Genomic DNA, 56229 nt, shown 5'->3' with positions numbered 1-56229 from the left:
GTTGATGAAATAGCCGAGTGCGGCATCAAGCGCGCGGCCGGCACCGATCGACCAGATATAAACACCCCAGTTGATGCTGATGAGCGCGGCGGTCAGGCTCGCCATGGCCAGCATTTTCGGGTTTTTCAGCGCCGCGCGGATTTCCGCCGTGCGTCCGAGCACGACAAGCACCACGGCCGCGACCGGCACCGACCAGATGACGCGATGCACGATGACCTCGATCGGCGAAATATGCGCGACCGCCTTCATATACAGGGGAAGGAAACCCCACAGCAGATATGCGGAGAGCGCGAAAGCAAAACCGCGCGCGCTATCGCCGCCCTCTTGGGTCGGGAGCGTTTTGTCGAGTGCCATGGGGAGTACCGCCAATTGTTCGGATGGCCGTTTATAGCGGATCGGTCTGGCGGGAGCCAATTCATTTCCGTGAAGGGTTCATGAGAAAAACTGCATGAATAAAAGGCGCTTGCCTGCGAAACGGGCTGCAATTGCGAGTGAGGGTAATATTCACGCGAGGCTTTCCCCGCGTGAATCATCGTCTCATCCGGATGTTGCAAGGGCTTGAAAGTGCTGGTTATTTCCCCGCAAAACGATCGTTCGCGCGGATCAGCTGGTCGAGAATGCCGGGCTCGCTCATGGCGTGCCCCGCTGCCTCGACAATATGGAAATCCGCCTTCGGCCAGGCCTTGGCAAGCTGCCAGGCATATTTCAGCGGGCAGGGCATGTCGTAACGCCCATGCACGATGACGCCGGGAATATCTCTCAGCTTGCCGGCATCGCGCAGCAATTGCCCTTCTTCCAGCCAGCCGCCATTCACGAAGAAGTGGTTCTCGATGCGCGCGAAGGCGATGGCATATTTATCCTCGCCGAAATCCTCGACACGGTCGGGATCGGTGACGAGCGAGATGGTCGCGCCTTCCCATTGGCTCCATGCCCTGGCGCATTCCAGCTTTTTCGCCTCGTCGGCGCCGGTGAGATAGCGGTTATAGGCCTGCATCATCTCGCCGCGTTCTCCTTCCGGGATGGGCGCGATGAATTTTTCCCAGCGGTCGGGGTACATTTCCGAAACGCCGAACTGGTAATACCAGTCCAGCTCCGGTCTCGTAACGGTGTAGATGCCGCGCAGGACGAGTTCGCTGACGCGGTCGGGGTGGGTCTCGGCATAGGCGAGCGCCAGCGTAGACCCCCAGGAACCGCCGAAAACCAGCCATTTCTCGAAGCCGCAGAGTTCGCGCAGCCTTTCGATATCGGCGACGAGGTGCCAGGTGGTGTTGGCCTCCAGCGCCGCATGCGGCGTGGAACGGCCGCAGCCGCGCTGGTCGAACAGGATGACGTCGTAAAGTGCCGGATCGAAAACGCGGCGATGGGTGGGGTTCACCCCGCCGCCCGGACCGCCATGCAGGAAAACCGCCGGTTTTGCGCCGCGTGTGCCCACCCGCTCCCAATAGATCGTGTGCCCGTCACCGACATCGAGCACGCCGGTCTCGAAGGGTTCGATCTCGGGGTAAAAGCCGCGCAATTCTTCAGTCATGTCTCAGGTTCCTTCGGGTGGCCATGTGGCCGTGTCGTGATCCGGATGCTGCCGGTTGTTCACCAGTAGAGGTCTGTCATCGGTTGCAGGTTCCGGCTCGACCGGCAAGCCATCGAGTTCGCCGAACCAGTGCATTTTGCCGGTAAGATTGGATTGCGCTTCGGGCTTTACCCGCTCCGGCTCGTCCAGCGAACCGAGGGTGATGTTGATGAAATCGGCCTCCGGCAGGTCGTAGAAAAGCGGCGTGCCGCAACGACCGCAGAAACCGCGGCGCACGAGGTCGGAGGACTGGAACCACGACACCTCACCTCGGGTCAATTCAAATTGCGCCCGGCTGCTTGCTGCAAGCGGCATGAAATAATTGCCCGCCGCCTTCTGGCACATACGGCAATGGCACAGATGCGGATAACGCAGGCCGCCATCGATCCGGTAACGCACCGCCCCGCATTGGCAACCGCCGCTGAAGGCCTGGATATCACTCATCCGCGTCATCCCCCGGCGGCCATATGGCCGTATCGTGATCCGGGTGCTGATAGGAGGTGATTTCCGCCTCGTCGACGCTCTGTTCGATTGCCGGTTTGGAGAATAGCTGTTCGATCCACGGCATGCGCTTGTGGATATTGACCTGCACCTGCGGCTCGATCTCATCCGGGTGATCGAAGGCGCCGATGGCGATCTCCACGCCGCCGGGATAATGATAGGTCAGCGGCGTGCCGCATTTGCTGCAGAAACCGCGATGGATTTTTGCCGAGGAGCGGAAGAGGGCGGGCTGGCCGCGCGTCCAGGTCAGATGCGCCTGATCGGCGGTGACCAGCGCGCCGAAAAAATTGCCGAAGTGCTTCTGGCACATGCGGCAATGGCAGATGGAGGCCCGGCCGAGCTTGCCCGCATGAAACCGCACGGCGCCGCACTGGCAGCCGCCGGAAAAACCGCTTTCGCTCATTGTCTGTTCTCCGGCGGCCATTGTTCGGTGTCATGGTCGGGGTGCTGATAGGAGACTAGGCCGGCGAGATAATCCACCTGTGTCAGATCCTCTTCGGTGGGAACGGCGGGCAGCGTGTGAAGGCTGTCGACGAAATCGATCTTGCGCTCCACGCCCCACTGGATTGTCGGCGGCAGCGCGGCGGGATCGTCAAACGCGCCGGCCGCGATCGCCATGCCATCCGGCGCCTCATAGGTCAGTGGCGTGCCGCATTCGGGGCAGAAGCCACGTTTGACGACGCTGGAGGATTGAAACCGCTTCGGCTCGCCGCGCGTCCATTCGAATTCCACCTCGCGCACCGAAACCAGCGGCGCATAATAGGCCCCGAAGGCCTTCTGGCACATGCGGCAATGGCAGATGGAACTGTCTTTCAGGTCTCCGGTCGCGCGAAACCGGATCGCGCCGCACTGACACCCGCCCGTATAAATGCTCATATTTGCTCCTCCTTTACCGTTTTCAGGATGTGGAGACAGACATTGTCGATGTCCTTGAGGATATCGTCGTTCCAGAAACGGAGGACTGTCCAGCTGTCTTTCTGAAGCCGAGCAGTTCTTTCACGATCGTATTGTAATGCTGCCTCAGACGTATGCTGAGAGCCATCGACCTCGACAACGAGGCGGTGATCCGAGCACGCGAAATCAACGATAAAACCGGCAATCGGCATTTGTCTGCGGAAACTTAAGCCGTCGAGGCGATGTGCGCGAATAGCATTCCAAAGCTTCAGCTCGGCATCTGTCATCGCTTTCCGCATCTGCTTCGCATATTTGCGATGCATCGGGTCTACGTCTGCATGCGGCATGATCGGCGCTCGTCATTTAGCTACTTTACGCCAGATTGGTTGAGCTATCTCAAAACCGCAAGCAGATTGTGGTGATGGCTACCCCCCTCTGCCCTGCCGGGCATCTCCCCCACAAGGAGGGAGATCGGCAAGATGCAAACTCCCGGCCCCATCCGCAGCGCTAGAGATAGGCGAGCGATAGCCGCGATTAATCTCCCCACCTGTGGGGGAGATGCCCGGCAGGGCAGAGGGGGGGCCGCGAGCTACAGCCTTAACCGCTCCCTACCGCTTCAATTCCCAGGTCGTCGTCCGCTCGCCGGTCTCCTTGTCCTTGCCATCCTTCAGCTGAATGCCCTTCTCGGAAAGCTCGTCCCGCAACCGGTCCGCCTCCGCGAAGTTCTTCGCCTTCAGCATTTCAAGGCGCAACTGCACTAGCGCATCCACGGCAGAAACGATCGCTTCGTCCATTTCCGTCTTTTTCGGCAAAACGCCAAGCAGGGCGGCGCTGGCCGCAAAGGCGGGCAGTTTGGATGGATCGGTATTGGCGGCATGCGCGAGCGCATGCAGCGCCTGCACGGCGGCAACTGTGTTCAGGTCGTCGGCAAGCGCTTCGAGCACGGTTTCATCCGGCGCGGCATCGGAGACTTCGGCTGCCGGCCATTTGGCGAGCAGGCGTTCGGCTTCTTCCAGACGCTTTACCGAAAAATCGATCGGCTCGCGATAGTGCGTCATCAGCATGGCAAGGCGCAGAACCTCGCCCGGCCATTGCCGACCGCCGAATTTTTCCGTGTGCAACAATTCGTAGATCGTCACGAAGTTGCCCTCGGACTTCGACATCTTGCGGCCTTCCACCTGCACGAAGCCGTTGTGCATCCACACATTGGCCATGACATGCGTGCCATGGGCGCAACGGGATTGCGCGATTTCGTTCTCGTGATGCGGGAAGATGAGGTCGAGCCCGCCGCCGTGAATGTCGAAGACTTCGCCAAGATAGCGGCTGGCCATGGCCGAGCATTCGATGTGCCAGCCCGGACGGCCGAGACCCCACGGGCTCTCCCAGCCGGGCTCGTTATGGGACGACAGTTTCCACAGCACGAAATCGCCGGGGTTCTTCTTGTGGGCCTCCACCGCGACACGCGCGCCGGCCTGCTGTTCGTCCAGCGGACGTTTGGAAAGCTGTCCGTAGTCGGCCATGGACCGGGTATCGAACAGTACCTCGCCACCCGCCGTATAGGCGTGGCCACGCTCGATGAGCCTCTCGATGAGAAAGATCATCTCGGCGATATAATCGGTGGCGCGCGGTTCGACGGTCGGCTCAAGGCAGCCGAGTGCGGCCACATCTTCATGGAACTGGTCGGCGGTCTTTTTCGTCACCGCGTGGATGGCGTCGTTCAGCGGCAGGTGCGGATAGTCGCGCAGTGCCCGCGCGTTGATCTTGTCGTCGAGATCGGTGATGTTGCGGGCATAGGTCACGTGGCTTTCGCCATAAACGTGACGCAGCAGCCGGAAAAGAACATCAAAAACGATGACCGGGCGCGCATTGCCGATATGGGCGAAATCATAGACCGTCGGGCCGCAGACATACATGCGCACATTATCAGCGTCGATCGGCGTAAATTCCGCTTTTTCGCGGGTCAGCGTATTGTGAAGTTTCAGGCGCAAGGACATGCGGATATTCCCTAAAGGCAGTCAATTGTCCTGACCGGACCGTTTGTCTGTTGGACCTTGCGGGAGACGAAAACGATCTGGCCGGTGGCGAACCAGCAAAAATTATTTCAGCAGCAGGTGCAGATCGTCGTTTTCATGACTTGCGTTATGGCGCGGGGCAGGCCGTTGGTCAAGAGCCTGCCCGGCCGTGTCAGGCGGGCCTGCGGCCTATGCCGTTTCTTGCCACGGTCACCAGAAAGATCAGCATGGAAATGACGGTGAGGATCGATCCAATAGCCACGAGAACCCGTGCGCCGCTGGTCACGACGATGACGATGCCTGGCACGAGACAGAGAACGCCGGCAAGGGCAATGGCGAGATGCGCCTTCGAAAGTACCGTGCCGTCGGCCTCCGGCGTCACTGTATAATAAAGGCCGAACAGGCCAAGTGTCGTCCAGCCAACGAGATTGAGATGCGCATGGGCCATGGACAGAGAATGGTCTTCGGAAACCGACATCTGGATGCCCCAGATCATTCCGGCCGTCGCGCAGAGCACGGCCGCTGCGAAGAAACAGAAAGCAACATTTTTCATCCGGATATTCCCCCTCGAAAAGAGAACCGCAAAGAATGGCGGTTCAGCAGCATCGTGTGAACAAAGCTTCGGAATGCGGAAGTACGATCAGAAATAATACGCTTATTAGCTGAAATATCTGCCTAAAATAAATTTGCCTTATACGGAAATCGGGAAGGTCTATTCGCCACAGGCAAAAAACGATCCGACCCTTCGTAGCAGAGTTGTACGAAGTTTTTTCATCATGGCTATCAGGTGAGCGAAGAGGTCTCTTCGATCAGGCAGGAAAGGCAGGATTGCGGCTTTGCCGCCGACGATCCTGCCCATGTCCGGCAGTGATCACTCCGGCTGGCGGTAGTCCACGAAGCGCTTTTCCCGCACGACGAAGAGCTTGCCGGTTTCGGTCAGATCGGGAGAAGCCAGCGGAAGGATGGCTGCGGCGACCTCGGAAGGATGCGGCACGGTGGTCGGGTCTTCGCCGGGCATGGCCTGGGCACGCATCGCCGTGCGTGTCGCACCCGGATTGATGCTGTTGACACGAAGCGGGCTCTTCTGCGTTTCCGCAGCCCAGGTGCGGGCAAGCGCCTCCACGGCCGCCTTGGAGGTGGAGTAGACGCCCCAGAAGGGACGACAGCTATGGGCGGCCCCCGAAGACAGGATGAGTGCGCGACCGGCATCCGATTTCAACAGCAGCGGTTCGACCGAGCGGATCAGCCGCCAGGTGGCGGTGACGTTGATGTTCATGACCCTCTCGAAGACCTTCGCCTCGATATGGCCAACCGGCGAGATCACGCCGAGAACACCGGCATTGGCGACCAGAATATCGAGCTTGCCCCAGCGCTCGTAGATATTGGCGCCCAGCGCATCAATGGCCTTCATGTCGGAGAGATCAAAGGGGACCAGAGTGGCGGTGCCGCCGACGGCCTTGATGGCGTCGTCCAGTTCCTCAAGGCCGCCCACCGTGCGGGCGCAGGCGATGACATGCGCGCCGGCCTTGGCGAGTTCCAGCGCCGTGAAATAGCCGATGCCGCGCGACGCGCCGGTGACGAGAGCGATACGGCCCTTGAGATCGATAGTCATGGTCTCCCCCGAAATGATTGCGCTTCCTTCTACGAAGCGCTAGCGGCCTTTCGCAAGCGATCATATCGTCGCATGTGATGGCCTGAACAAAAGGCAAGAAAAAAGCGGCCACCGGAAGCCGGATGGCCGCTTTGTGTCAGGCGTATCAGCCGTTGCTGGCCAGCATGGAAATCTTGCTGCCCATCGCCTCGCCATTCTGGTCGAGAAGGCGGGTCGGATAATCGCCGGTGAAATAATGGTCCGTGAATTGCGGCCGTGCCGGGTTGCGGTTTTCACCGCCGACGGCACGATAAAGCCCGTCGATGGACAGGAAGGCCAGCGAATCGGCACCGATGAATTTCGCCATCGCCTCGACATCGGCATATTGGTTGGCGAGCAGCTTGTCGGCGTCAGGCGTGTCGATGCCGTAGAAATCCGGGTGGAAGATCATCGGGCTGGCGACGCGGATATGCACTTCCTTGGCGCCCGCCTCGCGGATCATCTGAACGATCTTCACCGAGGTCGTGCCGCGCACGATGGAATCATCCACCAGCACGACGCGCTTGCCTTCGATCATCGCCCGGTTGGCGGAGTGCTTGAGCTTGACGCCGAAAGCACGAATCTGCTGGGTCGGCTCGATGAAGGTGCGGCCGACATAGTGGTTGCGGATGATGCCGTATTCGAAGGGAATACCGCTTTCCTGCGCAAAACCGAGCGCTGCCGGCGTGCCGCCATCGGGAACCGGGACAACCACATCGGCTTCCAGCGGTGCTTCCTTGGCGAGGTTCATGCCCATGTTCTTGCGCGTCGTATAGACGTTGCGGCCGCCGACGACGGAATCGGGACGGGCGAAATAGACATATTCGAACAGGCAGAGACGTTCCGGCTGCGGCTTGGAAGGCTTGCGCGCATCGATGGTGATCGAGCCATCAGGCTGGATTTCGCAGATGATGACTTCGCCATTTTCCACGTCGCGGACGAATTTCGCGCCGATGATATCAAGGGCACAGGTTTCCGAGCAGAAGATCGGCTTGCCGTCCAGCTCCCCCATGACCAACGGGCGGATGCCGATCGGGTCACGCGCGGCAATCAGCTTGGTGCGCGTCATCGCCAGCATCGAATAACCGCCTTCCATCTGGCGGATGGCATCGATGAAACGATCGGCGGTGGAAGAGTGGCGCGAGCGGGCGATGAGGTGAAGAACGACTTCGGTATCCGAGGTCGACTGACAGATGGCGCCGGTGGCGATGATCTGGCGGCGCAGCGTCAGGCCGTTGGTGAAGTTGCCGTTATGGGCAATGGAAATGCCGCCTTCTTCCAGTTCGGCAAACAGCGGCTGCACGTTGCGCATCGCCACTTCGCCGGTGGTGGAATAACGGGTGTGGCCAATCGCGATGGAGCCGGGCAGGCGGGCGAGCGTTGCGGGATCGGTATAATGATCGCCGACGAGGCCCATATGGCGTTCCTGATGGAAGCGCTTGCCATCGAAAGAAACGATGCCGGCTGCTTCCTGGCCGCGATGCTGAAGCGCATGGAGACCAAGAGCGGTCAGCGCCGAGGCGTCGGCATGGCCGAGAATGCCGAAAACGCCGCATTCTTCATGCAGCGTATCGCCGTCGATCTCTTCTTTGAACGTGGCCCCAGGGAACGGGGAATGCGAAAGCGGCTCAATCATCCGGCTTGCCCTTGCTCTCTACCGAGAAAAAAAGAAAGACCTCTCCGGTGAGTATGTCTCCCGGTCGGCCCATCTGTGTCGTGCTTGATATTTAGCACAAATAGCGCGCCTTGCATGCATTGCAAGGCGCGACACTGTGTCAATTATTCGTTGCCGGCGGATTTGCTGCCGGCACATCTTCCGCGGGCGCCTGCGTGGCGCCGGGTTCCTGTTGTTTTCCGAGGATGCGGGCGCGGATCTGCGGTTCGATATCGTCAGGCAGAACGGCCTCCAGCTTGCCCACCAGCCCGTCGAGGAAAGGCTTGGCCTTGGCCTGCGTGACCCATTCCGGCTGCGTCTTCACATCCACCAGCCAGTTCCAGAAGGCGACCGCGACGACGAGCAGCAGGATGCCGCGCGCCGCGCCGAACAGGAAACCGAGCGTGCGATCCAAAGCGCCGATGCGGCTGTCGATGATGAAATCGGCAATGCGCGAGGTGATGAAGGAAATCACGATCAGCGAGACGAGGAAAACCACGCCCGCCGAACCGGCAATGGCGATCTTGTCGTCATCGGTATAGTTGCGCGCATAGGGCAGCAGGACCGGATAGAGATAATAGGCGGCGGCGACCGAACCGGCCCAGCTCGCAATCGACAGAATTTCGCGGGAGAAGCCGCGGACCATCGCGAGAATGGCGGAGAAAAGAACAACGGCGATGACGATGCCGTCGAAAATTGTAATGGGCATATACCAACTCCGGAGGTGCGACGCCTTGTCAGACGCTGCCTTGCCAATTTTGCGATCCTCTTACACCACTGTTTCCCTTGGCGAAAGGATCAATATTCGTCGTCCTCAACCTGTTTGAACCGGTTGCCGGAGCCGGCGATGCGGGCCACGAGGTCCGGAAGGCTTTCGATTTCCGTCCAGCGCCCCTTGCCGCCTTTCGGCAATTCAGCCGAAGCAGAAGGCAGAAGTGCGGCGGAAAAGCCGAGTTTTTCAGCTTCTTTCAATCGCTGGCCCGTATGTGAGACCGGCCTTACCGCGCCCGACAGGCTGATTTCGCCGAAATAGACGCAATCGGCGGGCAGGGCAAGGCCGGCAAGCGAGGAAACCAATGCAGACGCAATCGCCATATCGGCGGCCGGTTCCGATATGCGGTATCCGCCGGCGATGTTGAGGTAAACATCGTGCTGGCCGAGTTTCACGCCGCAATGGGCCTCAAGTACGGCTAGAATCATGGCGAGCCGCGAACTGTCCCAGCCAACCACGGCACGGCGCGGCGTACCGAGCGAGGTGGCGGCGACCAGCGCCTGTACTTCGACGAGAATGGGGCGCGTGCCTTCCATGCCGGCGAAGACGGCGGCGCCCGGCGATTTTTCGTTGCGCTCGCCGAGGAAAAGTTCGGATGGGTTGGAAACCTCACGCAATCCCCGGTCCGACATCTCGAACACACCGATCTCGTCTGTCGGTCCGAAGCGGTTCTTCACGGTGCGCAGGATACGGTAATGATGGCCGCGATCACCTTCGAAATAGAGGACGGCGTCGACCATGTGTTCCACCACGCGCGGACCGGCAATCTGGCCTTCCTTGGTCACGTGGCCAACCAGCACCATGGTGGCGCCCGTCTGCTTGGCGAAACGGATCATCGCCTGCACGCCGGTGCGCACCTGCGTCACCGTGCCGGGAGCGGAATCGGCCGTGTCGCTCCACAGTGTCTGGATGGAATCGATGATGACGAGATCGGGCCGCTTGCCCTCGGAGATCGTCGCCAGAATATCCTCGACATTGGTTTCCGCGGCCAAAAGCACGTCGGTTTCCGCCGCACCCAGACGCTGGGCGCGCAGGCGCACCTGTGCCACCGCCTCTTCGCCGGAGACATAGATGATGCGATGCCCGCGCCGCGAAAGGGCGGCCGCCGCCTGCATGAGAAGGGTCGATTTGCCGATGCCGGGATCGCCGCCGATCAGGACGGCTGAACCGCGCACGAAACCGCCGCCGGTCGCCCGGTCGAGTTCACTGATGCCGGTCGGGATGCGCGGCGCTTCCTCGATTTCGCCGGACAGCGAGGTGAGCGTGACGGGCCGACCCTTCTTGGGTGTCTTGCCCGGCCCGGAGCCGATGCCGCCCATAGGGTCTTCCTCGACGATGGTATTCCACTCGCCGCAGCCTTCGCATTTTCCCGCCCAGCGGGTGTGAACCGTGCCGCAGTTCTGGCACACGAATTGGGTCTTGGCTTTGGCCATGTTATGTCAGTTTTCTTCTTGTTTGAAATCTTCGGCGGAAATGTCCTGATGGCCATGCAGCACGCGCATCACGGTTAGTTCGCCATTGTTGACACGAAAGAAAATCACACGATCTCGATACGCAATGCTGCGAAGCCCCGTGCCGTATCCGTGTCTTGAGACGCCGGTCAAACCAAGTGCCGCTATCGATTCGATTTTGTTATAGATATCGAGAACAAGGCGATCCGCAGCAACGGGATTTTCGGTTTCAATGTAAGCATGATCTTCGGCAAGATCGCGCCTTGCCCGCGTGGTCCAGATAGGAGTCCGGATTTTAATGATCGGTCCCCGTTTTCTGCTGGGCGGAAACGCGTTTGATATCGCTCAGAAAATCGTCTTGTGAGGCATAGCGGTGAACCCGGCCAGCCTCCGCGTCGTCAATACCCTCCTGTATCAGCAATCTAAGCGCGGCCCTCTTGCCTTCGTCACTGCTCAGCAATTGCAGGCTCGCATGAATGACGGCATCCGCATCGCTATAGATGCCTGCCGCCACCTGCTCTTCGATGAACTTCTCGTCCTGCTCGCTCAAATGGATTTCGGGCATTTCGATCTCCTTTTGTTCTCTTTTAGCACAGGTCGCGTCGGCTTTCCAAGAGCTAAAGGCGGCCCTCAGTCGTCCGCCATCAGATATTGCCGCTCGTAACGCAGACCAAGCCCCGTCAGCATCTCGTAGCCGATGGTGCCGGCCGCGCGTGCAGTCTCATCGACCGGAACGTTGGGGCCAAAAAGCTCGATATAGTCGCCGCTGCGGATGGCATTTGCCGGCACGTCCGTCACGTCGAAAATGGTGAGGTCCATGGTCACGCGGCCGGCGACGGGCACTTTATGGCCGTTGACCACGCCATAGGCGCCGCCATGGCCCATTTCGCGTAGCGGAATGCCGGAGCCGGAAAGCGAGCGCTGGTATCCATCCGCATAACCGACCGATGCGATGGCGAGCCGGCTTGCGCGCTTGAGCAGGAAGGTGCCGCCATAACTGACGGTCTGGCCTTCGCCGGCCTCGCGAATCTGGATGATCCGCGCCTCGGCCGTGGCCACAGGCCGCATCGGATTGGCCACGCCGTTCACCGCTTCACCGCCATAAAGCGCGATGCCGGGGCGGGTAAGGTCGAAATGATAGTCAGGGCCTAGAAATATCCCGGCGGAAGCCGAGAGGCTTGATTCGATACCTTCGAAAGCGGCGCTAACCTTCCGGAATGATTCGAGCTGCACCCTGTTCATCGGCGAGGAGGGCGTGTCGGCGCAGGCAAGGTGCGACAGCACCAGAACCGGGTCGAAACTCGCCGGCCGCGTCACGTCGTCGGCCAGAAACAGGGCGTCATCGAGCGGCAGCCCAAGGCGATTGAAGCCCGTATCCACATGCAGCGCGCAGGGGTGATCGCCCCGCTCGGCGACTGTCGCCATCCAGAAGGAAAGCTGCTCCTCGGAGGCCAGAACCGGCACGAGATCATTGTCGAAGACCTGCCGTTCCTGGCCTTGCCAGATGCCGGAAAGCACGAAGATGCGCGCTTCCGGGGCATAGGACCGCAGCGTCGCGCCCTCGGCCACCGTCGCCACGAAGAAGTCCCGCGCGCCGGCATGGTAAAGCGTCGCGCCGCAATCTTCGATACCGAGACCATAAGCATCGGCCTTGACGACAGCCGCCGTCCGCGCGCCTGCCGAGCGCTTCTTCATGTCCCGCCAATTATCGGCGAGAGCGCCGAGATCGACGGTCAGCCTCAGCGGGGCGGTTTCGAATGCTTCGGTTTCGTTTTCGGAAAATGTGTCTTCGAAGTCGTCTGTCATGCCATGCGTCCGGTTGATCTTGAACCGGTTCGGACCCTAGCACTTTTGTTCAAGACGGTAAGGACGGAATGCTCTAAACTTCGCTCATGCACAATGTTTCGCAGGAACAGGCCCTTGATTTCATGCCCGTTGCCACGACGGAAACCACGCGTTTCTGGCGTGACCGGCGTTTTGGCGGCATGGAATGCCTGAGCGCGACTTTTCTCACCCATGAATATTCACCGCATGCGCATGACACGTTTTCCATAGGTGCCATCGAAAGCGGCTCGCAGATCTCCACCATTCAGGGCACGACCGAACAGACCGGGCCGGGGCATCTTTACCTCATCAACCCGGATGAGATTCACGATGGCGCGCCGGGCGGCGGCGGTTATCGCTACCGGATGATCTATCCCGATACGGAACTGCTGCGGGAGATTATCGAGGATGTGACGGGCAGGGCGTTTCACGGCACGCCGTCCTTTCCGAAGTTCCTGCCGCGCGATCCGCAGATGGCGACGGCCTTCCAGATGGCACATCGGCGGCTGGAGGCGAAAACCGGCGCACTCGAAGCGGATGAGGGCATGTTCTCGGTTCTGGCGGTGCTGTTCGGCAGGCATGGCAGCGCCATCATCCTGCCGGTCGAAACCCGCGAGAAAACGGCGGTCCATACCGCGCGGGATTATCTCACCGACAATTACGAGAGCGATATCGGGCTGGAGGAGCTGGCCTCCATCGCCGGTCTCAGCCGGGCGCATCTCATCCGCGCCTTTCGCAAGGAATTTCACATCACCCCGCATGCCTATCTGACGGATGTGCGCATCCGCAGGGCGCGGCGTCTGCTGCGCGCCGGCGAGATGCCGGCCGAAGTGGCGGCGCTCTGCGGTTTTGCCGATCAGGCGCATTTCACCCGGCACTTCAAGGCGCGCACGGGCGTTACGCCGGGACAGTTTCGGACGGGGTGAAGTTCCGCACATCTTTCCCTCCGCAACATCACTTTCGTTCAAGACCGCGGCGGGGCGTGGGCGTAATCCCTTTCGTCTGAAAGGGAGAATGCGATGTCCATATCGGGAAAACGCCCGGAATTTATCGCGGGGCTGAGGGCCGCCGCGCCATTGCTGGTCGCCATGGTGCCGATCGGCGTGGTGTTCGGTGCAGTCGCCATCGGCAAGGGCCTGTCGCCGCTGGAGGCCTCGCTGATGTCGCTGCTGGTCTTTGCCGGCGGCTCGCAATTCGTCGCCATGGATCTCTGGACCCATCCGGCCAGCTGGAGCGCGCTCGGTTTCGCGGCTCTGCTGGTCAATCTGCGCCATGTGCTGATGAGCGCCTCCATCGCCGGCAAGATGGATGATTTCAGGGGCTGGCGGAAATATGCGGCCATGCTGGTGCTGACGGATGAATCCTGGGCGCTGTCGGAATTCCGGGTCATCGCCGGCAGGCTGACGGCGGCCTTCTTCACGGGTGCTGCGCTCTCCATCTATCTCGTCTGGAACCTCGCAACCCTTGCCGGTGCGCTGCTTGGCTCGGTGGTGGGAGACATGTCGGTCATCGGTCTGGATTTCGCCTTTCCCGCCGTCTTCATCGTGCTTCTCATGGGCTTCTGGAAGGGCAGGGAAACCGGCTTCGTGCTTCTGGCCAGCGCATCCGCCGCCTATCTCACGCATGCGGTGGTTCCGGGTGCCTGGTATATCGCCGCCGGTGCGCTGGCGGGGCTTGCCGTCGCCGCCTTCGGCCGTGAGGAACAGGCGGAGCAGCCGGCATGACGCTCGACCCGAATACGCTGCTGACGATCCTTGCCATGATGGCGGCAACCATCGCCACACGCCTTGGCGGCCTGCTGATGGTCAATCATTTCGCCCTGACGCCGCGTCTAAAAAAGGCGCTCGGCGTGGTGCCGCCCGCCGTTCTTATGGCCGTGGTCACACCGACGGCGCTCGCCAGCGGATTGGCGGAAACCATCGCCTGCGCAATAACCGCCGTCGCCGCGCTCCGTCTCAGCCTGCTGCCGGCCGCCGCGCTCGGCGTTGCGTCCGTGGCACTGCTGCGCGGAATCGGATTGTAAGAAAAGTCTGCCAAGGCCCTGAAAAGATTCTGGCCTTGTGTTCGGAATGCGGGCTGGCGGCGAGGGTGAAAGATGTTTCACCCTCGCCATATCCAGATCAATGCTCTTCGTACTGGGTGAAGCTCGGATCGGCGAGATCCGCAAAGCGGGTGAATTCGGACTGGAAGGCGAGCTTCACCGTGCCGGTCGGTCCGTGACGCTGCTTGGCGATGATGACGTCTGCCGTGCCTTTCACCTTGTCGAACAGGGCTTCCCACTCGGCATATTTGGGATCGGAAATATCGCGCGGTTCCATGTTCTTGACGTAATATTCCTCACGGAACACGAACAGCACGACGTCGGCGTCCTGCTCGATCGAGCCGGATTCACGAAGGTCGGAAAGCTGCGGGCGCTTGTCTTCGCGGTTTTCCACCGCACGGGAGAGCTGTGAGAGCGCGATGATCGGAACGTTGAGTTCCTTGCCCAGCGCCTTCAGACCCGTGGTGATCTGGGTGATTTCCTGCACGCGGTTTTCACCGCCCTTGCCGCCGCCGGTCATCAGCTGAATATAGTCCACGACCAGAACATCGAGGCCGCGCTGGCGCTTCAGGCGGCGGGCGCGGGCGGAAAGCTGGGCAATCGAGATACCACCGGTCTGGTCGATATAAAGCGGCACCTTCTGCATCATCTGGCTGCAGGCGACGAGCTTTTCGAAATCGGCCTCGGTAATGTCACCACGGCGGATTTTCGAGGAGGAGACTTCCGTCTGCTCGGAAATGATACGGGTGGCCAGCTGTTCGGACGACATTTCGAGCGAATAAAAGCCGACGACGCCGCCGTTCTTCGCCTTGAACGAACCGTCCGGCTGCACTTCTTGCTCATACGAGGCGGCGATATTGTAGGCGATGTTGGTCGCAAGCGAGGTCTTGCCCATACCCGGACGACCCGCAAGCACGATAAGGTCGGAACGCTGCAGGCCGCCCATGCGGCCGTCGAGCGAATGAATGCCGGTGGAAATGCCGGAGAGGTTGCCGTCGCGTTCGAAGGCGGCGCCCGCCATGTCGATCGCCAACGCCACCGCATCGTTGAACGACTGGAAACCGCCGTCGTAACGGCCGGTTTCCGCCAGCTCGAACAGGCGGCGTTCGGTGTCTTCGATCTGCGCCTGCGGTGGCATGTCGAGCGGCGCGTCATAGGCGATGTTGACGACATCCTCTCCGATCTGGATCAGCGCGCGGCGCAGCGCCAGATCATAGATCGCCCGGCCGTAATCTTCCGCATTGATGATCGATACGGCTTCGGCCGCCAGACGTGCGAGGTACTGCGCCACCGTCAGGTCGCCGATCTTGTCATCGGCCGGCAGGAAGGTCTTGATCGTCACCGGATTGGCGGTCTTGCCCATGCGGATAATATCGCCCGCCACCTCGAAAATCTTGCGGTGCAGCGGCTCGTAAAGATGCACGGGCTTCAAGAAGTCCGAGACGCGGTAATAGGCGTCGTTATTGACGAGGATGGCGCCCAGCAGCGCCTGTTCGGCCTCGATGTTGTTCGGCGCCTCGCGGTAATGCGGTTCCGCCGGCTGCGCGGGGGTGATCTTTCTCACAGCGTCGTTCATGGTTTGCGCGATCTCCCTTTGCCTTTGTCCTTAAACCTCGGGTTTGGCTTCCTGGGGCATGGCAGTCAATGATATTGTTGCAACACTCTGTGGCAGGCTGACGTCTGCTCCGTGCAGCTGGATCACATCTTCAGTTGTCCCCAGCAATCCACAGGGTGGTGGGGACAAGGTGCCGGAATTTTCCGGCGAGGTGATTCGCTGCCATGAGTTTACCGCATGGCAGACCCGGCATGAAAGAAACTTGAAAATCGTCAGGCTTCCGAATAAATAGGCAGAAAATAAATAGTATCCTAATTATAAGGTTTGCTGATATGTCCCGCGAGACCGACAAGGAACAGCTTCTGGATGAAGTCTCCGCTTTCACCCGCAAACTGCGCGCGTTTTTCGATGCGCGGGTAGGGGAAAGCGGGCTGACGCTGGCCCGTGCGCGTGCGCTTTTTGCGCTGTCGCGGCGTGGTGCGCTGACCCAGACGGAACTTGCCGAGGAAATGGAAATCGAAACCCCGACGCTGGTGCGGGTGCTGGATGGCATGGAGAAACAGAACCTCATCGAGCGCCGCTCCGATGAGAACGACCGTCGCGCCAAACGCATCCACATGACGGCGGAAGGTGAGAAGACCTCGGAAACGGTGCAGGCGGTGGCAAAGACGCTGCGTTCGGAAATCGCCGCCGATATTTCCTCACAGGAACTGGCGATGGCGCTCGATGTGATGCGCCGGCTTTCCGCCAATCTGCAAAACCTCGCAGCCGGGAGGGCGCAATCGTGAGCAGCGTGTTGCCGCAAACCACGGATGAGGCCGCTTCCGAAAACGCCGAGGCGACCGCCGCCACCACAGCGTTTCCGAAAGAGGAGGCGCCTGCGCCGTCAAGTGCTGCGGGCGCGGGCGAGACCGTGCCGGAGCCTGCCCCTCCCGCCGCGCCGCAGCCGGTTGAGCGGCCGCTGTGGCTGCGGCTCTGCTTTATCTTCGCCGGCCTGTCGTTCTTCATTACCCAGGGGCTGGGCATGAACCTCCTCATGGCCAATATCTACCAGTTGCAGGGTGAGTTTTCCGCAACGGTGGCGGAGGTGGCGTGGCTTTCCGCCGCCTATATGGCGCCCTATGCCACCTTCTCCATCGCGCTCTTCAAGGTGCGGGCGCAATATGGCCTGCGGCCCTTTGCCGAACTCTCGATCGTCGCCTTCGTTGTCGCGTCCTGCCTCAATCTCTTCGTCACGGATCTGCATTCGGCCATCGTCATCCGTTTCGTCAGCGGCATGGCGGCGGCGCCGATTTCCTCGCTCGGCTTCCTCTATATTCTGGAGGCCTTTCCGCCGGCGCGGAAATTCTCGCTCGGTTTCAGCATCGCGCTGACAGGCACCCTGCTGTCGGCGCCGCTGGCCCGCATCGTTTCGCCCTCCCTGCTGGAAATCGGCGGCTGGAACGCGCTCTATTCCATGGAAGTGGGATTTGCGCTGATCGCCGGCGCCATGATCCACGTTCTCAAGGTCACGCCGCCGCCGCGCGCGAAAGTCATCGAGCGCATGGATATTCTGAGTTATCTGCTGTTTGCCGGCGGTCTCGGTTGTCTTGCGATCATGCTTACGCTTGGCCGGTTCTACTGGTGGTTCGAGACGTGGTGGCTGGGCGCGCTTCTGGCGACGTCGATCGCGCTTCTGACGCTGATGGCCTTCATCGAACTGCCGCGCAAGTACCCGCTGCTCGACCTGCGCTGGATTTTCTCGAAGACCAATCTGCATGTCATTGCGGTGCTGCTCGTCTACCGCGCGGTTTCTTCTGAACAATCCTCTACGGCGGTCAGCTTTTATCAGCAGCTCGGCCTGCTGAATGACCAGACGACCACGCTTTACGCGCTGGTGCTGCTGGCCACCGTGCTTGGCGGTGCCGCCTGCGCCTGGCTGATGCTGACGAAATATGTCGATACCGCCCATGTGATCGCATTGACGCTGATTGCGGCCGGCTCGTTCATGGACAGCCAGTCCACCAATCTGACGCGGCCCGAGCAAATGTATCTCAGCCAGATGATGATTGCCTTTGGCGCGGCCATGTTCCTGCCGCCGGTCATGTCCAAGGGGTTTGCCGCGGCCCTCGCCAGAGGTGCGCCCTATCTGGTGAATTTCATCACCATCTTCCTGTTTACCCAGATCACGGGCTCGATGCTGATGACCGGGCTGCTCGGCAGTTTCGTAACGCTGCGGGAGAAGTTTCACTCCAATATTCTGGTGGAAAATATCCTGCTCACCAATCCCCTGGTCGCCCAGCGCGTGTCGCAGCTTTCCGGCTCCTACAGCCATGTCATCACCGATCCGGCGCTGCTGAAGGCGGAAGGTCTGGCGCTGCTTGGCCAGCAGGTCAGCAGGGAAGCTTATGTGCTCGCCTATAATGATACGTTCCTGCTGATATCCGTCGTTTCGGCGCTGGCCTTGGTCGCGCTTTTACTCCACCTTGCATGGTTGCGCATCCGTCCGTTCCTCGCGGGGAACAATGCCGATGCCGCGCCGGCGCCACAGTCTTGAACCTCCAAGAGTGACATTATGCTGAAGAAGTTTTTTACTCCCGTTTCCATCCTCGTTCTGCTCGGCGGCGTCGCCGGTGTGGCGCTCGTGCTTTACGCCTGGCGGCTGCCGCCCTTCCTCTCCACCGTCGAAATGACCGACAACGCCTTCGTGCGCGGTTATGTGACGACCATGAGCCCGCAGGTCAGCGGTTATGTCGTGGATGTCCCGGTGAAGGACTATCAGGAAGTCAAGCAGGGCGCCCTGCTGGCCAGGATCGACGACCGTATCTATCGCCAGAAACAGGCGCAGGCGGAAGCCACGCTCGATACCCACAAGGCAGCGCTCGATAATTCCCGCCAGCAGGAAAATGCCGCCAATGCCAATATCCGCTCCAGCGAGGCGGCGGTCGACAGCGCCGAGGCTTCGCTGAAACAGGCGCAGCTCGCCTCCGACCGGCAGGATAACCTCATCAAGAGCGGTGCCGGAACCTCCAGCCTGCAGGAAGAAGCCCATGCCGCGCTTGAAAAGGCGCGCGCATCGCTGTCGCAGGCGAAAGCGGCGCTCGAGGTCTCCCGTCAGGATCTGCAGACGATCATCGTCAACCGCAGCTCATTGCAGGCCGCTGTCGCCAATGCCGAAGCCGCCGTCGAGCTCGCTCGCATCGACCTCGCCAACACCGAAATCCACGCGCCCGTGGATGGCAGGCTCGGCGAAGTGGGCGTCCGCACCGGCCAATATGTCACCGCCGGCACGCAGCTGATGGCCGTCGTGCCGCATGATGTCTGGGTTATCGCGAATTTCAAGGAAACCCAGCTCGCCGGCATGCAGGTGGGCCAGCCGGTGACGATTTCAGTCGACGCGCTGCATCGCCGCAAGCTGACCGGCCATGTGGAGCGGTTCTCGCCCGCGACGGGTTCGGAATTCGCCGTCATCAAGCCTGACAATGCGACCGGCAATTTCGTGAAGATCGCCCAGCGTCTCGGCGTGCGGATCGTGATCGATGCGGATCAGCCGCTCGCGGCGGAGCTTTCGCCGGGCATGTCGGTGGTGGTGCATGTGGATAAGAGCAAGGCGCCGGATGGGGCGGAGACGGCGGCGAAGTAGTCTTGCTCTGGAGTGTGCCGAGAGGCACCCCCCTCTGTCCTGCCGGACATCTCCCCCTCAAGGGGGGAGATCGACTCGTGGTCAGGTCTTGCCTATCTCAACAGTTGCGAACGAAGCGGTGGTAGCGCCGCTTGCCGATCTCTCCCCTTGAGGGGGAGATGCCCGGCAGAGCAGAGGGGGGTATCCAACGGCAAACTCGAAGCCCGCAAACAAAAAACCCCGGATGTCGCCATCCGGGGTTTTCCTTTGGCCATTAAGCCAAATCTTATTCGTCGTCGCCGTCGCGGTCAGCTTCCGGATCGAAGAAGTCTTCCGGACGCAGCGCGTCTTCGTCAACGCCGTAGATGGCGTCAGCGGAGGTGAGGCTTTCGCCCTTGGCCTGACGTTCTGCTTCTTCAGCCGAACGGGCAACGTTCAGCTCAACCTGAAGCTCGACTTCGGCATGCAGGTGCAGGGTGACGTTGTGCAGGCCGATGGTCTTGATCGGCGTGTTCAGTTCAACCTGGTTGCGGCCGATGTTGAAGCCTTCGGCGCCGAGGATTTCGACGACGTCGCGAGCAGCAACAGAACCGTAGAGCTGGCCGGTTTCGCCAGCCGAACGGACGACGATGAAGGACTTGCCTTCGAGAGCCTCGGCAACCTTCTGGGCTTCCGACTTGCGCTCGAGGTTACGGGCTTCGAGCGTTGCGCGCTCGGTTTCGAAACGGGTCTTGTTGGCGGCGTTGGCGCGCAGCGCCTTGCCCTGCGGCAGCAGGAAGTTACGGGCATAGCCGTCGCGAACCTTGACGGTTTCGCCCATCTGGCCGAGCTTGTTGATGCGTTCGAGAAGAATAACGTCCATCTTCTTGATCCTTTCTATGGTTTGGTTTCGTTCGTTGTGTCGGTTTTCCGTGCCGGCGTCAGAGAGATCGTGCTGCGCACGTCGCTCAGGCCGAGCACGAGAATGATGAACAGCGGAAAGACAAAGACCGCCGAGAGATAAGCGAGGATGAGAACCGGCAGCCGCCAGTCCTTTCCGCGCGCTTTTTTATGCAGCGAGGCATAACCCGCCATCAGGAAGCCCGCGCCGAAGGTGCCGCAGATGACGGCACCAACCATGGCGGCAACGCCCCCGAAGAACATGGCGAGGATGCCGCCGAGAAAGATGAAGATCGCATTGCGGTGCATGCGCAGCGCGGAAGCAATGTCTTCGCGCGGACGAAGTCCCTTGCCGAAGGAACCGACCAGCCGGGTCGCGAAATAATAGGCCGCAAACAGCAGGATGACCCAGAGGCCGCCCTGAACGATCGGCAGCATCAGTACGAACAGCGACTTCGCCCGCGCCAGTCCCTCGACATCGGGTTGGAACAAAGGTTCGCTATTCTGAACCGAGGTCATAATCACGTCGATCAGACGCGCGACGAGATCGGGACCATAACCGATCATCCAGCCGAGAATAACGACGGCGACAGAGACCAGAATGCAAAGATGCAGCACGATGCCGGACAGCGGATACCAGGCAAGCAGATCATCCGGGCCGCCAAGTTCGGAAGCCGGGCGCGCCAGATTGGCGAGATGCGAAAGCCAGCCGGCCGGGATCAGCGTGAAGATGGCAATGGTCAGCGCGAAAAGCGGCGACATGACCAGCGCACCGATAAGGGCCGTGGTGATGATGGCGACGACGGCGGCGCGATTGCCCCAGCCCATGCCGGCGATCAGGATCGGCATGGCGGAACCGGCATAGAGCAGGAAGGAAAAGGACGACTGTGCCGTTGCGCCAAGCGTTAAAAACGCGGCGCATATGCCGGCGAGAACGCCGGTGATCAGCACTGTCTGGTTCAACTTTTGCACTTCGCTGTCCTGCTGAAACTAAAGCAGTTAGAGGATCGCTCCTTGGAGCCTCATCCCCAACATGGGTTTTATGGTATCGATCCGCGCCCAACGCGGAAGGATTTGGAACTCGCAACCCACTGATTAAAAGTCAGTTGCTTCAACGGATAAAACGAGGCCGCACCAAAAAAAGCGCAGCCTCGCTTCAATTCATTACGCTACGACGTAGGGCAGCAGGCCGAGGAAACGGGCGCGCTTGATCGCCTGGGCGAGTTCGCGCTGCTTCTTCTGGGAAACGGCCGTGATGCGGGACGGAACGATCTTGCCGCGCTCGGAAATGTAGCGCTGCAGGAGACGAACGTCCTTGTAGTCGATCTTCGGAGCGTTGGCGCCGGAGAAGGGGCACGTCTTGCGACGGCGGTGGAACGGGCGGCGTGCCTGGGAAGAGGATGCGTCAGCCATTGATCAAAACTCCTTCTTATGCACGGTCTTCGCGCGGACGGCGCGGACGGTCTTCGCGGGGACCACGATCTTCACGCGGGCCACGGTCCGGACGGTCGCCATCGCGGCGCGGACGGTCGTCACGGTCGCGCTTCTGCATCATCGCGGACGGGCCTTCTTCGTGGGCTTCGACGGCGATGGTCATGTAGCGAAGAACGTCTTCGTTGATGCGCATCTGGCGCTCGACTTCATGGATGGCGGCCGCCGGAGCGTCGATGTCCATGAGAGCGTAGTGAGCCTTGCGGTTCTTCTTGATGCGGTAGGTGAGGGACTTCAGACCCCAGTTCTCGATGCGTCCGACTTTGCCGCCGAACGATTCGATAACGCCCTTGTACTGCTCGACAAGTGCGTCGACCTGCTGGGCAGAAATATCCTGCCGGGCAAGGAAGATGTGTTCGTAAAGAGCCATTTAAGCTTTGCCTTTCTTGCGTTTCGTCCTTCACCCGGCAACGGCGCTAAGCCTCAACGACTGCTCCTGAAAAGGCACGAGGCCTTAAAGCAAGAAAAGCGTTGTTCGAGACGGTCGAGAGCGGAGACACGGGAGGCCGGAAAAACCTTATGGTTCCTGCTGTTCCGTTGCCGGAACCAGCCCTCCGTTCAGCCACCAGCCAATTGGACCGGGTGTTGTGAACAGCGCGCTTATACGGATTTTTGCCCGGAATGCAAGGGCAAGAGCGAAAAAAGCGCGCCGGTCGATCCTCAAATCGCCATCGGATATTGCCGATGGATCGTCGCAACGCCCTTCAGCACCTCGTCCGACAGGGTCACATCCGCCGCTGCGATATCCGTCTTCAACTGTTCCATCGTCGTCGCGCCGATGATGGCCGAGGCCATGAAGGGCCGGGTGAGGCAGAAGGCGATGGCGAGCTGGGCCGGGTCGATGCCGTGCGCGGCCGCAAGCTCCAGATAGGCCTTGACCGGGGCTTCCTGATGCGGCTGCAGGCGGCCGCCGAGGTCGTGATTGATGCTGGCGCGCGATCCCGCCGGACGGGCGCCGTTCTGGTATTTGCCGGTGAGCAGACCCGCCGCCAGCGGCGAATAGGCGAGCAGGCCGACATCTTCATGATGGGCGACTTCCGCCATGTCGAGGTCGAAGCTGCGATAGAGCAGGTTATATTCGTTCTGGATGGTGGCGATACGCGGCAGGCCGTTGGCCTCGGCGATATCGATATATTTCTGCGTGCCCCAGGCGCTTTCGTTGGAGAGGCCGATGGCGCGGATCTTGCCGGCTTTCACCAGTTCGCCGAGCGTTTCTAGCTTTTCGGTGATTTCGGCGAGCGTACGCTCTTTCGCCTGACCGGAAGCATCGAAGCTCCAGACACCGCGGAAATGGTAGGTGCCGCGATTCGGCCAGTGAATCTGGTAGAGGTCGATGTAATCGGTCTTCAGCCGCCTGAGGCTGGTATCCACCGCCTCGCGGATTGCGGTGGCGTCAATATCGCGGCCGCCGCGAATATAGTCGCGGCCCGAGCCGGCGACCTTGGTGGCGAGCACGACCTGATCGCGTTTGCCGGTCTTTTCAAACCATGTGCCGATGTAATCCTCGGTCCGGCCCTGTGTTTCGGCGGAAACGGGGGTGGTGGGGTAAAGCTCGGCCGTATCGAAGAAATTGACGCCGTTTTCGACGGCGTAATCCATCTGCGCATGCGCTTCGGCTTCGGTATTCTGCGTGCCCCACGTCATCGTGCCGAGGCAGATTTCGGACACGGAGATACCCGTGCGACCCAGTAGTTTTTGTTTCATGGAGGTGTCCCGGTGCTTGGCCAGTTTTGGAAGGTGGTGTGAAACTAATCGGGAATTGCCGCAGTGCAAGAAAAAATATGATGAAAAGAAAGGGGAAAACGGGACGGCAAAACCCCTCACAACAGCCTGCCATAGGGCTTCAAGCCTTGACTTCGCCGGCGGGAATGTGAATGGAAGTCCGAAAGAATAAAGGCAAGGCCAGACAAGAAGGACGACATCCCATGGGTATTGCATTCACATTTCCCGGTCAGGGAAGCCAGGCCGTCGGCATGGGCAAGGAGCTGGCGGATACCTATCCGGAAGCGCGCGCCGTGTTCCAGGAAGTCGACGAGGCGCTTGATCAGAAGCTTTCCGACATCATGTGGAACGGCCCGGAAGAGACGCTGACGCTGACGGCGAACGCCCAGCCGGCCCTCATGGCTGTCTCCATGGCGGTCATGCGCGTTCTCGAGGCGCGCGGCTTCAAGCTGTCCGATACGGTTTCTTATGTGGCCGGCCATTCGCTCGGCGAATATTCGGCGCTCTGCGCCGCAGGCACCTTCTCGATTGCCGATACAGCCCGTCTTCTGCGCATTCGCGGCAATGCCATGCAGGCCGCCGTGCCGGTCGGCGAGGGTGCCATGGCTGCGATCATCGGGTTGGAGCATGATGCGGTCTCAGCCATCTGCGAGGAAGCGGGCGTGCTCGGCGTCTGCCAGATCGCCAACGACAATGGCGGCGGCCAGCTGGTCATTTCCGGTGGCAAGGCTGCCGTCGAAAAGGCAGCCGCGATCGCTTCCGAAAAGGGCGCCAAACGCGCCATCATGTTGCCGGTTTCCGCTCCTTTCCACTCCGCGCTGATGGCGCCGGCGGCGGAAGCGATGCGCGAGGCGCTGGCGAAAGTCGAAAAGCACAATCCTGTGGTGCCGGTCATCGCCAATGTGCGCGCCGCTCCCGTTTCCGACGCCAATGAGATCGCCGCCCTGCTGGTCGAACAGGTGACGGGCCAGGTGCGCTGGCGCGAGACGGTTGAGTGGTTCGCCGCCAACAACGTAACCCAGCTTTACGAAATCGGCTCCGGCAAGGTGCTGACGGGCCTTGCCCGCCGTATCGACAAGACGGTGAACGGCGTTGCCGTCAACGGTGCGGCCGATATCGACCAGCTGCTTGCCACGCTTATCGGCTGAGGCGGGCTTTGCCCCGCACCGGCTTTTTATTTTGACAATTCCCGATGCAGAGCCGCAAAACTTCCTGCGGACTTGCCATAAAGAAGGAACGAACCATGTTTGATCTGACAGGCCGCAAGGCTCTCGTAACCGGCGCGACCGGCGGCATCGGCGAAGAAATCGCCCGCACCCTGCATGCCCAGGGCGCAATCGTCGGCCTGCACGGCACCCGCGTTGAAAAGCTCGAGGCCCTGGCGGCGGAACTTGGCGACCGCGTCAAGATTTTCCCGGCCAACCTTTCCGACCGCGCCGAAGTCAAGGCGCTGGGTGAAAAGGCCGAAGCCGAGCTGGAAGGCGTCGATATTCTCGTCAACAATGCCGGCATCACCAAGGATGGCCTCTTCGTGCGCATGAGCGACGAGGACTGGGACAATGTCATCGAGGTGAACCTGACGGCGATGTTCCGTCTGACGCGCGAGTTGACGCACCCGATGATGCGCCGCCGTTTCGGCCGCATCATCAACATCACCTCCATCGTCGGCGTCACCGGCAATCCCGGTCAGGTCAACTACTGCGCTTCCAAGGCCGGCATGATCGGTTTTTCGAAGTCGCTGGCGCAGGAAATCGCCACCCGCAACGTCACCGTCAATTGCGTGGCCCCGGGCTTCATCGAAAGCGCCATGACCGGCAAGCTGAACGACAAGCAGAAAGAGGCCATCATGGGCGCCATTCCCATGAAGCGCATGGGCACGGGAGCGGAAATCGCCTCGGCCGTGCTTTACCTCGCTTCCAACGAGGCGGGCTACATGACGGGCCAGACCCTGCACGTTAATGGCGGCATGGCGATGATCTGAGGCGCTCCCAAGGCGTCTTGAAATGATTGCGGCGCTGTTCAGGCATCCTCCCGGGTGTCCCGCGCCGCAAGGCTCCGCTTGCCGGTTCCGGCGAAATTGCCTGTCATACGCTGTGCTTAGCGCGTTTTCAGGCTTTTCGACCGATTGAAACCATGTTAAGCGGGCCAAGACTGTGAACAGTCGTCCCGGAGAGACAGGAAGCCGTTGCGATTTTGTGTGACGATGTCTAGCTTGGACCGGGTTGAACGGGTTTGCCAGCGGTGCCGGATTTGAACGGCGCATGAGGGCTTCTAACAGGGCAGGGTGCCGAAAGGCATTCCCTTTCAAAATAAAGGTCGAGGAAACCGACATGAGCGATATCGCAGAACGCGTAAAGAAAATTGTAATTGATCATCTTGGCGTTGACGCCGACAAGGTTGTTGAAGGCGCCAGCTTCATTGACGATCTGGGCGCTGATTCGCTCGACACCGTTGAACTGGTCATGGCTTTCGAAGAAGAATTCGGCGTTGAAATCCCCGACGACGCAGCTGACTCGATCCTGACCGTTGGCGACGCCGTCAAGTTCATCGAGAAGGCCCAGGCCTGATCGACCTTCATCGGGAAGGTGGCATATCTTCCCGTCTTGGCCCGGCTTGTCCGGGCCAATGTTTTATAGGCAGGCGGGACGTGCCCGAAGGGCGCGGGTTCCGGGTGTCGCAAGGGGTTACGGGCCGTAACAACGCTGCCTGTAACTTTCGTGCAAAGATTTAGAAATACTGCAGCCTGTCGCGAGCGCCATTCCACGGTGCCCGGCGTTGCAGAAAGACCGATGATTTGGATAAGGGCGGAGCATTGGCGATGAGGCGTGTCGTTATCACCGGTACCGGCATGGTATCTCCTCTTGGATGCGGAACGGAAGTGACCTGGGAACGGCTTTTGGCCGGCCAGAACGGCGCCCGTCTCGTGACGGAATTCGAGGTCGAGGACCTGCCCGCAAAGATCGCCTGCCGCATTCCCGTCGGCGATGGCTCCGATGGCACCTTCAATGCCGATGACTGGATGGAGCCCAAGGAACAGCGCAAGGTCGATCCCTTCATCGTTTACGGCATGGCTGCCGCCGACATGGCGCTTGCCGATGCCAACTGGCATCCGGAAACGGATGAGGACCAGATTGCCACCGGCGTTCTGATCGGCTCCGGCATCGGCGGTCTGGAAGGCATCGTCGAGGCGGGTTACACGCTGCGCGACAAGGGCCCGCGCCGCATTTCGCCATTCTTCATTCCCGGCCGTCTGATCAACCTCGTATCCGGCCAGGTTTCCATTCGCCACAAGCTGCGTGGACCGAACCACGCCGTGGTGACCGCCTGCTCGACCGGCGCGCACGCCATTGGCGATGCAGCCCGCCTGATCACGCTTGGCGACGCCGACGTCATGGTCGCCGGTGGCGCCGAATCGCCGGTCTGCCGCATTTCGCTTGCCGGTTTTGCCGCCTGCAAGGCGCTTTCGACCCAGCACAACGACGATCCGCAGAAGGCTTCGCGCCCCTATGACCGCGACCGCGACGGTTTCGTTATGGGCGAGGGCGCCGGCATCGTCGTTCTCGAAGAACTCGAGCATGCCAAGGCACGCGGCGCGAAGATTTACGCCGAAGTCGTCGGTTACGGCCTTTCCGGTGATGCCTATCACATCACGGCTCCGTCCGAGGACGGCGACGGTGCCTATCGCTGCATGTCGATGGCGCTGAAGCGCGCCGGCCTGACGGCGGATGATATCGACTACATCAACGCCCACGGCACCTCCACCATGGCTGACACGATCGAGCTTGGTGCTGTGGAGCGCCTGGTCGGCGAATCGGCTCCAAAGATTTCCATGTCTTCCACCAAGTCGGCCACCGGCCATCTTCTCGGTGCTGCCGGCGCCATCGAGGCGATTTTCGCGACGCTTGCGATCCGCGACAACATCGTTCCGCCGACGCTCAACCTCGACAATCCCGATGTCGAGACGAAGATCGACCTCGTGCCGCACAAGGCACGCAAGCGGCAGGTCAATGTGGCGCTCTCGAATTCCTTCGGTTTCGGCGGCACCAACGCCTCCCTCGTGCTGCGTCGTTACGAAGCATAATCGCGGCGGCGGTTTGCCGTCGCGGTGGCGTCCGCGCCGCAAGCCGCTCGTGGCGGTTGCGGCGTTCTCCTGCCGGACGCTGACAAGCATGTTCTTTCCTTTGAAGAACGCATTGCGGCTTGCGAAAGTCATTCCGATTTTCGCGCCGATATTGTAGTCGTTTATGGAAGGCGTTTGCCGGTTCGGGATAATTTCCGGCCGCAGGCGGCTTCCTCCAGCGGCTTTGTCCGAAACGATGTTCGTGAAGCAGCATATCAGGGCTTCACGATATCTCCATGTGGTGCGGGAAGGCATTCCGAACCTGTTTTTGCCGCATTACCTGCGCAAAAAGCGCTGACAACGCCGAACTGAAAAGGACCGACGGTGAGCGACACGAACCAGAACAGCCAGGGACCATACGGACAAAACGGCGCGGGCGAAGGCAATCGCGGCCCGATCATTCCGAAATCCCCGACGGAGGCCCTGCGGCCGGAAAAGGTGCCGGCGCCGCCGAAGCGCTCCCGCAAGGCCCATGGCCAGCTTGTGATCTTCCTGAATTTCCTGATGACGCTTGCGGTCGCCGTCTGTGTGCTGGCCATTGTCGCCTTTTATTACATGATCAATGCGTTCCAGGAGCCCGGTCCGCTTCAGACGAACACCCACTTCACGGTGCGCAATGGTGCGGGCATCATCGAGATCGCCAATAATCTCGAGCGCAACGAGGTTATTTCAAATGCCCGCGTCTTCCGCCTGATGACGGGCAGCTACCTGCAAAAGGACCAGACGCTGAAGGCCGGCGAATATGAGATCAAGGCCGGCGCATCGATGAAGGACATCATGCTGCTGCTGGAATCCGGCAAGTCGATCCTTTATTCCGTGTCGCTGCCGGAGGGCCTGACCGTGAAGCAGATGTTCGCGCGCCTTGCCGCAGACGACGTGCTGGACGGCGAACTGCCCTCGGCCCTGCCGTCGGAAGGCAGCCTGCGGCCCGATACCTATCGTTTTACCCGAGGCACCAAGCGCGAAGAGATCATCAACCAGATGAGTGCGGCGCAGGACAAGCTGATCGACATGATCTGGGAAAGGCGCGACCCCGACCTGCCGATCAAGACCGTCGAGGAATTCGTGACACTTGCCTCGATCGTCGAGAAGGAAACCGGCAAGGATGACGAGCGCGCCCATGTCGCCTCCGTCTTCTATAATCGCCTGAAGAAGGGCATGCGCCTGCAATCCGATCCGACGATCATCTACGGCCTGTTCGGCGGCGAGGGCAAACCCTCCGACCGTCCGATCTACCAGTCGGACCTGCAGAAACAGACGCCGTTCAACACCTATGTGATCAAGGGTCTGCCGCCGTCGCCCATCGCCAATCCGGGCCGGGCGGCGCTTGAGGCCGTTGCCAATCCATGGCGCACGGACGACCTTTATTTCGTGGCCGACGGCACGGGTGGCCACGTCTTTGCCAAGACGCTGGAAGAGCACAACGCCAATGTGCGCCGCTGGCGCAAGATCGAGGCCGAAAAGGCGGCCTCCGGCGGCAATCCCGAAGTTGTCGTGGATGGCCAGCCGGGCGGCGCCGAGGCGGAAAAACCGGCCAACAACTGATAATCGCGACCGGGCCCTGCGATCCACAGGGCCCGGTTTTGTACGGCATGACGGGGGGCTTCCAGATATGACATTGCAATCGATGACCGGCTTTGCGCGCAGCGAAGGGACCTCCGGCCGTTACCGCTGGGCGTGGGAATTGCGTTCGGTGAACGGCAAGGGGCTCGATGTGCGTCTGCGCCTGCCCACCGGTCTGGAGGCCTTGGAAACCGGCCTGCGGGAAATCGCCGGCGCGCGCCTTTCCCGCGGTAATGTTCAGGCCGGGCTGACGCTGGCGATTGCGGAAAACCGGCTGGAAGCTGTCATCAACCGCGATGCGCTCGCTGCGGTTCTGGCGCTCAAGAAAGAACTTGGCGATGTTGTTGACGACAAACCGCTGAGCTTCGATACCCTGCTCACGCTGCGCGGTCTGGTCGATTTTCGCGAGGCGGAAGACGATGAGGCGGCGCAGGCTGCGCGCAACGGCGATGTGCTTGCCGGTTTTGCCGTTGCCGTTGAAAAACTGAAGGATATGCGCGAGCGGGAAGGGGCTTCGCTGTTTGCCATCCTGTCCGGCCATATCAACCGCATTGAACAGCTTGTGGACATCATCGAAAACGATCCCTCCCGCCAGCCGGCGCAGATCGCGGCGCGACTTGCCCAGCAGATCGCGCTTATCGGTGAAGGCATGCACGGGCTCGACCGGGACCGCCTGCATGCCGAAGCGGCGCTGCTCGCCACCAAGGCGGATCTGCGCGAGGAGATCGACCGGCTGCGCGCCCATGTGCAGGCGTCTCGCGAGCTTTTGGAGAATGGCGGGCCGGTGGGCCGCAAGCTCGATTTTCTTGCACAGGAATTTAACCGTGAGTCGAATACAATCTGTTCCAAATCGAATGCCAGTGCGGTAACCGCAGCGGGCATAGAGCTGAAAGTGGTGATCGACCAGTTTCGCGAGCAAGTCCAAAATCTGGAGTAGACCCCATGGTCCCGGTGAATAATTCTCACGTCACGATTGCCCGCAGGGGGCTGATGCTGGTGATTTCTTCGCCATCGGGCGCGGGCAAATCCACGATCGCGCGCAACCTGCTCGAGAAAGACAAGAATATCAGCCTTTCGGTCAGCGTCACGACGCGGACACGCCGCCATAGCGAGATCGAGGGTATCCACTACCACTTCATCTCCAAGCGCGATTTCGAGCGCATGCGCGACAATGATGAATTGCTGGAATGGGCCGAAGTCCACGGCAATTTTTACGGCACGCCGCGCGAGCCGGTCGAAGCGGCTATGGCCGCCGGCCGTGACATGCTGTTCGATATCGACTGGCAGGGCGCCGAGCAGCTGCAGGACAAGATGAAGGCCGACGTCGTTTCGATTTTCATTCTGCCGCCGACCATGACCGAGTTGCAGTCACGCCTGCACCGCCGCGCCGAGGATACTGAAGAGGTCATCAAGACCCGTCTCCTCAATTCCCGTGCCGAAATCGAGCACTGGCGCGACTATGACTATGTCATCCTCAACGACGACCTGCAGGCCGCCTTCGAGGCCATTGAAGCGATCGTCAAGGCCGAACGTGTCCGTCGCGACCGCCGCCATGGCATGTTCGACTTCGTGAGGGCGTTGCTTGAGGAAGAGCCGCAGCTCTGATTTACGCGATCGGTCCTTGCGCCAGCCATTGGCGCGACAGCCGCGCGTCTGCTGCATCTTCTGCCCAGCCATGGCCCGTGTCGATCGTCTCCAGAACGACCTCCGCACCGGCTGATGACAATTGCTCGGCCAAATGCGGCGCATCGGAGGGATGACGCCGATCGTCGCGGGCGCCCGCCAGCAGGAGTATGGGATACCCTGCAAGGTTCGGAAGACGCTGTTCTTTTCTTGGTGATAATGGGCGAAGCAGAATGGCGCCTTTCGACAGATGACGGTCCTGACATATCGTTTCAGCCGCCATGATCGCGCCGTTCGAATATCCGACGAGAATGGGTCTCTGCCCCGTCTGCTGTGCCACAAAAGCAATGAAGTGGCGCAGTCTGGTTGCCTGATGTTTCAGATCGTCGAGATCTAGCAGTCTGTCGGGTGTTCTGCGAAAAAATGCGAAACCATTCTCCCAGGGAACAGCACCTCTCGGCGCATATAATACGCCCTTGGGAAAGACGGCGCGGCCAAAAGAAACGAGGTCGTCTTCCATTCGTCCAGATCCATGCAGCAAGACAATTACGCAGTCGGGCATCCCGGCGGGAATGTCGAGCCTGTAGTGAAAACCGGCACTCTCCACGCGCTTGTTCCTCTATTTGCGGGTGTCCACGAACCCGTGCCCCGTTTGGAACAGCACATTACATCGCGGAACTTACAGGCAGTTCGCCAATGTCACGAATTCCTCCACGGAGAGCGTTTCCGCCCGGCGTGTGGGGTCGATGCCCGCCTTTTCCAGCAGCGTTTCTCCACCAAGGCTCTTCACGCTCTGGCGCAGCATCTTGCGGCGCTGGCCGAAGGCGGCTTCCGTGACCTTTTCGAGCTTGCTGACATCACAGGGCAAGGGCTTGTCCTTCGGCAGCAGATGCACGACCGTCGAGGTCACTTTCGGTGGCGGGCTGAAGGCCTGCGGCGGAACGTCGAAGGCCATCTCCGAAACGGTGCGCCAGCCGGCGAGGACGCCGAGGCGGCCATAGTGATTGTCGCCTTCTTCGGCGACGATGCGCTGGCCGACTTCCTTCTGGAACATCAGCGTCATGGAAAGCCAGAAGGGCGGCCAGGCCTTCGGCAGCAGCCAGTTGACCAGCAATTGCGTGCCGACATTATAGGGCAGGTTGGCGATGATCCGCACCGGCTCACCGGCGGGAACCAGAGCCTCGAAATCGGTCTTGAGGGCATCGCCCTCGATGACTTCCAGACGTCCGGGATAGTGCGCCTCGATTTCCGCAAGAACGGGCAGGCAACGGCTGTCGCGTTCGACGGCGATGACCTTTTTCGCGCCGAGCGACAGAATGGCACGGGTGAGGCCGCCGGGGCCTGGGCCGACCTCGATCACCGTCACGCCGTCGAGTGGCCCTGCCGTGCGGGCGATCTTCTGGGTGAGGTTGAGGTCGAACAGGAAATTCTGTCCGAGCGATTTCTTCGCATCGAGCCCATGGCGCTGGATGACATCGCGTAGCGGCGGCAGTCCGTCTATGGCGGCCATTATGCGGCCACCCGGCTGCGGGCGGAAATTTCCGCCGCCATCTTCAGCGCCGCCACAAGGCTCGCTTCATTGGCAATGCCCTGGCCGGCAATGCCGAAGGCGGTCCCATGGTCGGGCGAGGTGCGGATGAAGGGCAGGCCGAGCGTGACATTGACCGAATCGTCAAAGCCGAGCGCCTTGGCCGGGATGAGCGCCTGATCGTGATACATGCACACCGCCACATCATAACGCTTGCGGGCGGCATCGTGGAACATGGTGTCGGCGGGCAGGGGCCCAAACGCGTCGATGCCATCTTTGCGCAGGCGGATTGTGGCTGGATGAACCACGTCGCGATCCTCGGTGCCGAGCGCGCCATCTTCACCGGCATGCGGATTGAGACCGGCGACAGCCAGACGCGGCGCCGCTATGCCGAATTTTTCCCGAAGGTCGGTGTCGATGATCCGGCAGGTCGTGACGATCAGCTCTTCCGTCAGGGCGGTCGGCACATCCTTTACCGGAATATGGATGGTTACCGGCACGACGCGGACCTTGGGGCCGGCAATCATCATCACCGGCGTCACCTGCCTGCCGGTCAGGCGCAGGGCAAGATCGGCCAGAAATTCCGTATGGCCCGGAAAACCGAAACCCGCTTCATAAAGCACGGATTTCGCAATCGGATTGGTAACGACAGCGGCGGCCTTGCCCTCGACCGTCAAAGACACGGCGGTCTCGATGGCCTTGATCGTCGCGTGCGCTGCGCCGACATGCGGCTGCCCTGCCTGCACCTCAAAACCGACGGGAAGGGGAAGGATGGGGAAGGCGCGGTCGAACAGGCCGACGGCGTCTTCCGTATCGCAGGTCTCGATATTGACCGGGACGCCGATCAGCGCCGCACGGCTCGCTACCACATCGGGATCGCCGATGAAGATGAAGGGCGGCACGCCGTTCTCCCGGCGTTTCGACCAGGCGGTGATGGCGATATCGGGGCCGATACCGGCTGGATCTCCCTGGGTTAGGGCAAGCGGCAGGGATGCATGTGTCACGGAAAGACCCGGCTCTCGTATCAATATCAGGTGTTGACGATCTGCGCCTTCTTGCGCAGTTCCTCGATATATTTCTTCTCGTTCGGGTTTTCACCGTCCTTGGCCTTCATCAGGTCTTCGGACTTGAACACCATTTCCGCCGCATAGTCGTCGGAAACCTGACGCTGCTTGCAGATCGCCAGATATTCGACGCCMTTTTCGGTGACGCGTGTGCCGGTGGTGCCGCCTTCCTTGGTCTTCTCAACCAGAGCCTTCCAGTCTTCCGGCAGTTCCGGCGCCAGAATACGGCCGAGATCCTTGATCGCCACATCGCGCATGGTTGCGGCGAAGCTCATGGCCTGATCGCAGCCGGGATAGCGCTTGCGCGAGGCTTCGGCCTCGGCCTTGCGCTTGCCGGTAATGGCGTTGCGCTTCGATTCCGGGATGACGAAAATGACCTGCTGCAGGAAATATTCCGTCGTCACCGGCTTTTCGCCGCGTTCCTTCAGGCGGGTGACGAGATCCTGGTTCGACATCTTGCCGCGTGCGCCATAACGGGCGTTGACGAGGCGCGGCCAGCTCATCTGCACAGCGATGAAGGCCTTGAAATGGTCGGCGCCGACACCCGCCTGCGAAAGCACCTTCGTCAATTGCTGCGGGGTCATCTTGTTGTTGCCGGCGAAGCGCGCGAAGGCCGCATCGACATCGTCGGTGCTGACCGACATTTTCACGCGGCCGATTTCCTCGCGTTTCAACGCTTCGTCGACCAGCTGTTCGCGGGCCTTTTCGTTGAGGTTGCCGGACTGGCGCTGCAGCTTCAGAAAAGCGACGCGCCTGGCAATATCATCATTGGTAATGGGGGTCTTGTTGACGACGATCTTGACCGTGCTGTCAGCAAAGGCCGGGCTTGCGGAGGGCAAGACGGCCATGGGAACGGCGAATATCGCAAAGGCGAAAGCAGCGCCACGCAAAGCCGACTTTCCGAAATTCATCATGTCCTTCTCCCTTTCGTCGGGCAGGTTTCTGTTTCCTGTCCCGCCAATCTGTTCCGCCTGATGACGGGGAATAATCCAAACCCCGCCATTTCAGACCTGCATTTGTGCATCCGCACTGCGAATTTGCCACGTATATATCATCGTGATCCGCAAAACGGCAATGTGTCGGTTTGTTGAAAGAAGCCCCGATACGGTCTCATGCCGAGCCGACACTGGCGCGTTGTTGCGGCAAAACCGTGACTTTTACTGGCCGGATTGCAAAAAGGCAGGCCACGATGCTGTGTGGTCTGCCTTTAAACTCAGTAATTGTTCGGCTTCCAGCCAATATCCATCTCGCTCCAGTCCTCATTTGCTGAACCGATGCTGACATCGCCGAGCGTGCGGAAGGCCAGGCGGGCATTGATCGACCAGTCATTGGCGGCCTGCCGGCTGGAATTGATATTGCCTTCGTCGGAATAGCTGACCGTCAGGATGGTGCACTCATCCTGATAGGCGATGCCGATACGGCGCTCTGCAGCAAATTTTCCGTTCAGATCGTAGTTGATCGAGCCGAACAGTGACCAGTTGTCGTCCATGCGCAGCGTGCCGGAAGCCTGGATGATATCGCGGTCTTCGTTATAGCCGTATTTCGGCTGCGCCTTGACCTGCGTATAGCTGAGCTTGCCGGTAAGGCGGCGGTCCGAATAGCTGATACCGGTCTCCGAGCGGTTGATGTCGAAATCGTCCTTGTCGAGACGCAGGCTCGACGACAGCGAAAGACCGATCGGCGCATCGAAAGCGGCCATGGCGACGTAGTCCGAACGGTCGGATTCGAGGCCCGAATTGGCGCCGGCATTGACGAGATCGTAGGAGGCGAAGGAATTGTCGCCCGCCAGATGGAAGGACTGGCCAGCAATGGCGCGAACGCCGTAGCCGTTGTCGAACGTACCGTTATAGCGGAAACCGATATTGGCGCGCGTGCCGCCTTCGATCCGGTCGAAACCGGAGAACTTGTCGCGTTCGAACAGATTGGTCGCGTCGAAGACGAATGCCTGCGCATCCTCGTTCGGAAGACGACCGGCATATTGTTCGTTCGGACGCACGAAAATCTGTGCAATCGGCTCGATCACGTGGCTGCTGTTGAGCGCCGTGAACAGCCAGGGATAACGCACTTCCAGACCGCCGGTGACCATGCCGCGGAAAGCCGCGCCGTCATTCATCATGCCCTCATAGGCATAGGAGGTGCCGCCTGAGGTGAAGGACGCCGGGGACATGTCCGTCCAGAGTGCGTCGCCGCGCGCGGCAAGGATCGGGGTGATCTGCAGGCCGCTATCCAGGGTGAAGGTGCGCTTCCACTCGGCTTCGGTGGAAAGGCGGGTGTAATCGCCTTCAAGCCCGCTGAAGCGCGGATAACCGCCAAGTGCGTAAGCATCCTGCTTGAGGCGCGTAATACTCGTCAGGTTGGTGGTCAGCGAAAGCTCGCCGCCATAGACCGGATCCGGCACGAAATAGCGATAGTCGACGACCGGATGGACGATCGCCTGCTTGCGTTCCTTGGATTCGGTATTGTCCGTATCCTGAACGTTGAAATAATAGCCGCGTGCTTCGAAGCTGTTCCGTTCACTGGAACCATTCAGATAAATCTGGTTGGTCTGGACGTCGCTCTTGTAACCCTTCAGCCCGTAGGTGCGCGAAAAGTTATTGTCGGTCTGCACCATGGCATCCCAGCCAAAGGCCCAGCGCGGGTTGATCGAAAAATCACCCTTGCTTGCGATCATGCCGCGATTGTCATTGAGGGCGTCGCTGGTTCCGGCCGTGAAGGTCTCGGACTTCAGCTGGCTGATGCCGGCGATCGTCACGGTATGCATGCCGGTTTCGAAACGCTGGCGCAATTCCGCCTGCAGAAGCAGACCCTGCGTCGTGTAATAGGTCGGTGTGACGGTCACGTCCGACGTGTCGGACAGAACCTGGAAATAGGGAACGCCGATGCCGAAACCGAGATTGTCGGTAATGCTCATCTGCGGGAACAGGAAACCGGACTTCCGCTTCACCGTATTGTCCGGAACCGTGAGGAACGGAATATAGGCGATCGAGCGACCGAAAAGCTGCAGGCGGGCTTTTTCCAGCCGCACCGTGTGGGTCTTGCCGTCCTGGATAACGCGCTCAGCCTTGACCTGCCACAGCGGCGCCTTTTCCGGCCGTTCGGCGCAGGGCAGACACGCGGTGTACACACCGTTGTTGAGCACCATCACGTCGCCTTCGAGACGCTCGGCGCTTTCACCCGCGATACGGGTATTGTCCGTGGTCTCGACGCGCAGGGCATTCACGAAGCCTTTGCCGAAATCGTCGGTGACGTCCATCTCGTCGGCATAGATCTTGTTGCCGCCAGGCTCGATCAACTCGATATTGCCATGGGCGATCACGCGGCCGGTCTGCTGGTTGTATTCCACTTGCTGGGCCACCATGCGGTAGCCCGAATATTTCATGCGAACTACGCCCTTTGCGATCACGCGCTGGGAATCGCGATTATAGGTCAGTTCATTTGCCGTAAGCAGGAGTTTCGAATCGTCTTGGCTTGCCGACGCAAGCAGTCCATCCTGGCCGAAAGCGACCGGGCTGGATGCCAAATACGCGCACACAGCGGCACCTGTCAGAAGGGCCGTCCAAAGCCGCCTGATATTCCCGCGGTCATATACCGCCACTAGCCGTCCTCCTGATGAAGCAGAATGGTTGCCCCCAAAGCCAACGCCACGATAACTGGAACCCAGACCGCGACGGTGGGAGGGACAACACCACCACTCCCGAATGCCCTTACGAGCACGGTTACTACATAAAGCACGAAGCCGGAAACGATTCCACCCAGAATCACGGAGCGCGATTGGGCGAAGCGGCTGAACTTTAATGAAACGGTCGCGGCGATCAAGGTCATCGCGACCAGAAGCAGGGGCGTCGATAGCAGGAAATGGTACTGCGTCTCAAGCGCCTTTGAAGATAGTCCAAAGGACTTTGCAACTTCGATCTTGTGAGAAAGGTCAAAGAAAGCAACGGTTTCCGTCTGCGTCATGCGCTCTTGGACGAATTCCCGTCTCAGATTGGTACTGATCCGCGTGCTCTCTTGCCGAACTGGCACATGTCCGGCGCGCGTTTCCGAAACGCCGTTAAGAAGCCAGTAACCATCTTCCAACTTAGCCGACTTCGCATCCTTCCGCGAGACGATGTTTCCGTCCTTGTCGATGTCGATGAGAACCACGTCGAGAAGCATCGTTCCGTTGTCTTCGAAGCTCTTGGCGCCGATGATCGTATCCTGGCCGCCGCTCGACTGGCGCATCCACGGAACGATCTCCTGCTGGCGCCCGCCGCCTGCTTCGTTGCGCAGACCGGCCTCCATGGCCAGCGACTTGTTCTGACCCCATGCGGCGATGGGGTTCAGGATGGTGACGGACAGAATGCCGATGAAAACCGCGCCGAGCACGAAGGGAAGGATGAATTGCCAGGCGGAAATGCCGGCGGCGCGGGTCACCACCAGTTCGTAGCGCCGATTGAGCGAGATCAGCGTCGTCATGCCGACGAAAAGCGCGATGAAGGGAACGGTCTGCTGCAGGATCAGCGGCAGGCGAAGCGCGGTCAGGCCGAGTGCGGCCGGCACGGAATAGCCGGGCAGGCCGGACATGCGCCGCGCGGTTTCGCTGAAATCGGCGAGATAGATGATCGAGGATACGCCGAGCACGAACCAGACGGCGGTGATCAGATAGCGCTTCAGAAAATAACGGGCGAGCGTGTTGAAGATCATGTGTTGCCGCTCCCGGAGCTTTTCGCCAGCCGGCTGGAGAAGAGGCGGCGCAGGCGGCCCATTGCATCGGCGATGGTTCTCGGCATTTTCGGCTTGCGGCCGGTCAGCAGGATGAAGGCGGCGGCACCGCCGCTGAGGCCCGGCACGGCATAGACCAGCGGAATGAAGGCCGCGCTCTGCTTGATTTGATTGGTGACGTAAAAACCGAGCCAGCGCAGCATGAAGGCCGTTACCAGCGCGGCGACCATCGGATGCAGGCGCGCCTCGCGATGCGAACGGGCGTCGGCGGCGATGACCAGCGAAATCAGCGCGAAGGAGAAGGCGAACATCCAGTCCGACAGGCGTTTGTGCAGCTCGCTGCGGAAGTTTTCCGGCGAGCGCTTGTAGCTTGCATTGTTCTCGTCGGGTGAGAGGAGGAAACCGAGGCTGGCGTCGCCGGGGGAAAGCGACGGTTCGGAATCCTGCTTTTCCGACATGGTCGAAAGGTCGAAGGCATAGGACAGGAACTTGACGATCGAGACCTTGCCGTCCGGTGTCTTCTGCTGCACTTCGCCGTCGCGCATGGTCAGCGACGTGCCGCTTTCGTCGATCATGCCTTCCTTGGCATAATAGATGAGGTCGAAATTCGGATCGCGGCGGTCAGCGACGAACAGGCCCTTGAGGATGCGGCCCTGCCGCTGGGCGATCTGCACGTAAAGACCGTCCTGAATGGTGCGGAAGGTCTTTTCCTCGATCACCGAAGACAGCAGGTCGGCATAGGCGGCGGCCACCATCTGCCGGGCGGAGCTGCGCGCAGGCGGCTCGATGAAATTGGTGATGGTGAAGGAAAGAGCGCTCAAAACCGCGGCGAGAATGAGCACCGGGCGATACATGACCGAACGCGGCGACCCGGCCGCATCGATGATGGCAAGCTCCGAGTCGTTGTTCATTGCAGTGAAGATCTGGGTGATGCCGATCACCAGCGCGAAAGGAAGCACGACGGGAATGAGCGTCGGCAGGATCATCGTCGCGAGCGCCATGAAGGAGCCCATCGACTGGCCGGTATCGGTGACGAGATTGATTCTCTGGAGAACCTGGATGGTCCAGATGATGGCCAGCACCGGCAGCAGCGCGACCAGAAACATCTGCGTTGTCCGCCGCAGGATATAGTTCTCGAGAAGCTTCATACGGCCCTGTTCGATATTGTTTTTTCGTGCGATCGCTCGCCGAATTTCCGCTTATCTAATCGCATCATTTGCAATTGGCTATTCCGGCGTGCTCACAAATATGTTTTGCGCGACGATTTTTCCACCGCCTGTGTCTTTTTGTGGAACAAGCTGTCGGTTTCATGACGTGATTTCGCATTCCACAAAAATGCCTTTCCTTTAACGACTGTAGGTCTTTAAAGAATGCAGGGTTGCGCCGGGAGCCGAAAAGGCCATGATCGGGCGCATCATGTAGGTTGTCCAGGAAGAGCAGGAAAACATGTCCGCCAAATTCGATATTTCTTTCGCCAATTCCGCCTCGCTTGAAAACGCGCTCGCCGTCGTGCTGCAGGCCTCGGGTGAGGCGCAGGCCGTCGCCGGTGCTTCCGAGGCAGACCCGGGTGGTGTGATCGCGAGGGCGGCGAAGATTTCGGGCTTTTCGGCAAAGTCCATGGCGACGCTCGACGTGATCGCGCCGCAGGGTTCCACCGCCGACCGGCTGCTCGTCGTCGGGTTGGGCAAGCCCTCCAAGCTGGTCGCGCATGACTGGCTGCGCGCCGGCGGCACCGCCGCTGCCAATTTCAGGAAAGCCGACAAGGTCGTCGTCTATCTCGATGCGCCGGGCGTCGAGGTCGGTGCTGAGGCGGCTGCGGATTTCGCACTTGGCATTTTGCTGCGCGCCTATAGCTTCGATGCCTATAAGACCAAAAAGAAGTCCGACGATGAAAAGACGCCGAAGAAGGTCGATGTCGTCATCGTAACCGCCGCCCATCAGGAAGCCGAAAAGGCCTTTGCCGTTTCCGAAGCTGTCGCAGGCGGCGTGATTCTGGCGCGCGATCTCGTCAACCTGCCGCCGAACGTTCTCGGCCCCGTCGAATTCGCCGAAAAAGCCGAAGAGCTGCGCAAGCTCGGCGTCGATGTTGAAATTCTCGGTGAGAAGGAGCTGAAGAAGCTCGGCATGAACGCGCTTCTCGGCGTGGCGCAGGGCTCGGCCCGTCCGCCCCGGCTTGCGGTGATGCAGTGGAACGGCGGCAACAAGAAGGACGAGCCGATCGCCTTTGTCGGCAAGGGCGTCGTTTTCGATACCGGCGGCATTTCGCTGAAGCCTGGCCTCAATATGGAAGACATGAAGGGCGACATGGGCGGAGCTGCCGCCGTGACCGGCCTGATGCATGTGCTCGCCGCCCGCAAGGCCAAGGCGAATGTGATCGGCGTCATCGGCCTTGTCGAAAACATGCCGGATGGTAACGCCCAGCGCCCCGGCGACATCGTCACCTCCATGTCCGGCCAGACCATCGAGATCATCAATACCGATGCCGAAGGCCGGCTGGTTCTGGCCGATGCGCTCTGGTACACCAAGGATCGCTTCAACCCGAAATTCATGGTGAACCTCGCTACGCTGACAGGCGCGATCACTGTTGCGCTCGGCAATCTTCAGGCCGGGCTTTTCTCCAATGACGATGAGCTGGCGGCGCGTCTTGCGCAGGCGGGCGATGTGACGGCGGAAAAGCTTTGGCGCATGCCGCTCGGCAAGGATTACGACAAGATCATCGATTCCAAATTCGCCGACATGAAGAACAGCTCCGGCCGCCTGGCGGGTTCCGTCACCGCCGCGCAGTTCCTCAAACGCTTTGTTGGCGAGACGTCGTGGGCGCATCTCGATATCGCCGGAACCGCCATGGGGTCGCCGCTGACCGAGATCAACCAGTCCTGGGGATCGGGTTATGGCGTGCGTCTGCTGAACGAACTCGTTCGTGCCCATTACGAAGATTGAAGAAAGCGGAGCGGCACGTCTGCGGATGACTGAAATTCTGTTCTACCATCTGACGGAATCGAAGCTGGAGGATGCGCTGCCGCCTTTGCTMGAGAAATCGCTGGAACGCGGCTGGAAAGTCGCGATCCAGACGGTGGATGAGGAGCGCCGCGATTTCCTCGACTCGCATCTGTGGACCTTTCGCGACGACAGTTTCCTGCCGCACGCCACGGACGCCTCTCCGGCACCGCAAAACCAGCGGATTCTTCTGACGGCATCGGATGAGAACGGCAATGCCGCGAATGTGCGCTTTCTGGTCGATGGCGCCGAGCCGCCGGCGGTGGAGGCCTATGAGCGCGTCGTGTTCATGTTCGACGGATACGACGCCTACCAGCTGGAAATGGCGCGTAACCATTGGAAAAGGCTGAAGACGGAGGGGCATTCCCTGACCTATTGGCAGCAGTCTCCTGAAGGCCGCTGGCAGAAAAAGGCCTGATTGGCCCATGTGGCGTCAATTACCGGTTTTCGCATCCGGGGTCTGGGAAAGCCCGAAGGGTCTCGGCGGCGCGGTTTGAATCAGGCCAAAAAATCAGGGCGCGACCGTTTCATCAGTCGCGCCCTTTGAGGCTTGTGTTTTGGCAAGCGCTGCGGCTGCTCAGTCGTAGAAGGAATCCACGAATTTGTGGCGGCCGAGCAGGAAGGCGTCGGCCACATGGGTGAGCGGCGCAAGATCGACGTCGGAGCGGCCGGCCTTGATGATCTCGGCAAAACGCTCGTAAAGGGACGGATATTCCCGTTCCGGCTCGGACAGCTTTTCCTCGCCGTTGATCGAGAGCTTTGCGCCGCCTTCCGAAAGCACCATTCGTCCCGCTGCCGTTTCGGCAACGATGTCCCAGCTCTGCTTGCCGGTCTGGCGCCAGTCGAATTCGGCGTGGACGGGCATTTTCGTCACGTCGGAAAAATGCAGGTCGGCGGCAATCGGGGCGTCGCGGTTTTCCGGGAATTCCAGCGTCGCCTTGGTCAGGAACAGCGCGCGCGGCAGGATGTGGGTGATGATCGAGAGCGCATTGATGCCGGGATCGAACACGCCGAGGCCGCCTGCCTGCCAGATCCAGGCCTGGTTCGGGTGCCAATGGCGCACGTCTTCTTTCCAGATCACATGCACGCTGTCGATTTTCGTCGAGGCGAGAAAGGCTTTTGCGGCTTCTACTCCGGGAGCATAACGGGAATGCCAGCTGGCGAACAGCGAAAGGCCCTTCGAATCCGCGAGACGAACGAGATCCTGCACTTCAGAAAGCGTCGCGCCCGGCGGCTTTTCGAGGAAGACATGCTTGCCGGCATTCAGTGCCGCATAAGCCGCCTCGTAACGATATTGCGGCGGCATGCACAGAGAAACCGCGTTGATTTGCGGCTCCGCCGCAAGCATCGTCTCGATGGTGCCATAGGAAGCGACGCCATCCACGGTGCCGTGACGGCTCGCGGTGCAGATCAATTCAAAATCCGGATTGCCTGCGATGGCGGGAAGATGCTGGTCGCGAACGATTTTTCCGACGCCGACAATGGCAAGCTTGGTGGCTGACATGGAGAGGAACCCGTTTGAGTGCTGCATGATGGGATAAAGTGTGATTTTTACAAGTTTTTAGCAGAAACGCTCGAAGGAGCAAGGCAATCGTCCCTGTGCGGGGCGTCTTTTTTCAAGCTGTAACTTTATAAGAAAAATTCCGTAATTATTGTTTATTTATCAGGTGATATCTGGATTCTGCAAATATTTTCCGGAATTTGAAGTTTTATTTTTGATTTTAACGGTTTTAATATTGGTTTCAACGAGGTATGTTCTGTGAACATTCGATAACAATATTGCATTTCACTGAAATGAATTTTTGAAAAGCAGGTCTATGATGGTTCTGTTTGAAGATGGCCGTTTTCCGGCTTCGTTCAAAAAGCCAATGAAAGCAGGCATCAATTCGCTGTCGATGGCTTGATTTTCGCGCCGCTCTCCGCAGCCTTTGCCTGCCCGTTGGCGCGGCGCTGATGCCTGCCGCCGGACATATAGCGGGATGTTGCGGATCGGCCAAGGTCGTCGGCGTCGAAACGCGGTGTCGCTCCAGGGCATGCAAAGCTTGGAAAACCGAAGACCTGACGATGTGCTATAGTTCTGTCCTGCGCAGGCGATACGCCGGAGATCCGGCGCCATAATAAATAATAACCGGGGATTTGCAGATGATGGAATTGATCGCCGCCCAGGCGGCAGCCTCCGCCGCCGAGCTTCCATTCCTGCTGCTCCAGGCCGCCGCCGTCGTCGGCATGATATCCGTGCTGATCCTTCTGCGGCGCAATATCGCTTTGGAAGACCCGCGCTATAAAATCTACTTCGGCATCGTGTTCGGAGTGGCCGGTTTTCTGCTGACGTCGCTGGTGTCCGAATTCATCAAGCTGCCCTCCAAGCCCTATATCCGTTCCGACCTGCTTTTTCTGGCCGGCGTTTTGGGGTCCTGGCAAGGCGGTTTGATAAGTCTGGCATTCGTTTCCGCCGGGCGTTTTCTGTTCGGTGGTCCGGCCCTCTTCGGGGCCGCCTTTCTGGATATGTGCATCATCTCCGCATTCGGGATAATGATGTATGGCTGGATGCGCAGGCGCAGCTTGACCGAGATCGGTGTCCGGGAAGTCGCCGGAGTATTCTCGATCAGGGTCTTTGCAGTGTTGTGCGCCGTTTCCGTGACCTACAGTCTCGGCATGATCAATCAGGAACTGTTCCTCAGCAATGTCGGGCGGCGCATCTTCGGCTCGATTGTCGGCTTGCCGATGATCGTCTGCCTGTTCGTCCTGCTGCGCAGCGAGGCGCGGGGGCGCGAACAGGACAAAAAACGCGATGCCGCGGCGCGGACGGACCCACTGACGGGCCTGCCCAACCGCCGTGCCCTCAAGGACCACATAGAAACAACCATGCGGCATGATCCGACCGTTCCGCACGCTCTCGTTCTGATCGAAATCGTCAATATCGCCGATGTCGCCGCCTGCGAGGGTGAGGATTGGGGCGATCTTTTCTGGCCGCGGCTGGCGCAGGAGGTCTGCGACGGTAACAACGGTCTGCTGTCGAGTTCCAACGCGCCCAGCAGCTTCATGTTCGGCGATACGACGCTTGCGGTCGTCATTCAGGGGATTTCACTGGAGAAGTCGGAAAGCGCACGACTGATGATGCGCCTGCATGACGGGCTGAGCGCCTTTTCCCGAACGACGGAGGCGGGACCGGTTCCACACCTCAAGATCGGCGCGGCGAATCTCGACCGGCTTTCCCGGCAGAACGTCGCCTCCTTCCTCCGGCATCTCAGCCTGGCGCTGAAAGGCAGCGACAATCCGGTGCAGATTTTCCCCTTTTCCTTCGCCGAGAAAGCGACACGGGATGAGGGTGTGCGGCAGATGCTGGTCACCTGGATCAAATCCGGCAGCCCGCCCATCCACTACCAGCCGAAATTTGAAATGCACAATCGCCGTATGATCGGCGCTGAAGCGCTTTTGCGCGCGGTCGACGCGCGCGGGCAGAGGCTTTCACCCTATTATGTGCTGGAGATCGCCGAACGTCACCGGCTGCTGGTGGAGTTTGAATGGTCGACGATCGATGCCGTCGTCCGTGACCTGCGCGAACTGCGCAGCCTCGATCCGGATTTTCACCTGGCGGTGAATATTTCCGCCTCGTCTTTTGCGACCGCGTATTTCGGAGACCGGGTGGTGGCGTTCCTGCGGGAGATGGCGGTGCCCGCGCATCGCCTGTCGATCGAGGTGACGGAGATGAGCAGGATGCCGACCATCGATGTCGTGCAGCAGAATTTCGATACGCTGGTCGCCGCCGGTGTGCGGCTGGCGCTGGATGATTTCGGCACCGGTTATGCCGCGCTCACCCTGCTGGCGCGGTTCCCGTTCGAAGAGGTCAAGATCGATCACTGGATGACATCCCGGCTCGGTCAGTCGCGGTTCCGGGAGGCCATCGCGCTCGCCTTCGAAAGCGCGGAACGCTATGGCGCCAAGCTGGTGACGGAAGGCATAGAAACGGAGGAGCAGAGCCGGCTTCTCATGCAGATGGGCATCCGCTTCGGACAGGGTTATCTTTATTCGCCCGCCGTGCCGCTGGAGCGGTTGCGGCCCCGCAGGGAGTGCGCCTAGCACGCCGGGACCGAAGGCATTGTCTCAGCGAACCAATGGCGCCGGGAAGGAAATTCGGCCATGCCGGATTGAATGTTTCCGCGGCCTGTGCTGAGAAAAGTCCTTTGACGAACCAATGTTGCGACCGCCTTTTCCGGTCGCGCGAGCGAGCCGATGCCTGAAAACGACGACGCATGGAGTGACATGCCCGGAAAGCCGGCTCAGCACTTGCCGGGTGGCCCGCGCCCGCTGGCGGCATGGTCCCTGCCCAGGGTGGTTCTAGCCTGGGCGCTGCTCATGGCAGCCGTCATTGCCGCTCTGGCCGCTTACCATTATGTCAGCCTGCTTGGCGAACTGGAGCGGCAGAGCGACGCGCTGCGGGCTGAGGTATCGCGCCGGGCCGACCAGCATGACGCCCATGTCACCGCGCTTTCGGCGGTGGCGCAGGCGGAGCAGGGGGCGGATTACGGCCTGTTGCTCGACGTTGCCGCTCCCATTCTGCAATTTTATCCGCGCATCGATGAGCTTCAATTGGTGTCCCTCAACGATGGAGGCCCCGTGATCGGCACCCGGCCTCTGGAAAACGAACTGGCTGGGGTGATCCGCAAGGCGGCATCGGTGTTTTCCGGCCGGCCGGCCTTGGTAGCGAGCGCCTTGAGGCCCGGGCATTACATGATCGTCAAGCGCAGCCCCAACAGCGAGACGGCATCGAAGGTTCTGGTTCTTGCCATCGACGCGGCGCAGCTTCTGGCGTCCGATGCTCCGTTCTGGTTGTCGAAACAGGCGGTGATCCGCCTGAAAATGCCGGATGGAACCATATTGTTCGGTCCGCCGACGGTGCCGGAAAAGCCGCAATATGTCCGGCAGCTGAGCAGCGCCACGCAACCGCTGCTTCTCGAGGCCGCCCTTTCGATCACCTGGCGGGATCTTTTGCCGGGTCGCGCCCTGCTGGCGGGAATGGCCGGCTCCACCGTCGTTTTCCTGATCGGCATGGTAATGGCGAAGCAGAGGACGCGCATGCGCGCCGCCGAAAGGCGGGCCGAGCTGAGCGGCATGGAGGCAAGGCTCACCCATGCCTCGCGGGTCAATGCGCTGGGCGAGATGGCGAGCGGTCTGGCGCATGAGCTGACCCAGCCTCTGACGGCGATATTGGCGCAGGCGCAGGCTGGCCGACGGTTGCTAGCGCGCCAGGATACCGCTGCCCTTTCCGGCGCTCTGGATGACATGATCGATCAGGCGCGAAGTGCCGCCAGCATGCTCGTGCGGTTTCGCAACTGGTCGCTGCCGCACCGTCAGCCCGCCGCCGCGCATGACCTGCGTGCCGCTCTGCGCAATGTCGATGCGCTGCTTGCCGGCGAGGCGGCACGGCACGAGGCGAGTATCGATATCGCCATGCCGGAGACGGCGCTTCCGGTGCGGGCCGATCCGGTGGAAATGGAGCAGGTGATGTTCAATCTGCTGCGCAACGCGCTCGATGCGCTCGCAGCCGTTGAAGGCAGGAAAGCCATTACCGCCACATTGAGCCGCGACGGCGATTTTGCGGTATTCGACGTGGCCGACAACGGCCCCGGCGTCGCACCGGATTTGCGCGCCCGCCTGTTTACGCCTTTCGCGACCACGAAAAAGGACGGCATGGGTCTGGGACTTGCCCTCAGCCAGCGGCTGGTGGAGCGCGCCGGCGGCGAAATCCTTTATGTCGAGAATGAGAATGGCGCGCTTTTCCGCGTCATCCTGCCCGTCGCGGCGGAGGCGCGAAACCCATGACGCTGCCCGTCTATCTTGTCGATGACGATGACGCCGTGCGCAAGGCGCTGATATTGCTGCTGTCCACCGTTGGCATCAAGGCGAAGGGCTTTGCCGATCCGGTGGTTTTTCTCGGCCAGCTTTCCGGTCTCGAGCCGGGTTGCCTCATTCTCGATATCCGCATGCCGGCCATCACCGGATTGAAGCTGCAGGAAAAGCTGGCGGAGGAGGGCGTCGACTGGCCGGTCATCATCATTTCCGGGCATGGCAATATCGAAGCCTGCCGCCGTGCCTTTCACAATGGCGCGGTGGATTTTCTCTCCAAGCCCGTGGATGAGCAGGATCTCATCGACGCAATCCAGAAAGCGCACGGGATATTGGCCCGCACGCTCGACGCGAAAGCGCTGCATGCCGAGACGAGGGCGCTGTTGGCGCAGCTGACAGCGCGCGAGCGTGAAATCCTCGAACGTATCGCGCTCGGTTTCACCACGCGCCAGATCGCCGATGGGCTCGTCCTGTCGCCGCGCACGGTGGATAGCCACCGCGCCGCCATCGGCCTCAAGCTCGGCACCACCTCGCAGGCGGAAATGACGCGGTTGTGGCTGGAGGCCGGCGCGGATCAGTAGAACTACCGAGCGGCCGGCAAATCTTACGGATTCGCAGCCCCGCGCCATCCGCCTAAGCTGGGGTCCTCATCAAGCAAGAGGACCTTTTCATGATCCGCAACCTTCTCATCGTTTCCGCCCTGATCGCTCCTTCGGCCGCATTGGCGCAGACGCTGCCGACCGCGCCCTATCTACCGCTCGAAATGGCGGAAAAGGCTGCCAAGGCTGCGTTGCAGGCCTGCTCCGCCAAGGGTAATGCCGTCACCGTTGCCATCGTCACCCGCGATGGCGCCACCAAGACGGTGCTGAAGGCGGACGGTTCCGGCCCGCACACCGTCTCCAGCGCAACCGGCAAGGCTTTTGCGGCCGCATCGCTCGGACGTGACATCGGCGAGATCGCGGATTTCATCGCCTCCAAGCCGGCCAATGATGGCCTTCGCGATATGGATGAGCGCATGGTCATCCAGGCCGGCGGCCTGCCGATCAAGATCGGCGATGCGCTGGTCGGTGGCATCGGCGTCGGCGGCGCACCGTCGGGCGCGATCGACGCCGAATGCGCCCGCGAAGGCCTCAGCGCCATCAGCGCAAAGTAAGCATCAGAAAACAGGGGTCGGCGGCTTCCAGCCGCCGGCCCCTCCGGTCATGCATCAGGACGCCATCGCGTCCTCGTATTCGCTCGAAAGCAGCAGCCATTGCTCCTCGGCGTCCGAGAGCTTGCTGGCGGCCTCGCCGCGCTCCTTCACTTTCAGCGCGGCCTTGGCGGGCGCTTTTTCGTATAGAGCAGGGTCCGCCAGTTCCTTGTCGAGCGACTGAATCACTTTCTCAAGCTTTGCCGTTAGGGATTCGATTTCGTTGATCTTTTTCTTGAGCGGCGCCAGCTGGGCGCGCTTTTCCGCATTGGCCTTGCGCTGGTCAGCCTTCGAGGCTTGATCGTTGGCCGCCTCTGCCTTGTCCTCCTTCTTCCTGCCGGAGGAAACGACGAGATCGCGATATTCCTCCATGTCGCCTTCGAAGGTCTTGACCGTGCCGTCAGCCACCAGCCACAGCCGATCCACCGTCGCCTCGATCAGGTGGCGATCGTGCGAGATGAGGATGACCGCGCCGCTATAATCGTTCAGCGCCTCGATCAGCGCCCGGCGGCTGTCGATGTCGAGATGGTTGGTCGGTTCGTCGAGGATCAGCAGGTTCGGCGCGTGGAAGGCCGCAAGTCCCATCAGCAGCCGGGCTTTTTCGCCACCGGACAAGTCCTTCGCCGCCGTCGCCATTTTTTCCGTCGCTAGACCCATCTGCGCCACGCGGGCACGCACCTGCGCTTCCGGCGCCAGCGGCATCAGCTTGCGCACGTGTTCGACCGGCGTTTCATCCGGCACGAGGTCATCGAGCTGATGCTGCGCGAAGAAGCCGATCTTGAGGCCCGGGGCGACACGGAGATCGCCCGCCTGCGGCGCAAGCCGGCCGGAGATGAACTTCGCGAAGGTCGATTTGCCGTTGCCGTTCGAGCCGAGCAGCGCGATGCGGTCGTCATTGTCAATCCTGAGATTGAGCTGCTTCAGGATGGATTTGCCGGGCTCGTAACCGACCGCGCCGCCATTGATGGCGACGATGGGGGAGGCGGGCTGCTTTTCCGGCTCGGGAAATGTGATCGGCTGGACATGGTCCTCGATCACGGCGGCAACGGTGCCCATGCGCTCCAGCGCCTTGATGCGGCTCTGCGCCTGCCGTGCCTTGGTGGCCTTGGCGCGGAAGCGGTCGATGAAGCTTTGCAGGTGCTTGCGCGCGGCGTCGTTCTTCGCCTTCGCCTTCATCTGCAATTCGTCGGCCTCGGCCTTCTGCCGCTCGAACTGGTCGTAACCGCCGCGGTAGAAGGTCAGCTTCTTCTGGTCGAGATGCACGATGGAGTTGACAGCGTTGTTGAGAAGATCGCGGTCGTGGCTGATGATGATGACGGTGTGCGGATAACGCCGGATATAATCTTCCAGCCAGAGTGTGCCTTCGAGGTCGAGATAGTTGGTCGGCTCGTCGAGCAGCAAAAGGTCGGGTTCGGCAAACAGCACCGAGGCGAGCGCCACGCGCATGCGCCAGCCGCCGGAGAAGGAGGAGGCGGGGCGAAGCTGCGCCTCGTGACCAAAACCGAGGCCGGCAAGAATGCTCGAGGCGCGCGCTTCGGCCGAATGGGCGTCGATATCGACAAGCCGCATCTGGATTTCGGCGATCCGGTGTGGATCGGTCGCGGTTTCCGCTTCCGCCAGAAGCGCGCTGCGCTCCTTGTCGGCGGCAAGCACGATGGAAATCAGTGATTCCTCCGTGCCCGGCGCTTCCTGCGCCACCTGGCCGATGCGAGCGAGTTTCGGGATTGTCACCGAACCGCTTTCCGCCGCCAGATCGCCGGTGATGACCCGGAACAGGGTGGATTTGCCGGCGCCGTTGCGGCCGACGAGACCCGCCTTCACACCGGCGGGAAGCGTCACGCTGGCATGGTCAAGAAGCAGACGCCCGGCAATGCGGGCGGAAAGATCGGTAATCGTAATCATGGCGCCGTTTTGGCCGAACTGTCTGGCCAAGGCAAGAGCGCCCGCGCCACACCATGAGAGAATGCTGCCTCACGCGCCGAGTTGAGCCAGATAGCTGCTGCGGCTGTGCTGTGCCACGTCCCGCGAATAACCGATAACGCAGTTGCGCGTGCCGCAGCGGGCGGAAAGCAGGGCGAGTTCGGCATGGCCGAAAAATTCGGCGGGCGTGGTGGTGCCATCCACCTCCGCGACGCCGATCGACACCGTCAGATGCTCGCCGTCACCGCCGCTGGTCGCAAAGCGCAGTGCCTCCACGCTTTGCCGCAGCCGCTCGGCAATCGCCTCGGCCGTATTCTGCGGCACGCCGGCAAACAGAAAGGCGAATTCATCGCCACCGATACGGGCGACGAAATCGTCCTTCTTGATGGTCTTGCGAAACAGGGCGGCGAGCCTTCTAAGCGCCTTGTTGCCGGCGGAAGAGCCATATTTGCCGTTGATTTCCCGGAAATGATCGATGTCGATCAGCACCAGCGAGGTGGCGGATGCCGCCCGGTCCTTCGCAAACAGGGCGCCGAGCTTTTCAAGAAAGGCGGCCCGGTTGGGAAGCGCCGTCAGGCTGTCGCGCAGCGAGGCGGCCTGAAGCTCCGTCCGGTTTCGTTCAACTTCGCGGATTTTCACCAGCCCCATGGCGATGAAATGCCGAAGGCTCGTCTGTTCCTCGTGAATATCGCCCAGCAGCTCCACGAAACGCTCCGTTGCGGGCGGCTCGCCATCCCCGTCCTGCTGAAGGCTGTCCATGAAAGTCTCAGTGCGCTGAAGGCTTGCATCCAGCCGCGCGGAAATCCGCGTCAGCGTCTCGAAGGCCTCGCTTGCCATCTGTTCGGCCTCGATCCGGGAAAAGCCGGGCAGATTGTGCCGCTGGCCGATGAGGTCGATTTCATGCTGCTGCGGGGCGTTGCCAAGTGCAAGGATATCACGGCCCATGGCCGGGTTATGTCCCGACAATATTTCATAGATCAGTTCGTAATTGCGCGGCAGCGGCGCAATATTCATCTTGGCGATGAACTGCGTGATTTTGGTAACGACAAGAGCACCTCTTGCCTGTTCACGTTTTTTATCGCCCGCCGATGTCGTCACTGACAGCCCCATACGAATAGAATATTATGAATTGATCGGCGATTACCGATTGTTGAATGACGCTATTCTTACAAGTAACGGTTTAAAATAGACTGAATCCGCAAAGATTTTTGGCCCCGTGAAAGGGTAAATTTCTGCCGCAGCCGCGTATGCGGGTCGGTGGCCGTTCCTTGATCGATTGCATGACAAATCCTGATTTGATTTCATGCGGTGGCCGTTCTTAATATCGCTCATCGATGTTGCAGAAGAAGGGCAGCCCATGACGAATTCCAGAACGCTTTATTCGCTGTGCGGAAGCGATATTTCCCGGCCTTTTTCTCCCCATTGCTGGAAAACCGTGCTTTCGCTGGCCCATAAAGGGCTGGATTTCGAAGAGCGTCCCTTGCCCTTCACGGTGATCCCGACGGTGGAGGATGGGTTTTCGAAGACCGTGCCGATCCTGCGCGATGGCGACCAGCTGGTGAGCGACAGTTTCGAAATCGCGCTTTATCTTGACGAGGCTTACCCGGAACGGCCGTCGCTGTTTGACGGGGAGGGCGGCAAGGCGATGGCCCGTTTTGTCGAAAGCTGGTCGCAGACGGTGCTTCACCCGGCCATCGTCCGCATTGCCGTGCTTGATATCCACAATATGCTGGACGAGCCCGATCGCCGTTATTTCCGCGAAAGCCGGACGAAGGCGCTCGGCCGCCCGCTTGAGGAGGTGGTGGCCAACCGCGAGACGGAAATCGCCGCCTTTCCCGCATTGCTGGCACCGATCCGTCGCATGCTGAACTTCCAGCCCTTTATCGGCGGCACATCGCCGCTCTTTGCGGATTACATCGTGTTCGGCGCGCTGCAATGGGCGCGGATCACCACCGGGGCCGATCTGTTTGCCGATAATGACCCGGTGCTGGACTGGTTCGAAGGCTGCCTCGATCTCTACGATGCAAGAGGCCGCAGTGTGACAGCGGCGTGAAATGTCTGCCGTGATCATCGCAATCTCGTTGATCCCCCTTGTTTTCGGGCTTTTGGGCGGGTAAAGACCGCCCACTTTCTCTGAAGGAAAAGGAAACGGACACATGGCGATTGAACGCACATTTTCGATGATCAAGCCGGACGCAACCAAGCGTAACCTCACGGGCGCGATCACCAAGGTATTTGAAGACAACGGCCTGCGCGTCATCGCGTCCAAGCGCGTCTGGATGAGCAAGCGCGAAGCCGAAGGCTTCTACGCCGTTCACAAAGAGCGCCCCTTCTTCGGCGAACTCGTTGAAGGCATGACCTCCGGCCCGACCATCGTTCAGGTTCTGGAAGGCGAAAACGCCATCCTCAAGAACCGCGAAATCATGGGCGCCACCAACCCGGCCCAGGCCGCTGAAGGCACCATCCGCAAGACCTTCGCGCTTTCCATCGGCGAAAACTCCGTTCACGGTTCCGACGCTCCGGAAACCGCTGTACAGGAAATCGCCTACTGGTTCGCCGAAACCGAAATCGTCGGCTGATTCAAAATCTCAACGGCTTGAATCGCTGTGTCAGGTGATTGGCTGAGGCCGTTGAAAAGACTCGAAGAAACGGAGCCGAAAGGCTCCGTTTTTTGTTGAGGTGCGGTGAAGGGTTACGACGCCGGGCACCCCTGAACCGGCCGCATATCCGTCGTGCCATCCGGCTTGAACACCTCCGGATTGGGCGTATAGAGCGGCCCGACCACCAGCGGCTTGGCCGGAAGAGCCGACTGGTCAGTATCGGAACGGATCGTGGTCTCGATCGTCTGCAGAATATCGCCATCCGGCCCCTTGATACGGATGGTGACCTTATAGGGCCGGTCCTGTTTCACACATTCGACCGGCGGGCTCTGGACGGTGATCTTTTCGTCCTTGGGAAAAATCTTTTCCCGGGTGGTGAGATCGGGACCGCCGCGCGGGTTTTCGAAGGCCGCTTCCACGCTGCTGCCGTCGCGGATGGGGGCGATGCGTTGAAGTGTCACCAGATAGGTGGCGATGGCCACACGGTAGTTGAAAACGAACATGCGCCCGGAAACTTTCGCCACCTCGCGTGGTTCGTCGCGCTGGCAGCCGGAAAGAGAAAGCATCGCCGCAATCGCCAGCAGGGGCAGGGCAATTCTTTTCACGATTGCACCTCCTTCTTGCGGTGATAATGCCGGCTGGCCTTCTGCCGGTTGCCGCACACCGCCATGTCGCACCAGATACGGCTTTTGTTCCTGCTGCGGTCGATGAACAGCCAGCCGCAATTGCCGCAGATCCGCAGCCGCTCCCGTGTCTCGCCGGCAAGCAGAGACAGAGCGGAATGGGCCGTGGCGTTGGCGAGACTTTCGGCCCTGGGGAATATCCGCAGCGCCATGCCGCCAGCCAGGAGAAGCCGGGCCAGCTTGCCATCGTCATCGGCCCCGCTGGAGACAGACGAACGGAAATGATCGTCGATCGCCTCGCGAAGCTCCAGAAAAACCGGCCGTTTTTCCGCTTCCGGCGCGATGAGGTCGGGAAACCTGTCGCGCTCCGTGCCAAGCCGTGTCGCGGCCTCGGCAAAGGCGGTGATCTGTTCCGGCACGGCAAAACGGTCGAGCGTTCTTGCCGCGTCCGAGCGCAGGATGACGCTATTGGCGACATCGAGCGCCAATGCTCCCCCTGCAAAACGATGTTCCGTCCAGCGAAAAGTCATGCGCATATTATAACTATCAAAATGCGTTTTAACAGTTATAATCGCGGCGGGAGGACGGGCTTGGCTTATTTCCTGCAACAATTGCTGAATGCCGTGCCGGTCGCCGCCCTTTATGCGGTTCTGGCCTTCGGTTACGCCATCGCCTTTTCGGTCACGAAACGCGCCGATGTGACCTATGGCGCCATATTCGCTTTTGCTGGCCAGACCTGCCTCTTGTTTGCCGATTTCGGCTGGAACCGGCTGTGGCTGGTTCTGCCGGCAACATTGGCGCTGGGGGCAGGGGCCGGCCTGTTCGGCGGGCTCTGGGCGGCGGGGTTTATCGGCAGGGCGGTGATGCGGCCACTGGCAAAGGCCTCTCCCAACGCGGTCACCGTCGCCTCTGTCGGCGTGCTGATTGCGCTGACCGAAAGCGCGAGGCTGGCCGCCGATACAAGGCAATTATGGCTTCCGCCGCTTCTCGCGAACCCGGTCCGTTTCTGGTCTGACGGGGGTTTTGCCGTGACCCTGACGCCGTTGCAGATGCTGAACACGGCGGCTTTCTGCCTGCTCATTCTCGCAGGCTCGCTTTATCTTCGCCGCTCGGCTTTCGGCAGGCGCTGGAAGGCCGTGTCGGATGATGCCTTTGCCGCCTCGCTCTGCGGGGTGAATGCGGGCAGGATATTTCTCTTGTCCTATTGCGCAGCGGGCCTCGTCGCCGCCATCGCCGGCGTGCTGGCGACGTTTTATTACGGCACCATGGATTTCGGCGCGGGTCTGGTCTTTGGGCTGAAAGTCGTACTGATTTCAGCGGCGGGCGGTTATGCCAGCCCGTTCATCTGCGGCCTCGGAGCCGCTGCCGTCGGTTTTGCGGAAACATTCTGGGTGGGTTACGGCCCTGTTGCCTGGCGGGATGCGGCGGTGCTGGCTTTGCTGGTCGGCTGGCTGATCGTCATGCGCAGCAGGGCTGAAGCGCCTTAGAGCATTTCCAGGAGAACTCGGTTCCGGTTTTCCGTTCGGAAATGCGAGAAAAGAAGAAGCGCTATCGCCACTTGCCCTTCGCCGTATCGTCGGTCGCCTTCGCCGCAACCCAATCGCCCGTCGTGCCATCCTTGCCATGTTCCTTTTTCCAGAACGGGGCGGAGGTCTTGAGATAGTCCATCACGAAATTCGCGCCGTCGAAGGCCGCCTGCCGGTGGCTGGAGGCGGCGATGACGAGGACGATGTTCTCGCCGGTGGCGATCTTGCCGTGGCGGTGGATGGCGGTGAGGCCGAGCAGGCCGAAGCGTTCCATGGCGAGTTTGGCGATGCGGGTGATTTCCGCTTCCGCCATGCCGGGATAATGTTCGAGTTCAAGGGCAGTCAGCGTGCCGCCATCGTCCCGGCAGAGCCCGGTGAAGGCCACGACAGCGCCGATGCTTCTGTCGCCCTGTGTCAACAGGCGGGTTTCTTCGGCGGCGTCGAAATCCCCTGCCTGCACGCGGACCGTTGGCTCAAGGGCTTTCTGCATCCGTTTATCCCCCCGTCATGGGTGGAAAGATGCCGATCTCGCGTGCGCCGACGATGCTCTCGTCGTGTTCGACGTGTTCCTGATTGACGGCAACGCGGATCACATCCGGAAACTCGAAGGCGGCCTCGTAATTTTCGCCGCGGGTCGTGAGCCAGGCGATCAGCTCGCCGGCGGTGGTGACGGAGGAGGGGATGTCCAGCTCTTCCTCATCCGTGCCGATCTTCTCACGCACCCAGGCAAAATAAACGATCCGTGTCATCAGTCTTCGTCCACGATGTGTTTCAGGCCGGCCTTGAAGTAGTCATAGCCGGTATACATGGTCAGCGCCGCGGCAATCCACAGCAGGGTAATGCCCATTTCGGTCGTGTAGGGCAGCACCTTGTCGCCCGCGGGGCCCGCCAGGAGGAAGGCGATGGCGACCATCTGGATGGTGGTTTTCCACTTGGCGATGCGGGTGACGGGAACGCTGACCTTCAGCGCCGCCAGATATTCGCGCAGGCCGGAAACCAGAATTTCACGGCAGAGAATGGTGATGGCCGCCCAGAGCGACCAGCCGGCAATGGTGCCATCCGCAGCCATCAGCAGCAGCACGGAGGCGACCAGCAGCTTGTCGGCGATCGGATCCAGCATGCGGCCGATATTGGAAGTCTGGTTCCAGATGCGCGCCAGATAACCATCGAGGAAATCGGTCAGCGAGGCGATGATGAACAGCCACAACGCCGTCCAGCGTGCGAAATCCGAACTTTCCAGCTTTCCTTCGATGAAAAAGCACAGAACGATGACGGGAACCGCAAGAATCCGGCCATAGGTGAGAAGGTTGGGAATGCTGTATGCGCGCGAAGCC

The 56229-nt window shown here is 60.5% G+C and carries 59 protein-coding genes (2 of these 59 cut by a window edge); 23 read left to right on the top strand and 36 right to left on the bottom strand.

What is annotated here, in order from left to right; translation table 11 throughout:
- The 15 genes from rarD to alr form a co-directional block, all read right to left on the bottom strand.
- On the bottom strand, positions 1 to 354 hold the beginning of the coding sequence (rarD, locus tag QD336_RS16065; protein WP_499171350.1) for an EamA family transporter RarD. Its footprint begins 555 nt before the window's first position; only the first 354 of its 909 coding nucleotides appear in the window; its start codon is at positions 352 to 354; its stop codon lies off the left edge, out of view.
- A gap of 217 nt (positions 355 to 571) precedes the next feature.
- A complete protein-coding gene (gene pip / locus QD336_RS16060; RefSeq protein WP_499171349.1) occupies positions 572 to 1528 on the bottom strand; it encodes a prolyl aminopeptidase in 957 nt (318 codons plus the stop codon).
- Between the two features lie 3 nt (positions 1529 to 1531).
- Positions 1532 to 2011 (bottom strand): GFA family protein, encoded by a 480-nt coding sequence (locus tag QD336_RS16055; protein ID WP_499171348.1) that lies wholly within the window; start codon positions 2009 to 2011, stop codon positions 1532 to 1534.
- Entirely contained in the window at positions 2004 to 2471 is a 468-nt protein-coding gene (locus QD336_RS16050) for a GFA family protein (protein ID WP_269344094.1), read from the bottom strand. Before QD336_RS16050 ends, QD336_RS16055 begins: the two co-directional genes overlap by 8 nt.
- Complete coding sequence (locus QD336_RS16045) at positions 2468 to 2944, bottom strand: GFA family protein (RefSeq protein ID WP_499171347.1); 477 nt, start codon at positions 2942 to 2944, stop codon at positions 2468 to 2470. The genes QD336_RS16050 and QD336_RS16045 overlap by 4 nt, the downstream gene beginning before the upstream one ends.
- Entirely contained in the window at positions 2941 to 3309 is a 369-nt protein-coding gene (locus QD336_RS16040) for an endonuclease domain-containing protein (RefSeq protein WP_269344092.1), read from the bottom strand. The genes QD336_RS16045 and QD336_RS16040 overlap by 4 nt, the downstream gene beginning before the upstream one ends.
- A gap of 261 nt (positions 3310 to 3570) precedes the next feature.
- On the bottom strand, positions 3571 to 4956 hold the full coding sequence (gene cysS, locus QD336_RS16035; protein ID WP_499171346.1) for a cysteine--tRNA ligase: 1386 nt from the start codon (positions 4954 to 4956) through the stop codon (positions 3571 to 3573).
- Positions 4957 to 5146: 190 nt separating this feature from the next.
- Positions 5147 to 5527: a hypothetical protein gene (locus tag QD336_RS16030; RefSeq protein ID WP_499171345.1), complete on the bottom strand. Its 381-nt coding sequence runs from the start codon at positions 5525 to 5527 to the stop codon at positions 5147 to 5149.
- Between the two features lie 318 nt (positions 5528 to 5845).
- The gene (locus tag QD336_RS16025) at positions 5846 to 6586 is read right to left on the bottom strand and encodes an SDR family NAD(P)-dependent oxidoreductase (RefSeq protein ID WP_499171344.1); all 741 of its coding nucleotides are present in this window, start codon (positions 6584 to 6586) and stop codon (positions 5846 to 5848) included.
- A 145-nt stretch (positions 6587 to 6731) separates the two neighbouring features.
- The gene (purF, locus tag QD336_RS16020) at positions 6732 to 8240 is read right to left on the bottom strand and encodes an amidophosphoribosyltransferase (RefSeq protein ID WP_020009510.1); all 1509 of its coding nucleotides are present in this window, start codon (positions 8238 to 8240) and stop codon (positions 6732 to 6734) included.
- Positions 8241 to 8379: 139 nt separating this feature from the next.
- Positions 8380 to 8967 carry a CvpA family protein gene (locus tag QD336_RS16015; protein ID WP_269344088.1) on the bottom strand — a complete coding sequence of 196 codons (588 nt, stop codon included), beginning with the start codon at positions 8965 to 8967 and terminating at the stop codon, positions 8380 to 8382.
- A gap of 89 nt (positions 8968 to 9056) precedes the next feature.
- Positions 9057 to 10463, bottom strand: coding sequence for a DNA repair protein RadA (gene radA, locus QD336_RS16010; RefSeq protein WP_269344087.1), 1407 nt, complete (start codon positions 10461 to 10463; stop codon positions 9057 to 9059).
- 6 nt (positions 10464 to 10469) lie between these two features.
- Positions 10470 to 10763, bottom strand: a complete 294-nt coding sequence (locus QD336_RS16005) for a type II toxin-antitoxin system RelE/ParE family toxin (RefSeq protein WP_499171391.1) — start codon at positions 10761 to 10763, stop codon at positions 10470 to 10472.
- A gap of 13 nt (positions 10764 to 10776) precedes the next feature.
- On the bottom strand, positions 10777 to 11046 hold the full coding sequence (locus QD336_RS16000) for a type II toxin-antitoxin system ParD family antitoxin (RefSeq protein ID WP_269344086.1): 270 nt from the start codon (positions 11044 to 11046) through the stop codon (positions 10777 to 10779).
- A 65-nt stretch (positions 11047 to 11111) separates the two neighbouring features.
- Positions 11112 to 12287 (bottom strand): alanine racemase, encoded by a 1176-nt coding sequence (alr, locus tag QD336_RS15995; protein ID WP_499171343.1) that lies wholly within the window; start codon positions 12285 to 12287, stop codon positions 11112 to 11114.
- An 86-nt stretch (positions 12288 to 12373) separates the two neighbouring features.
- Here alr and QD336_RS15990 point away from each other — a divergent pair, with 86 nt between their 5' ends.
- The 3 genes from QD336_RS15990 (at position 12374) to QD336_RS15980 (ending at position 14328) form a co-directional block, all read left to right on the top strand.
- A complete protein-coding gene (locus tag QD336_RS15990) occupies positions 12374 to 13231 on the top strand; it encodes an AraC family transcriptional regulator (RefSeq protein ID WP_269344081.1) in 858 nt (285 codons plus the stop codon).
- Positions 13232 to 13324: 93 nt separating this feature from the next.
- Positions 13325 to 14029: an AzlC family ABC transporter permease gene (locus QD336_RS15985; RefSeq protein ID WP_499171342.1), complete on the top strand. Its 705-nt coding sequence runs from the start codon at positions 13325 to 13327 to the stop codon at positions 14027 to 14029.
- Positions 14026 to 14328 carry an AzlD family protein gene (locus QD336_RS15980; protein ID WP_499171341.1) on the top strand — a complete coding sequence of 101 codons (303 nt, stop codon included), beginning with the start codon at positions 14026 to 14028 and terminating at the stop codon, positions 14326 to 14328. The genes QD336_RS15985 and QD336_RS15980 overlap by 4 nt, the downstream gene beginning before the upstream one ends.
- A 97-nt stretch (positions 14329 to 14425) precedes the next feature.
- Here QD336_RS15980 and QD336_RS15975 read toward each other — a convergent pair whose 3' ends face one another.
- On the bottom strand, positions 14426 to 15922 hold the full coding sequence (locus QD336_RS15975; protein WP_269344077.1) for a replicative DNA helicase: 1497 nt from the start codon (positions 15920 to 15922) through the stop codon (positions 14426 to 14428).
- A 311-nt stretch (positions 15923 to 16233) separates the two neighbouring features.
- Here QD336_RS15975 and QD336_RS15970 point away from each other — a divergent pair, with 311 nt between their 5' ends.
- The 3 genes from QD336_RS15970 to QD336_RS15960 are packed head-to-tail and all read left to right on the top strand — an operon-like array spanning position 16234 to position 19523.
- Positions 16234 to 16689 (top strand): MarR family winged helix-turn-helix transcriptional regulator, encoded by a 456-nt coding sequence (locus QD336_RS15970; protein WP_269344075.1) that lies wholly within the window; start codon positions 16234 to 16236, stop codon positions 16687 to 16689.
- Positions 16686 to 18437: an MFS transporter gene (locus tag QD336_RS15965; RefSeq protein WP_499171340.1), complete on the top strand. Its 1752-nt coding sequence runs from the start codon at positions 16686 to 16688 to the stop codon at positions 18435 to 18437. Before QD336_RS15970 ends, QD336_RS15965 begins: the two co-directional genes overlap by 4 nt.
- Positions 18438 to 18455: 18 nt before the next feature.
- Positions 18456 to 19523, top strand: coding sequence for an HlyD family secretion protein (locus tag QD336_RS15960; protein WP_269344071.1), 1068 nt, complete (start codon positions 18456 to 18458; stop codon positions 19521 to 19523).
- Between the two features lie 265 nt (positions 19524 to 19788).
- Here QD336_RS15960 and rplI read toward each other — a convergent pair whose 3' ends face one another.
- From rplI to QD336_RS15935, 5 genes are all read right to left on the bottom strand, one after another.
- Positions 19789 to 20364, bottom strand: coding sequence for a 50S ribosomal protein L9 (rplI, locus tag QD336_RS15955; protein WP_077982571.1), 576 nt, complete (start codon positions 20362 to 20364; stop codon positions 19789 to 19791).
- Between the two features lie 14 nt (positions 20365 to 20378).
- Complete coding sequence (locus tag QD336_RS15950; protein ID WP_499171339.1) at positions 20379 to 21353, bottom strand: DUF2232 domain-containing protein; 975 nt, start codon at positions 21351 to 21353, stop codon at positions 20379 to 20381.
- A gap of 192 nt (positions 21354 to 21545) precedes the next feature.
- The gene (gene rpsR, locus QD336_RS15945) at positions 21546 to 21794 is read right to left on the bottom strand and encodes a 30S ribosomal protein S18 (RefSeq protein ID WP_003502063.1); all 249 of its coding nucleotides are present in this window, start codon (positions 21792 to 21794) and stop codon (positions 21546 to 21548) included.
- Positions 21795 to 21810: 16 nt separating this feature from the next.
- Positions 21811 to 22242 (bottom strand): 30S ribosomal protein S6, encoded by a 432-nt coding sequence (gene rpsF / locus QD336_RS15940; RefSeq protein WP_004441041.1) that lies wholly within the window; start codon positions 22240 to 22242, stop codon positions 21811 to 21813.
- Positions 22243 to 22532: 290 nt separating this feature from the next.
- The gene (locus tag QD336_RS15935) at positions 22533 to 23576 is read right to left on the bottom strand and encodes an aldo/keto reductase (RefSeq protein WP_499171338.1); all 1044 of its coding nucleotides are present in this window, start codon (positions 23574 to 23576) and stop codon (positions 22533 to 22535) included.
- A 221-nt stretch (positions 23577 to 23797) separates the two neighbouring features.
- On the opposite strand from QD336_RS15935, the gene fabD reads away from it, so the two are divergent.
- The 8 genes from fabD (at position 23798) to gmk (ending at position 30882) form a co-directional block, all read left to right on the top strand.
- Positions 23798 to 24742 (top strand): ACP S-malonyltransferase, encoded by a 945-nt coding sequence (gene fabD / locus QD336_RS15930; protein WP_269344058.1) that lies wholly within the window; start codon positions 23798 to 23800, stop codon positions 24740 to 24742.
- Between the two features lie 95 nt (positions 24743 to 24837).
- Positions 24838 to 25575 (top strand): 3-oxoacyl-[acyl-carrier-protein] reductase, encoded by a 738-nt coding sequence (gene fabG / locus QD336_RS15925; RefSeq protein ID WP_269344056.1) that lies wholly within the window; start codon positions 24838 to 24840, stop codon positions 25573 to 25575.
- Positions 25576 to 25924: 349 nt separating this feature from the next.
- On the top strand, positions 25925 to 26161 hold the full coding sequence (locus QD336_RS15920) for an acyl carrier protein (RefSeq protein ID WP_003502080.1): 237 nt from the start codon (positions 25925 to 25927) through the stop codon (positions 26159 to 26161).
- Positions 26162 to 26412: 251 nt separating this feature from the next.
- Positions 26413 to 27675, top strand: coding sequence for a beta-ketoacyl-ACP synthase II (fabF, locus tag QD336_RS15915; protein ID WP_499171337.1), 1263 nt, complete (start codon positions 26413 to 26415; stop codon positions 27673 to 27675).
- 24 nt (positions 27676 to 27699) lie between these two features.
- Complete coding sequence (locus QD336_RS15910; protein WP_499171336.1) at positions 27700 to 28026, top strand: hypothetical protein; 327 nt, start codon at positions 27700 to 27702, stop codon at positions 28024 to 28026.
- A 12-nt stretch (positions 28027 to 28038) separates the two neighbouring features.
- Positions 28039 to 29259 (top strand): endolytic transglycosylase MltG, encoded by a 1221-nt coding sequence (gene mltG, locus QD336_RS15905; RefSeq protein ID WP_499171335.1) that lies wholly within the window; start codon positions 28039 to 28041, stop codon positions 29257 to 29259.
- A gap of 67 nt (positions 29260 to 29326) precedes the next feature.
- A complete protein-coding gene (locus QD336_RS15900) occupies positions 29327 to 30214 on the top strand; it encodes a YicC/YloC family endoribonuclease (RefSeq protein ID WP_269344041.1) in 888 nt (295 codons plus the stop codon).
- Between the two features lie 5 nt (positions 30215 to 30219).
- Positions 30220 to 30882, top strand: a complete 663-nt coding sequence (gene gmk, locus QD336_RS15895; RefSeq protein WP_269344040.1) for a guanylate kinase — start codon at positions 30220 to 30222, stop codon at positions 30880 to 30882.
- 1 nt (position 30883) lies between these two features.
- On the opposite strand, the gene QD336_RS15890 is transcribed toward gmk, so the two are convergent.
- From QD336_RS15890 to QD336_RS15860, 7 genes are all read right to left on the bottom strand, one after another.
- Positions 30884 to 31507 (bottom strand): alpha/beta hydrolase, encoded by a 624-nt coding sequence (locus tag QD336_RS15890; protein ID WP_499171334.1) that lies wholly within the window; start codon positions 31505 to 31507, stop codon positions 30884 to 30886.
- 72 nt (positions 31508 to 31579) lie between these two features.
- Positions 31580 to 32410: a 16S rRNA (adenine(1518)-N(6)/adenine(1519)-N(6))-dimethyltransferase RsmA gene (rsmA, locus tag QD336_RS15885; RefSeq protein WP_499171333.1), complete on the bottom strand. Its 831-nt coding sequence runs from the start codon at positions 32408 to 32410 to the stop codon at positions 31580 to 31582.
- The gene (gene pdxA, locus QD336_RS15880; RefSeq protein WP_499171332.1) at positions 32410 to 33432 is read right to left on the bottom strand and encodes a 4-hydroxythreonine-4-phosphate dehydrogenase PdxA; all 1023 of its coding nucleotides are present in this window, start codon (positions 33430 to 33432) and stop codon (positions 32410 to 32412) included. The genes rsmA and pdxA overlap by 1 nt, the downstream gene beginning before the upstream one ends.
- A 26-nt stretch (positions 33433 to 33458) precedes the next feature.
- On the bottom strand, positions 33459 to 34406 hold the full coding sequence (locus QD336_RS15875; protein ID WP_499171331.1) for a SurA N-terminal domain-containing protein: 948 nt from the start codon (positions 34404 to 34406) through the stop codon (positions 33459 to 33461).
- 299 nt (positions 34407 to 34705) lie between these two features.
- Positions 34706 to 37087, bottom strand: a complete 2382-nt coding sequence (locus tag QD336_RS15870; RefSeq protein ID WP_499171330.1) for an LPS-assembly protein LptD — start codon at positions 37085 to 37087, stop codon at positions 34706 to 34708.
- Complete coding sequence (lptG, locus tag QD336_RS15865) at positions 37087 to 38175, bottom strand: LPS export ABC transporter permease LptG (RefSeq protein WP_269344032.1); 1089 nt, start codon at positions 38173 to 38175, stop codon at positions 37087 to 37089. The genes QD336_RS15870 and lptG overlap by 1 nt, the downstream gene beginning before the upstream one ends.
- Positions 38172 to 39341: an LptF/LptG family permease gene (locus QD336_RS15860; protein WP_269344030.1), complete on the bottom strand. Its 1170-nt coding sequence runs from the start codon at positions 39339 to 39341 to the stop codon at positions 38172 to 38174. Before QD336_RS15860 ends, lptG begins: the two co-directional genes overlap by 4 nt.
- Before the next feature lie 298 nt (positions 39342 to 39639).
- Between QD336_RS15860 and QD336_RS15855 the strand changes: the two genes are divergently transcribed.
- Both QD336_RS15855 and QD336_RS15850 read left to right on the top strand, forming a co-directional pair.
- A complete protein-coding gene (locus QD336_RS15855; RefSeq protein ID WP_499171329.1) occupies positions 39640 to 41133 on the top strand; it encodes a leucyl aminopeptidase in 1494 nt (497 codons plus the stop codon).
- Positions 41134 to 41158: 25 nt separating this feature from the next.
- A complete protein-coding gene (locus QD336_RS15850) occupies positions 41159 to 41608 on the top strand; it encodes a DNA polymerase III subunit chi (RefSeq protein WP_499171328.1) in 450 nt (149 codons plus the stop codon).
- A gap of 159 nt (positions 41609 to 41767) precedes the next feature.
- Here QD336_RS15850 and QD336_RS15845 read toward each other — a convergent pair whose 3' ends face one another.
- Complete coding sequence (locus QD336_RS15845; protein WP_499171327.1) at positions 41768 to 42694, bottom strand: Gfo/Idh/MocA family protein; 927 nt, start codon at positions 42692 to 42694, stop codon at positions 41768 to 41770.
- A gap of 638 nt (positions 42695 to 43332) precedes the next feature.
- Between QD336_RS15845 and QD336_RS15840 the strand changes: the two genes are divergently transcribed.
- The 4 genes from QD336_RS15840 (at position 43333) to QD336_RS15825 (ending at position 48190) form a co-directional block, all read left to right on the top strand.
- Positions 43333 to 45270, top strand: a complete 1938-nt coding sequence (locus QD336_RS15840) for an EAL domain-containing protein (RefSeq protein WP_499171326.1) — start codon at positions 43333 to 43335, stop codon at positions 45268 to 45270.
- A 153-nt stretch (positions 45271 to 45423) separates the two neighbouring features.
- On the top strand, positions 45424 to 47013 hold the full coding sequence (locus QD336_RS15835; RefSeq protein ID WP_499171325.1) for a sensor histidine kinase: 1590 nt from the start codon (positions 45424 to 45426) through the stop codon (positions 47011 to 47013).
- Positions 47010 to 47618, top strand: coding sequence for a response regulator transcription factor (locus QD336_RS15830; RefSeq protein WP_499171324.1), 609 nt, complete (start codon positions 47010 to 47012; stop codon positions 47616 to 47618). Before QD336_RS15835 ends, QD336_RS15830 begins: the two co-directional genes overlap by 4 nt.
- An 89-nt stretch (positions 47619 to 47707) precedes the next feature.
- Entirely contained in the window at positions 47708 to 48190 is a 483-nt protein-coding gene (locus QD336_RS15825) for a GlcG/HbpS family heme-binding protein (protein WP_499171323.1), read from the top strand.
- A gap of 54 nt (positions 48191 to 48244) precedes the next feature.
- Here QD336_RS15825 and QD336_RS15820 read toward each other — a convergent pair whose 3' ends face one another.
- A complete protein-coding gene (locus QD336_RS15820; protein WP_499171322.1) occupies positions 48245 to 50128 on the bottom strand; it encodes an ABC-F family ATP-binding cassette domain-containing protein in 1884 nt (627 codons plus the stop codon).
- Positions 50129 to 50197: 69 nt separating this feature from the next.
- Positions 50198 to 51244 (bottom strand): GGDEF domain-containing protein, encoded by a 1047-nt coding sequence (locus QD336_RS15815; RefSeq protein WP_499171321.1) that lies wholly within the window; start codon positions 51242 to 51244, stop codon positions 50198 to 50200.
- Positions 51245 to 51503: 259 nt separating this feature from the next.
- Between QD336_RS15815 and QD336_RS15810 the strand changes: the two genes are divergently transcribed.
- Together QD336_RS15810 and ndk are read left to right on the top strand one after the other, a co-directional pair.
- On the top strand, positions 51504 to 52199 hold the full coding sequence (locus QD336_RS15810; protein ID WP_499171320.1) for a glutathione S-transferase family protein: 696 nt from the start codon (positions 51504 to 51506) through the stop codon (positions 52197 to 52199).
- Between the two features lie 103 nt (positions 52200 to 52302).
- Positions 52303 to 52725, top strand: a complete 423-nt coding sequence (gene ndk / locus QD336_RS15805; protein WP_138795688.1) for a nucleoside-diphosphate kinase — start codon at positions 52303 to 52305, stop codon at positions 52723 to 52725.
- Between the two features lie 113 nt (positions 52726 to 52838).
- On the opposite strand, the gene QD336_RS15800 is transcribed toward ndk, so the two are convergent.
- Both QD336_RS15800 and QD336_RS15795 read right to left on the bottom strand, forming a co-directional pair.
- Positions 52839 to 53351, bottom strand: a complete 513-nt coding sequence (locus QD336_RS15800; RefSeq protein ID WP_499171319.1) for a hypothetical protein — start codon at positions 53349 to 53351, stop codon at positions 52839 to 52841.
- On the bottom strand, positions 53348 to 53899 hold the full coding sequence (locus QD336_RS15795) for a CGNR zinc finger domain-containing protein (protein ID WP_499171318.1): 552 nt from the start codon (positions 53897 to 53899) through the stop codon (positions 53348 to 53350). Before QD336_RS15795 ends, QD336_RS15800 begins: the two co-directional genes overlap by 4 nt.
- Before the next feature lie 60 nt (positions 53900 to 53959).
- Between QD336_RS15795 and QD336_RS15790 the strand changes: the two genes are divergently transcribed.
- On the top strand, positions 53960 to 54856 hold the full coding sequence (locus QD336_RS15790) for a branched-chain amino acid ABC transporter permease (protein ID WP_499171317.1): 897 nt from the start codon (positions 53960 to 53962) through the stop codon (positions 54854 to 54856).
- A 61-nt stretch (positions 54857 to 54917) separates the two neighbouring features.
- Here the strand turns inward: QD336_RS15790 and QD336_RS15785 are convergent, their stop codons facing one another.
- The 3 genes in view from QD336_RS15785 to pgsA are tightly spaced (at most 4 nt apart) and all read right to left on the bottom strand, a layout consistent with a single transcriptional unit that may run on beyond the window.
- Entirely contained in the window at positions 54918 to 55385 is a 468-nt protein-coding gene (locus QD336_RS15785) for a molybdenum cofactor biosynthesis protein MoaE (protein WP_499171316.1), read from the bottom strand.
- A 4-nt stretch (positions 55386 to 55389) separates the two neighbouring features.
- Positions 55390 to 55644: a molybdopterin converting factor subunit 1 gene (gene moaD / locus QD336_RS15780; protein WP_269344003.1), complete on the bottom strand. Its 255-nt coding sequence runs from the start codon at positions 55642 to 55644 to the stop codon at positions 55390 to 55392.
- Positions 55644 to 56229, bottom strand: the 3' portion of a protein-coding gene (pgsA, locus tag QD336_RS15775) for a CDP-diacylglycerol--glycerol-3-phosphate 3-phosphatidyltransferase (protein ID WP_059752461.1). The gene runs 2 nt beyond the window's last position; the window shows 586 of its 588 coding nt (coding positions 3-588); only part of the start codon is in view: it crosses the right edge, with 1 base visible at position 56229; it ends in the stop codon at positions 55644 to 55646. The genes moaD and pgsA overlap by 1 nt, the downstream gene beginning before the upstream one ends.

The organism is Rhizobium sp. BR 250 (assembly GCF_047445855.1).
GTDB lineage: Bacteria > Pseudomonadota > Alphaproteobacteria > Rhizobiales > Rhizobiaceae > Agrobacterium > Agrobacterium tumefaciens_I.
The sequence above is the reverse complement of the archived record's forward strand: the minus strand, read 5'-3'. Positions and strand labels throughout refer to the sequence as shown.

Coding starts and splice junctions, on each gene's coding strand:
- QD336_RS16015 (WP_269344088.1), bottom strand. CDS start 8,967: ATGCCCATTACAATTTTCGACGGCATCGTCATCGCCGTTGTTCTTTTC.
- QD336_RS15855 (WP_499171329.1), top strand. CDS start 39,640: ATGTCCGCCAAATTCGATATTTCTTTCGCCAATTCCGCCTCGCTTGAA.
- QD336_RS15830 (WP_499171324.1), top strand. CDS start 47,010: ATGACGCTGCCCGTCTATCTTGTCGATGACGATGACGCCGTGCGCAAG.
- QD336_RS15820 (WP_499171322.1), bottom strand. CDS start 50,128: ATGATTACGATTACCGATCTTTCCGCCCGCATTGCCGGGCGTCTGCTT.
- QD336_RS15810 (WP_499171320.1), top strand. CDS start 51,504: ATGACGAATTCCAGAACGCTTTATTCGCTGTGCGGAAGCGATATTTCC.
- purF (WP_020009510.1), bottom strand. CDS start 8,240: ATGATTGAGCCGCTTTCGCATTCCCCGTTCCCTGGGGCCACGTTCAAA.
- QD336_RS15835 (WP_499171325.1), top strand. CDS start 45,424: ATGCCTGAAAACGACGACGCATGGAGTGACATGCCCGGAAAGCCGGCT.
- QD336_RS15975 (WP_269344077.1), bottom strand. CDS start 15,922: ATGAACGACGCTGTGAGAAAGATCACCCCCGCGCAGCCGGCGGAACCG.
- QD336_RS15980 (WP_499171341.1), top strand. CDS start 14,026: ATGACGCTCGACCCGAATACGCTGCTGACGATCCTTGCCATGATGGCG.
- QD336_RS15935 (WP_499171338.1), bottom strand. CDS start 23,576: ATGAAACAAAAACTACTGGGTCGCACGGGTATCTCCGTGTCCGAAATC.
- rplI (WP_077982571.1), bottom strand. CDS start 20,364: ATGGACGTTATTCTTCTCGAACGCATCAACAAGCTCGGCCAGATGGGC.
- QD336_RS15970 (WP_269344075.1), top strand. CDS start 16,234: ATGTCCCGCGAGACCGACAAGGAACAGCTTCTGGATGAAGTCTCCGCT.
- QD336_RS15990 (WP_269344081.1), top strand. CDS start 12,374: ATGCACAATGTTTCGCAGGAACAGGCCCTTGATTTCATGCCCGTTGCC.
- QD336_RS16045 (WP_499171347.1), bottom strand. CDS start 2,944: ATGAGCATTTATACGGGCGGGTGTCAGTGCGGCGCGATCCGGTTTCGC.
- QD336_RS16030 (WP_499171345.1), bottom strand. CDS start 5,527: ATGAAAAATGTTGCTTTCTGTTTCTTCGCAGCGGCCGTGCTCTGCGCG.
- QD336_RS15960 (WP_269344071.1), top strand. CDS start 18,456: ATGCTGAAGAAGTTTTTTACTCCCGTTTCCATCCTCGTTCTGCTCGGC.
- rpsF (WP_004441041.1), bottom strand. CDS start 22,242: ATGGCTCTTTACGAACACATCTTCCTTGCCCGGCAGGATATTTCTGCC.
- QD336_RS15900 (WP_269344041.1), top strand. CDS start 29,327: ATGACATTGCAATCGATGACCGGCTTTGCGCGCAGCGAAGGGACCTCC.
- gmk (WP_269344040.1), top strand. CDS start 30,220: ATGGTCCCGGTGAATAATTCTCACGTCACGATTGCCCGCAGGGGGCTG.
- QD336_RS15840 (WP_499171326.1), top strand. CDS start 43,333: ATGATGGAATTGATCGCCGCCCAGGCGGCAGCCTCCGCCGCCGAGCTT.
- QD336_RS16000 (WP_269344086.1), bottom strand. CDS start 11,046: ATGCCCGAAATCCATTTGAGCGAGCAGGACGAGAAGTTCATCGAAGAG.
- cysS (WP_499171346.1), bottom strand. CDS start 4,956: ATGTCCTTGCGCCTGAAACTTCACAATACGCTGACCCGCGAAAAAGCG.
- QD336_RS16055 (WP_499171348.1), bottom strand. CDS start 2,011: ATGAGTGATATCCAGGCCTTCAGCGGCGGTTGCCAATGCGGGGCGGTG.
- moaD (WP_269344003.1), bottom strand. CDS start 55,644: ATGACACGGATCGTTTATTTTGCCTGGGTGCGTGAGAAGATCGGCACG.
- ndk (WP_138795688.1), top strand. CDS start 52,303: ATGGCGATTGAACGCACATTTTCGATGATCAAGCCGGACGCAACCAAG.
- QD336_RS15985 (WP_499171342.1), top strand. CDS start 13,325: ATGTCCATATCGGGAAAACGCCCGGAATTTATCGCGGGGCTGAGGGCC.
- QD336_RS15920 (WP_003502080.1), top strand. CDS start 25,925: ATGAGCGATATCGCAGAACGCGTAAAGAAAATTGTAATTGATCATCTT.
- rpsR (WP_003502063.1), bottom strand. CDS start 21,794: ATGGCTGACGCATCCTCTTCCCAGGCACGCCGCCCGTTCCACCGCCGT.
- rsmA (WP_499171333.1), bottom strand. CDS start 32,410: ATGGCCGCCATAGACGGACTGCCGCCGCTACGCGATGTCATCCAGCGC.
- QD336_RS15860 (WP_269344030.1), bottom strand. CDS start 39,341: ATGAAGCTTCTCGAGAACTATATCCTGCGGCGGACAACGCAGATGTTT.
- QD336_RS16040 (WP_269344092.1), bottom strand. CDS start 3,309: ATGCCGCATGCAGACGTAGACCCGATGCATCGCAAATATGCGAAGCAG.
- QD336_RS15785 (WP_499171316.1), bottom strand. CDS start 55,385: ATGCAGAAAGCCCTTGAGCCAACGGTCCGCGTGCAGGCAGGGGATTTC.
- QD336_RS16025 (WP_499171344.1), bottom strand. CDS start 6,586: ATGACTATCGATCTCAAGGGCCGTATCGCTCTCGTCACCGGCGCGTCG.
- QD336_RS15845 (WP_499171327.1), bottom strand. CDS start 42,694: ATGTCAGCCACCAAGCTTGCCATTGTCGGCGTCGGAAAAATCGTTCGC.
- fabF (WP_499171337.1), top strand. CDS start 26,413: ATGAGGCGTGTCGTTATCACCGGTACCGGCATGGTATCTCCTCTTGGA.
- fabG (WP_269344056.1), top strand. CDS start 24,838: ATGTTTGATCTGACAGGCCGCAAGGCTCTCGTAACCGGCGCGACCGGC.
- alr (WP_499171343.1), bottom strand. CDS start 12,287: ATGACAGACGACTTCGAAGACACATTTTCCGAAAACGAAACCGAAGCA.
- QD336_RS16050 (WP_269344094.1), bottom strand. CDS start 2,471: ATGAGCGAAAGCGGTTTTTCCGGCGGCTGCCAGTGCGGCGCCGTGCGG.
- radA (WP_269344087.1), bottom strand. CDS start 10,463: ATGGCCAAAGCCAAGACCCAATTCGTGTGCCAGAACTGCGGCACGGTT.
- QD336_RS15825 (WP_499171323.1), top strand. CDS start 47,708: ATGATCCGCAACCTTCTCATCGTTTCCGCCCTGATCGCTCCTTCGGCC.
- pip (WP_499171349.1), bottom strand. CDS start 1,528: ATGACTGAAGAATTGCGCGGCTTTTACCCCGAGATCGAACCCTTCGAG.
- lptG (WP_269344032.1), bottom strand. CDS start 38,175: ATGATCTTCAACACGCTCGCCCGTTATTTTCTGAAGCGCTATCTGATC.
- fabD (WP_269344058.1), top strand. CDS start 23,798: ATGGGTATTGCATTCACATTTCCCGGTCAGGGAAGCCAGGCCGTCGGC.
- QD336_RS15795 (WP_499171318.1), bottom strand. CDS start 53,899: ATGACTTTTCGCTGGACGGAACATCGTTTTGCAGGGGGAGCATTGGCG.